At 52.8% G+C, this 57,671-nt stretch carries 47 protein-coding genes, 1 tRNA gene and 1 pseudogene (1 of these 49 running past the window's edge); 18 read left to right on the top strand and 31 right to left on the bottom strand.

Annotated features, from left to right (window positions below; translation table 11 throughout):
- From ACQ9LF_RS03525 to ACQ9LF_RS03490, 8 genes are all read left to right on the top strand, one after another.
- On the top strand, positions 1–91 hold the 3' portion of the coding sequence (locus ACQ9LF_RS03525; RefSeq protein ID WP_462487980.1) for a DEAD/DEAH box helicase. It extends 1,769 nt beyond the left edge of the window; 91 of the gene's 1,860 nt are visible here — the last part of the coding sequence; its start codon lies beyond the left edge, outside the window; it ends in the stop codon at positions 89–91.
- 3 nt (positions 92–94) lie between these two features.
- The gene (locus tag ACQ9LF_RS03520; RefSeq protein WP_462487979.1) at positions 95–316 is read left to right on the top strand and encodes a hypothetical protein; all 222 of its coding nucleotides are present in this window, start codon (positions 95–97) and stop codon (positions 314–316) included.
- A 6-nt stretch (positions 317–322) separates the two neighbouring features.
- Complete coding sequence (locus ACQ9LF_RS03515) at positions 323–1,684, top strand: sigma-54-dependent transcriptional regulator (protein ID WP_462487978.1); 1,362 nt, start codon at positions 323–325, stop codon at positions 1,682–1,684.
- Between the two features lie 173 nt (positions 1,685–1,857).
- On the top strand, positions 1,858–3,720 hold the full coding sequence (locus ACQ9LF_RS03510) for a sensor histidine kinase (protein WP_462487977.1): 1,863 nt from the start codon (positions 1,858–1,860) through the stop codon (positions 3,718–3,720).
- Between the two features lie 189 nt (positions 3,721–3,909).
- Complete coding sequence (gene kdpA, locus ACQ9LF_RS03505) at positions 3,910–5,583, top strand: potassium-transporting ATPase subunit KdpA (protein ID WP_462487976.1); 1,674 nt, start codon at positions 3,910–3,912, stop codon at positions 5,581–5,583.
- Between the two features lie 29 nt (positions 5,584–5,612).
- Positions 5,613–7,691 (top strand): potassium-transporting ATPase subunit KdpB, encoded by a 2,079-nt coding sequence (gene kdpB / locus ACQ9LF_RS03500; protein ID WP_462487975.1) that lies wholly within the window; start codon positions 5,613–5,615, stop codon positions 7,689–7,691.
- 8 nt (positions 7,692–7,699) lie between these two features.
- Positions 7,700–8,287: a potassium-transporting ATPase subunit KdpC gene (gene kdpC / locus ACQ9LF_RS03495; protein WP_462487974.1), complete on the top strand. Its 588-nt coding sequence runs from the start codon at positions 7,700–7,702 to the stop codon at positions 8,285–8,287.
- A 1-nt stretch (position 8,288) separates the two neighbouring features.
- Positions 8,289–9,980, top strand: a complete 1,692-nt coding sequence (locus ACQ9LF_RS03490; RefSeq protein WP_462487973.1) for a PTS sugar transporter subunit IIA — start codon at positions 8,289–8,291, stop codon at positions 9,978–9,980.
- Between the two features lie 462 nt (positions 9,981–10,442).
- On the opposite strand, the gene ACQ9LF_RS03485 is transcribed toward ACQ9LF_RS03490, so the two are convergent.
- The 8 genes from ACQ9LF_RS03485 to groL (ACQ9LF_RS03450) all read right to left on the bottom strand — a co-directional run bounded on the left by ACQ9LF_RS03485 (position 10,443) and on the right by groL (ACQ9LF_RS03450) (position 17,404).
- Positions 10,443–11,153 carry a DNA alkylation repair protein gene (locus ACQ9LF_RS03485; protein WP_462487972.1) on the bottom strand — a complete coding sequence of 237 codons (711 nt, stop codon included), beginning with the start codon at positions 11,151–11,153 and terminating at the stop codon, positions 10,443–10,445.
- Between the two features lie 4 nt (positions 11,154–11,157).
- Positions 11,158–11,481: a DMT family transporter gene (locus tag ACQ9LF_RS03480; RefSeq protein WP_462487971.1), complete on the bottom strand. Its 324-nt coding sequence runs from the start codon at positions 11,479–11,481 to the stop codon at positions 11,158–11,160.
- 5 nt (positions 11,482–11,486) lie between these two features.
- The gene (locus tag ACQ9LF_RS03475; RefSeq protein WP_462487970.1) at positions 11,487–11,807 is read right to left on the bottom strand and encodes an FmdB family zinc ribbon protein; all 321 of its coding nucleotides are present in this window, start codon (positions 11,805–11,807) and stop codon (positions 11,487–11,489) included.
- Positions 11,808–11,818: 11 nt separating this feature from the next.
- Positions 11,819–12,436, bottom strand: coding sequence for a nucleotide exchange factor GrpE (locus ACQ9LF_RS03470; protein WP_462487969.1), 618 nt, complete (start codon positions 12,434–12,436; stop codon positions 11,819–11,821).
- A gap of 99 nt (positions 12,437–12,535) precedes the next feature.
- Positions 12,536–13,681 (bottom strand): molecular chaperone DnaJ, encoded by a 1,146-nt coding sequence (gene dnaJ, locus ACQ9LF_RS03465; protein ID WP_462487968.1) that lies wholly within the window; start codon positions 13,679–13,681, stop codon positions 12,536–12,538.
- Positions 13,682–13,773: 92 nt separating this feature from the next.
- On the bottom strand, positions 13,774–15,390 hold the full coding sequence (groL, locus tag ACQ9LF_RS03460; protein ID WP_462487967.1) for a chaperonin GroEL: 1,617 nt from the start codon (positions 15,388–15,390) through the stop codon (positions 13,774–13,776).
- Between the two features lie 33 nt (positions 15,391–15,423).
- The gene (gene groES, locus ACQ9LF_RS03455; protein ID WP_462487966.1) at positions 15,424–15,714 is read right to left on the bottom strand and encodes a co-chaperone GroES; all 291 of its coding nucleotides are present in this window, start codon (positions 15,712–15,714) and stop codon (positions 15,424–15,426) included.
- Between the two features lie 43 nt (positions 15,715–15,757).
- A complete protein-coding gene (gene groL, locus ACQ9LF_RS03450) occupies positions 15,758–17,404 on the bottom strand; it encodes a chaperonin GroEL (protein ID WP_462487965.1) in 1,647 nt (548 codons plus the stop codon).
- Positions 17,405–17,777: 373 nt separating this feature from the next.
- Here groL (ACQ9LF_RS03450) and ACQ9LF_RS03445 point away from each other — a divergent pair, with 373 nt between their 5' ends.
- The 6 genes from ACQ9LF_RS03445 to ACQ9LF_RS03420 all read left to right on the top strand — a co-directional run bounded on the left by ACQ9LF_RS03445 (position 17,778) and on the right by ACQ9LF_RS03420 (position 26,068).
- The gene (locus tag ACQ9LF_RS03445) at positions 17,778–19,085 is read left to right on the top strand and encodes a putative porin (RefSeq protein ID WP_462487964.1); all 1,308 of its coding nucleotides are present in this window, start codon (positions 17,778–17,780) and stop codon (positions 19,083–19,085) included.
- A gap of 202 nt (positions 19,086–19,287) precedes the next feature.
- Positions 19,288–20,889, top strand: a complete 1,602-nt coding sequence (locus ACQ9LF_RS03440) for a carboxylesterase/lipase family protein (protein ID WP_462487963.1) — start codon at positions 19,288–19,290, stop codon at positions 20,887–20,889.
- A gap of 124 nt (positions 20,890–21,013) precedes the next feature.
- A complete protein-coding gene (locus tag ACQ9LF_RS03435) occupies positions 21,014–22,387 on the top strand; it encodes an efflux RND transporter periplasmic adaptor subunit (RefSeq protein WP_462487962.1) in 1,374 nt (457 codons plus the stop codon).
- 12 nt (positions 22,388–22,399) lie between these two features.
- Positions 22,400–23,143, top strand: coding sequence for an ABC transporter ATP-binding protein (locus ACQ9LF_RS03430; RefSeq protein ID WP_462487997.1), 744 nt, complete (start codon positions 22,400–22,402; stop codon positions 23,141–23,143).
- Positions 23,140–24,414: an ABC transporter permease gene (locus ACQ9LF_RS03425; RefSeq protein WP_462487961.1), complete on the top strand. Its 1,275-nt coding sequence runs from the start codon at positions 23,140–23,142 to the stop codon at positions 24,412–24,414. The genes ACQ9LF_RS03430 and ACQ9LF_RS03425 overlap by 4 nt, the downstream gene beginning before the upstream one ends.
- A complete protein-coding gene (locus ACQ9LF_RS03420) occupies positions 24,407–26,068 on the top strand; it encodes a TolC family protein (protein ID WP_462487960.1) in 1,662 nt (553 codons plus the stop codon). Before ACQ9LF_RS03425 ends, ACQ9LF_RS03420 begins: the two co-directional genes overlap by 8 nt.
- 207 nt (positions 26,069–26,275) lie before the next feature.
- On the opposite strand, the gene ACQ9LF_RS03415 is transcribed toward ACQ9LF_RS03420, so the two are convergent.
- The gene (locus tag ACQ9LF_RS03415) at positions 26,276–27,484 is read right to left on the bottom strand and encodes an aminotransferase class I/II-fold pyridoxal phosphate-dependent enzyme (protein WP_462487959.1); all 1,209 of its coding nucleotides are present in this window, start codon (positions 27,482–27,484) and stop codon (positions 26,276–26,278) included.
- Between the two features lie 63 nt (positions 27,485–27,547).
- Here ACQ9LF_RS03415 and ACQ9LF_RS03410 point away from each other — a divergent pair, with 63 nt between their 5' ends.
- Complete coding sequence (locus tag ACQ9LF_RS03410) at positions 27,548–28,387, top strand: rhomboid family intramembrane serine protease (protein ID WP_462487958.1); 840 nt, start codon at positions 27,548–27,550, stop codon at positions 28,385–28,387.
- A gap of 19 nt (positions 28,388–28,406) precedes the next feature.
- Here ACQ9LF_RS03410 and ACQ9LF_RS03405 read toward each other — a convergent pair whose 3' ends face one another.
- Both ACQ9LF_RS03405 and lon read right to left on the bottom strand, forming a co-directional pair.
- Positions 28,407–28,793, bottom strand: coding sequence for an STAS domain-containing protein (locus ACQ9LF_RS03405; RefSeq protein ID WP_462487957.1), 387 nt, complete (start codon positions 28,791–28,793; stop codon positions 28,407–28,409).
- A gap of 20 nt (positions 28,794–28,813) precedes the next feature.
- Positions 28,814–31,165: an endopeptidase La gene (lon, locus tag ACQ9LF_RS03400; RefSeq protein WP_462487956.1), complete on the bottom strand. Its 2,352-nt coding sequence runs from the start codon at positions 31,163–31,165 to the stop codon at positions 28,814–28,816.
- Between the two features lie 543 nt (positions 31,166–31,708).
- On the opposite strand from lon, the pseudogene ACQ9LF_RS03395 reads away from it, so the two are divergent.
- A pseudogene (locus tag ACQ9LF_RS03395) lies at positions 31,709–32,533 on the top strand (hypothetical protein); the annotation flags it as partial.
- Positions 32,534–33,664: 1,131 nt separating this feature from the next.
- On the top strand, positions 33,665–35,104 hold the full coding sequence (locus tag ACQ9LF_RS03390; RefSeq protein ID WP_462487996.1) for a LamG-like jellyroll fold domain-containing protein: 1,440 nt from the start codon (positions 33,665–33,667) through the stop codon (positions 35,102–35,104).
- Between the two features lie 19 nt (positions 35,105–35,123).
- Here ACQ9LF_RS03390 and ACQ9LF_RS03385 read toward each other — a convergent pair whose 3' ends face one another.
- Genes ACQ9LF_RS03385 through ACQ9LF_RS03370 form a run of 4 tightly spaced genes read right to left on the bottom strand, consistent with a single transcriptional unit; the run spans position 35,124 to position 38,641 of the window.
- Positions 35,124–35,750 carry an ABC-type transport auxiliary lipoprotein family protein gene (locus tag ACQ9LF_RS03385; RefSeq protein ID WP_462487955.1) on the bottom strand — a complete coding sequence of 209 codons (627 nt, stop codon included), beginning with the start codon at positions 35,748–35,750 and terminating at the stop codon, positions 35,124–35,126.
- On the bottom strand, positions 35,747–36,700 hold the full coding sequence (locus ACQ9LF_RS03380; protein WP_462487954.1) for an MlaD/PqiB family protein: 954 nt from the start codon (positions 36,698–36,700) through the stop codon (positions 35,747–35,749). The genes ACQ9LF_RS03385 and ACQ9LF_RS03380 overlap by 4 nt, the downstream gene beginning before the upstream one ends.
- 21 nt (positions 36,701–36,721) lie before the next feature.
- Complete coding sequence (locus ACQ9LF_RS03375; protein WP_462487953.1) at positions 36,722–37,495, bottom strand: ABC transporter ATP-binding protein; 774 nt, start codon at positions 37,493–37,495, stop codon at positions 36,722–36,724.
- Positions 37,496–37,498: 3 nt separating this feature from the next.
- On the bottom strand, positions 37,499–38,641 hold the full coding sequence (locus tag ACQ9LF_RS03370) for an ABC transporter permease (RefSeq protein WP_462487952.1): 1,143 nt from the start codon (positions 38,639–38,641) through the stop codon (positions 37,499–37,501).
- 192 nt (positions 38,642–38,833) lie between these two features.
- Between ACQ9LF_RS03370 and ACQ9LF_RS03365 the strand changes: the two genes are divergently transcribed.
- Positions 38,834–38,906 (top strand) — tRNA-Lys (locus ACQ9LF_RS03365).
- 141 nt (positions 38,907–39,047) lie between these two features.
- Here the strand turns inward: ACQ9LF_RS03365 and ACQ9LF_RS03360 are convergent.
- From ACQ9LF_RS03360 to ACQ9LF_RS03285, 16 genes are all read right to left on the bottom strand, one after another.
- On the bottom strand, positions 39,048–41,798 hold the full coding sequence (locus ACQ9LF_RS03360) for a LamG-like jellyroll fold domain-containing protein (RefSeq protein ID WP_462487951.1): 2,751 nt from the start codon (positions 41,796–41,798) through the stop codon (positions 39,048–39,050).
- Positions 41,799–42,129: 331 nt separating this feature from the next.
- On the bottom strand, positions 42,130–42,819 hold the full coding sequence (locus ACQ9LF_RS03355; RefSeq protein ID WP_462487950.1) for a type 1 glutamine amidotransferase: 690 nt from the start codon (positions 42,817–42,819) through the stop codon (positions 42,130–42,132).
- 20 nt (positions 42,820–42,839) lie between these two features.
- Positions 42,840–43,625 (bottom strand): molybdenum ABC transporter ATP-binding protein, encoded by a 786-nt coding sequence (locus ACQ9LF_RS03350; RefSeq protein WP_462487949.1) that lies wholly within the window; start codon positions 43,623–43,625, stop codon positions 42,840–42,842.
- A complete protein-coding gene (modB, locus tag ACQ9LF_RS03345) occupies positions 43,622–44,296 on the bottom strand; it encodes a molybdate ABC transporter permease subunit (protein WP_462487948.1) in 675 nt (224 codons plus the stop codon). The genes ACQ9LF_RS03350 and modB overlap by 4 nt, the downstream gene beginning before the upstream one ends.
- A gap of 1 nt (position 44,297) precedes the next feature.
- Complete coding sequence (gene modA / locus ACQ9LF_RS03340) at positions 44,298–45,131, bottom strand: molybdate ABC transporter substrate-binding protein (protein WP_462487947.1); 834 nt, start codon at positions 45,129–45,131, stop codon at positions 44,298–44,300.
- 1 nt (position 45,132) lies between these two features.
- Positions 45,133–46,278, bottom strand: a complete 1,146-nt coding sequence (locus tag ACQ9LF_RS03335) for a homocitrate synthase/isopropylmalate synthase family protein (RefSeq protein WP_462487946.1) — start codon at positions 46,276–46,278, stop codon at positions 45,133–45,135.
- A gap of 8 nt (positions 46,279–46,286) precedes the next feature.
- Positions 46,287–46,589: a (2Fe-2S) ferredoxin domain-containing protein gene (locus ACQ9LF_RS03330; RefSeq protein WP_462487945.1), complete on the bottom strand. Its 303-nt coding sequence runs from the start codon at positions 46,587–46,589 to the stop codon at positions 46,287–46,289.
- 23 nt (positions 46,590–46,612) lie between these two features.
- Positions 46,613–47,887: a radical SAM protein gene (locus tag ACQ9LF_RS03325; RefSeq protein WP_462487944.1), complete on the bottom strand. Its 1,275-nt coding sequence runs from the start codon at positions 47,885–47,887 to the stop codon at positions 46,613–46,615.
- Between the two features lie 35 nt (positions 47,888–47,922).
- A complete protein-coding gene (locus tag ACQ9LF_RS03320; protein WP_462487943.1) occupies positions 47,923–49,275 on the bottom strand; it encodes a nitrogenase component 1 in 1,353 nt (450 codons plus the stop codon).
- Position 49,276: 1 nt separating this feature from the next.
- Positions 49,277–50,632 (bottom strand): nitrogenase iron-molybdenum cofactor biosynthesis protein NifE, encoded by a 1,356-nt coding sequence (gene nifE, locus ACQ9LF_RS03315; protein WP_462487942.1) that lies wholly within the window; start codon positions 50,630–50,632, stop codon positions 49,277–49,279.
- Between the two features lie 30 nt (positions 50,633–50,662).
- Positions 50,663–52,042, bottom strand: a complete 1,380-nt coding sequence (gene nifK / locus ACQ9LF_RS03310; protein ID WP_462487941.1) for a nitrogenase molybdenum-iron protein subunit beta — start codon at positions 52,040–52,042, stop codon at positions 50,663–50,665.
- 19 nt (positions 52,043–52,061) lie between these two features.
- Positions 52,062–53,690 (bottom strand): nitrogenase molybdenum-iron protein alpha chain, encoded by a 1,629-nt coding sequence (nifD, locus tag ACQ9LF_RS03305; protein ID WP_462487940.1) that lies wholly within the window; start codon positions 53,688–53,690, stop codon positions 52,062–52,064.
- A 17-nt stretch (positions 53,691–53,707) separates the two neighbouring features.
- On the bottom strand, positions 53,708–54,106 hold the full coding sequence (locus tag ACQ9LF_RS03300; protein ID WP_462487939.1) for a P-II family nitrogen regulator: 399 nt from the start codon (positions 54,104–54,106) through the stop codon (positions 53,708–53,710).
- Positions 54,107–54,123: 17 nt separating this feature from the next.
- Complete coding sequence (locus ACQ9LF_RS03295; RefSeq protein WP_462487938.1) at positions 54,124–54,450, bottom strand: P-II family nitrogen regulator; 327 nt, start codon at positions 54,448–54,450, stop codon at positions 54,124–54,126.
- Between the two features lie 36 nt (positions 54,451–54,486).
- Entirely contained in the window at positions 54,487–55,305 is an 819-nt protein-coding gene (gene nifH / locus ACQ9LF_RS03290; protein ID WP_462487937.1) for a nitrogenase iron protein, read from the bottom strand.
- Between the two features lie 523 nt (positions 55,306–55,828).
- A complete protein-coding gene (locus ACQ9LF_RS03285) occupies positions 55,829–57,385 on the bottom strand; it encodes a sigma-54 interaction domain-containing protein (RefSeq protein ID WP_462487936.1) in 1,557 nt (518 codons plus the stop codon).
- Positions 57,386–57,671 lie beyond the last annotated feature (286 nt).

Genomic DNA, 57,671 nt, shown 5'->3' with positions numbered 1-57,671 from the left:
ACTGGAGCGGCTGGAGGAGGTTCTGGAACAGATCGACCAGATCGGGGACGACGTCCAGGCCCAAATTCAGGAGCGCCTTTCAAGGAGATAACCGATGCCCAAGCTGAAACGCCTTCTCGTATCCGTCTGCTTCGAAACCGCCCAGCGGCGGAGACACTGCTCGCGGAACCAGGAGCACGTTATCTGCCAGGGGGACAAATGCCTGGTCATCAAGGAGAACATGTCGAAGAACAACTACTGCATGGAATGTGCGGCGTTGATTCTTCAAAAGGCACGCCAGGACTTGGACTGTTTATGTGATGAGATCGAGGCGTGATAGCCCATGACGACGAAAAGTCAAAGCAACATTCAAGGACTTAATGTCCTGATCGTGGATGACGAGGCCAATATCCGCAAGACACTCACGGTCTGTTTGGAGTCGCGCGGCCATCGCGTGACCGCTGTCAGCAATGGAAAGGACGCCCGGGTGGAGTCCGACAGACAGGTGTTCGACCTGGCGTTTGTGGATTTGCGGTTGGGCACGGAAAACGGCCTTGACTTGATTCCCCCCATCCTCGGCGCATGCCCCTGGATCAAGATCGTCGTCATCACGGCTTATGCGTCCATCGACACCGCCGTCGAAGCCATGCGGCGGGGGGCAACTGATTACATTCCCAAGCCATTCACTCCCGAGCAGGTCCAACTGGTCACCGAACGGGTGGCAACCGTTCGCGGCATGGAGCAACGAATAGCGACCTTAAAGGAGGACCTGGAGCGTTTGCATCCGGAGGTTTCGTTCTCCTCACAACATCCCGGCATGCAACGCGCTGTGGAACTCGCGCGGCAAGTGGCCGCCTCGGAGGCGGTTGTCCTGCTGCGAGGTCCCAGTGGAACGGGAAAGACAGTACTGGCTCGCGCCATCCACGGTTGGAGCCACAGGGCGGATAAGCCGTTCGGAACCATTTCATGCCCAACACTCAGCCCCGAACTCATCGAGAGCGAGCTTTTCGGACATGTGAAAGGCGCCTTTACCGGTGCGCTCCGCGATAATCCAGGTCGGGTCGCCGCCAGCGAGGGCGGGACCTTGTTCTTGGATGAGATTGGCGATTTGCCTTTGGCGCTTCAACCCAAACTCCTGCGCTTCATACAGGATCGTGAGTATGAGCGTGTGGGCGATCAACGGACGAGACGCGCGGACGTCCGCATCATCGCGGCAACCAACACGGATCTGGATAAGGCGGTTCAGGCGGGACGCTTCCGCGAAGACCTGTACTATCGCCTGAATGTGATTCAGATCGATTTGCCACCCCTGATGGATCGCCCAGACGATGTTGAACTACTGGCGAGAAACATGTTGGAGTTCTTCGGCGCGCAAAACCACAAGGTGCTGAAAGGCTTCAGCGACACGGCCATTGAGGCCCTGCGCCAATACGCGTGGCCGGGCAATATCCGCGAACTGCGCAACGCGGTCGAGCGAGCCGCGATCCTGTGCGCCAGTGATGTTGTTCAAGTTGAGCACCTTCCCGCGTCCATCGCGCCGCATACTCCACCGCTCCAATTGGGTGACCACGTTTCCCTGAAGATGATCGAGGAACATCACATCCGCCGAGTTGTCGCCTCCACCAAGACCCTCCAAGAGGCCGCCAATATTCTCGGCATTGACCAGGCCACCCTTTGGCATAAGCGAAAGCAATACGGCATCTAACAGGCCGGACCTTTCTCTTTCCCGCCCTTGACCTTGTAAAACACAAGGTCGATTCGGGGCCGCCCTTGTCCATCACAAGGGATTTCTTCCCAAACAATGCGTAACATGTTGAATTTACGCCAACTACGCGATTGGCACGGCTTGTGCTTTGTTAGCAGGTGGAGGTCTTGGTCATGATTGGAATAAGACAAAAACTGATGCTGGGCTTTGGCGGGTTGCTCACCGTCATTGCGATTGTCGGCGCGATGACGATGGTTCAGATCAATGAACTCGGCGAGGCCATCGGAATGATCCTCAAGGAAAACTACCGTAGTGTGGTGGCGTGCCAGGACATGAAGGAATCCTTGGAACGAATGGACAGTGGCATGCTGTTCACACTTGCCGGGAACGAACTTGAGGGGAAACGTCTCATTGAGGAAAACACCACGAAATTCCGGGACGCCTTGCATGTGGAACTTGGCAATATAACGCTTCCCGGTGAACGCGAAAAGGCTGAGAAAATCAGGGCCTTGTTTGAAAGATACGTCGAAGTCATACCGCTTGTGACAGAGGTCGGACGATCTATCGAGGAGAGGAAGGCCGAGTATTTCTCGAACGTGCAGCCGCTATTCCAGGAGATCAAGGACATCGCACAAGACATTTTATTGATGAACCAAACGAACATGAGCGAGGCCAGCAACACCGCGAGAAGGCTCGCGGATACCGCCCATCGCCGCATGTTGGCAGCGATCATGATTTCCACGTTCTTGGCGCTTCTATTCAGCTATCTCGCTCACCGATGGATTCTACACCCGATTAAGCGACTGATTGAATCCACGAACGAAATACGAGGCGGAAATCTTGACCTCGTTCTTGAAGGCGGATCGAGAGACGAAATCGGTCGGCTTTCGGAATCCTTTAATGATATGGCGGCCGCCCTGAGGCAGGTGCGCAAGGAAGACAGGATCAACCTGATGCGGACAAAACGTGCGACAGAGGAGGTCTTCAAGGCTCTCCCAACCGCCATCGCCGTGCTCGATCTCGATGGGAAGGTGGAGGTCTCAACTGAAACGGCCGACCGTCACTTCGGCCTCAAACCCGGCGTTCTCGCAGGCGAGCTTGGATACGATTGGCTGCTTCCCCTGACCCGGAAAGCCCTCGACGAGGATAATATCGTCGAGCGCGACCCCAAGAACGGTTACGTCCAGCAGTTCGTTGACAATCGCGAATACTTTTTCCAGCCGATGGTGGTTCCGATTCCCGTCGGCCCGGAGCGTCGAGAGCCCACGGGCGTGGCGTTGATTCTCAAGGACGTGACTCAAGTCCATGAGCAGCAAGAAATGAAGCGCGGCGTTGTATCCACCGTCTCGCATCAACTCAAGACACCTTTGACCTCCCTTCGCATGTCCATTCACCTTCTGCTGGAGGAGCGGATCGGATCTCTGAATGAAAAACAGATAGAGCTCCTTATGGCCGCGAGGGATGATAGCGAAAGGCTGGTGGGTATTCTTAACGATTTGCTCGATATCAACCGAATCGAGTCCGGAAAGTCGAGGCTTACACTCGAGCACGCCACACCGAGAACCCTTGTCCGCGACGCCATGGAGCCATTCCTCGTGGATGCCAAGGATAAGGGCGTGACCCTGGTGAACGAAGTGTCGGACGACTTGCCTGAAGTCATGGCGGACTCCGAAAAGATCCGTCATGTGTTCGCGAACCTCCTCTCAAACGCGCTTCGATTCACTGGCCCCGGAGGCTCGGTGACCATCAGGGCTAAGTTGGAACAAGATCGTGTGGCGTTCCTTGTTGAAGACACCGGCAAGGGCATGCCGGAGGAAGAACTAAAACATCTGTTTGAGCAATTCTATCGAGCGCCCGGTCAGGATGAGAAATCCGGTGTGGGACTGGGCCTGGCCATCGTGAAGGAAATCGTCCTCGCCCATGGCGGGGATGTGGGCGCTGAAAGCGCGCTCGACAAGGGGTCGACGTTCCGCTTCACGCTCCCATTACGAACCGACACGACGGCGGAAACACACGCCAAAGCCACGGAGGAATAGGCATGCTACTCACACTGTACATAATACTTGGATTGGCCCTTTTCGCCGCGCTGGCGGCTCTCGCATTCGCATGTGACAAGATATGAGGAGGCTATCATGCTTTATCTTTCAGCAATCGTCCTGGTGTTGTGCATGGCGTACCTCGTGTACGCCATCATCGACCCGGAGCGATTCTAACGGAGAAATGTCATGTCCATCGTTTTCATAACCTTCATTCTTGGAATAGCGGTATTGCTGTCATGGCCCCTGGGAAGAGCCATGACCTGGGCGATGAACCCCGGCGACAAGGTCGGTGGTTTTCGTGGCGGCGCTGAGAGACTCTTTGAGAAAGCGGCGGGCAAGGTCATCGCCAGGGCGCAGACATGGAAGGAATATGTGCTGTCCATGCTCCTCTTTAACGGGTTCATGTTCATTATCGTGTTCGTGATTTTAGCGATGCAACAGGTGCTTCCCCTGAATCCGGATGGCAAGGGCGCGCTTTCACCTGATCTGATTTTTCATACGGTGGCTTCCTTCACATCGAACACGAATCTTCAACACTATTCGGGGGAGGTCTCGTTAAGCTATTTTTCACAGATTTTCGGTTTGATGTGGCTGCAATTCGTTTCCGCCGCCACGGGAATCGCCGCCTTGACCGCCCTGGCCAGGGGGCTCGCCGGCAAAACATTGCTCGGAAACTTCTATCGTGATCTCATGCGGGCGACCTTTCTCGTGTTGCTGCCACTGGCGGTGGCGGTGGCGGTGTTTCTTCTGCTGGGCGGTGTTCCCATGACCTTGCAGGGCTCAGCCACCGTCAAAACACTTGAAGGTGTGCTGCAAACCATCGCCAGGGGACCGGTCGCGGCGTTTGCGGCGATCAAACAACTGGGCACCAACGGCGGCGGTTTCTTTGGTCCCAACTCGGCGCATCCCTTCGAGAATCCGTCTTTCTTCACCAACATCGTCGAATGCCTGAGCATCATTCTGATTCCAATGGCATCGGTGTGGATGTTCGGCCGCATCACGGGCCGGATGCGACACGCGGTTATTGTCTTCGCGGTGATGAGCGTGTTGCTGGTTGGAACGGTGGGACTCGCCGTCCATTTTGAAAGCGCTCCAACAGCCGCCTTTAACGGATTGCCGATTCAAGCAACCGGAAACCTTGAGGGCAAGGAACTTCGCTTCGGTTCCGCCGCTGGCCCGCTGTGGGGAACGCTCACAACCGCCACGAGCAACGGATCGGTCGACAGCATGCACGACAGCTTCAATCCGCTTACCGGTCTCATTCCATTGGCGGGAATGTGGCTGAACGTGACCTTTGGCGGAGTTGGCGTGGGTTTGATCAACATGTTCCTGTACATCATCGTGGGCGTGTTCATCTGCGGCATGATGGTCGGACGAACCCCGGAATATTTCAATCGCAAGGTCGAAACCCGCGAGATGAAGCTCGCCCTCTTGGCGCTTCTGATTCACCCGTTGTTCATCCTGGGTGGAACGGCCTTATTCGCCTTGACCCCATGGGGTGCCTCGACGGTGCACAATCCCGGCGCGCACGGGTTCACGGAAATCCTCTATGAGTTCAGTTCCGCGGCGGCTAACAATGGGTCGGGCTTCGAGGGCTTGGGCGACAACACGGTCCCCTGGAACGTAGCCACCGGCGTCATCATGCTGCTGGCCCGATTCGTTCCGATCATTTTGCCCTTGGCCATCGCCGGGGCCTTAGCCGCGAAGAAACCGGCACCGGAAACCACCGGAACCCTGCGAACGGACACCTTCCTGTTTGGCATGGTCATTTTGGGCAGCGTGGTCTTCATTGGGGCGCTGTTGTTCCTACCGGTGGCCGTCCTGGGTCCGATAGCGGAGCATTTGGCGGCCGGACTATGAGCCGGGGAATGGGAAAAGAGGTATGAAGCATGAATGACCATATAAATGAAAACGTACAATTAAAGCTTGATCGTCGTAAGGCTCGACGGGCCTCGCTCTTTGAGAGGAACCTGGTGCGAACCGCCGGGAAACAATCCGTGGTCATGTTGAAACCATGGGTCATGGCGCGGAATCCCGTGATGTTCATTACCGAGATCGGGGCGGCGCTGACCACTCTTGTGCTGATTGTGGATCTGTTTAACGAACAGTCGGCGTTTTTCTATACATTCGCAGTAACCGCCATCCTCTGGCTGACCGTGCTCTTCGCCAATTTCGCGGAGGCCTTGGCCGAGGCCCGGGGCAAGGCCCAGGCGGATACGCTGAAACGGACCCGGCGCAAAACCCTTGCCCGAAGAGTGATGAATGGCGTTGAGGAACAGGTGAGTTCCGACGAGCTTCGTGAAGGCGATGTTGTGTTGGTTAGCGCCGGTGAAACCATCCCCAGCGATGGCGAGGTGATCGAGGGAGCCGCGTCCGTGGATGAGTCGGCGATTACTGGTGAGTCCGCGCCCGTGGTCCGGGAAGCCGGAGGTGATCGGTCCGGCGTCACAGGGGGCACGCGCGTCCTTTCCGACCAGATCAAGATTCGCATCACCGCGGGGGCGGGCGAGTCCTTTCTCGACCGCATGATTGCCCTCGTGGAGGGGGCGGTCAGACAGAAAACCCCCAACGAGCTTGCCCTCAACGTTACATTGGCGGGACTCACACTCGCCTTTTTGATGGTGACCGGAGCCCTTTGGCCGATCGGTCGATATTTCGGCGTGGACCTTCCGATCCCGACGTTGATCGCCTTGCTGGTCTGCCTCATCCCCACCACCATCGGTGCTTTACTCGCGGCTATCGGGCTTGCGGGCATGGATCGCGCTCTCTCGGCCAACGTGCTGGCCAAAAGCGGTAAGGCGGTGGAATTGGCCGGCGACATCGACACGCTGCTTCTGGACAAAACCGGCACCATCACCATGGGGGATCGCCAGGCAACTGAGTACCATCCGTTGCCCGGAGTGACGAGAGAAGCGTTGGCCGAGGCCGCCATGTGTGCCTCCTTTGGAGATCAGACACCCGAGGGCAAATCCATTGTGCGGCTTGGAGAGGAGACTCTTGGACCCGGAGCGCCGGGCGAATCGCCGCAGGCCAAGGTCATTCCCTTTACGGCGCAGACACGCTTGAGCGGCCTTGATTTGCCCGATGGCCGCAACTACCGCAAAGGTGCGTCCGACGCCGTTTGCGCCTATATCCGTGAACAAGGTGCTCCGATTCCCGAGGCAACCCAGCGACTGGTGGATAATGTCGCGCGCCATGGAAGCACGCCCATTGTCGTTGCCGAGGGAAAAAACATCCTCGGAGTGGTCGCGCTTTCGGATGTCCTGAAACCCGGCATCCGAGATCGATTTGAGCGGCTGCGGGCCATGGGGCTGCGCGTCGTCATGGTGACGGGCGACAATCCCCTAACCGCGGCGGCTATCGCCAAGCAGGCGGGTGTGGATGATTACATCGCGGAAGCCAAGCCGGAGGACAAACTTGAGTACATCCGGAAGGAACAGCGCGTGGGAAGACTGATCGCGATGATGGGAGACGGCACGAACGACGCTCCGGCGCTTGCCCAGGCGGATATCGGCGTCGCCATGAACTCCGGCACCCAAGCGGCCAAGGAAGCCGGAAACATGGTGGATTTGGATAGCGACCCCACCAAGCTGATCGAGGTCATCGAGATCGGAAAACAACTGCTCATGACCCGGGGCGCGCTGACGACATTTTCCATAGCCAATGATGTGGCGAAATACTTCGCCATCATCCCGGCCATGTTCATGCTGGCGATCCCACAACTGGCGGCCCTCAATATTATGAGATTGGAGACGCCGGGAAGCGCGATTCTTTCGGCCCTGATTTTCAACGCCATCATCATCCCGCTTCTGATTCCCATCGCCATCAAGGGAGTCAAGTACCGTCCCATGGGAGCGGATAGCATCCTGAGACGGAACCTCCTGGTCTATGGATTGGGAGGTGTAATCGCGCCCTTTGCCGGCATCAAGCTTATCGACTTGGCGTTGAGCATGACCGGACTGTTTTAGGAGGGAACATGGACAATACGATTGAAAGAACCGGCTTTATCACCCAGGCGGGCACATCGATCAGGATCGTACTTGTAACGATGGTGATTTGCTGTCTTCTATATCCCTTGGTGATATTGGGCCTTGGGCAGACCCTGACGCCCAATTCCGCCAACGGGTCGATAGTAAGCAATGGCCGGGGAGAAATCGTCGGCAGTAAGCTCATTGCCCAGAAATTTGACCGGCCCGAGTACTTCTGGCCGCGACCATCGGCGGTTGACTACAACGCGGCAGCCGCCGGGGGCAGCAACTTGTCACCCACCAATCCGGAGCTTCGCGAGAGGGCAAAGACCCTGGTCGCTAGGTTCAAAGCGACCGCCGAAGATCCGATTCCCGCTGATTTGGTAACCACTTCGGGAAGCGGTCTCGATCCGAACATCACGCTTACCGCCGCCAGATACCAGGCGGGAAGGGTCGCCGCGGCCCGAGGTTTATCCAACGAAACCATAATGGAATTGCTGGACAGATATGCGCGCCGTCCGGGCGGAGTGCTTACCCCGCAGCCGCTGGTTAACGTATTGCTTGTGAACATGGCCTTGGACAGGTTGGGCAAATGAGATGAACGGAAACCGCGCGGACAACTTCCTGCGTCTGATCCGCCGCTCACAGCGGGGCAGGTTGAAGATATACCTCGGCTACGCGGCCGGGGTGGGTAAGACGTACCAGATGCTCCAGGAAGGTCACCGCATCAAGGAGGACGGCATCGACCTGACCGTCGGTCTTGTCGAAACCCACGGGAGGGCGGAAACCGAGGCCTTGCTCATGGGATTGGAGGTGATGCCGCGCCGTAAGGTCACCTATCGCGGGATCGAGATCGAGGAGATGGACCTCGACGCGATCCTGTCCAGGCGTCCGAGCGTTGTCCTAGTGGATGAACTGGCCCACACCAACGTGCCGGGTAGTAGGAACGCCAAACGCTACCAAGATGTTGAAGAGCTTCTTGCCGCGGGCATTCACGTCATCTCAACGCTTAATATCCAGCATTTGGAAAGCCTGTATGAAACCGTCGAACGGGCCACGGGGGTCAAGGTGCGCGAGCGAATCCCCGACCGCGTGGTCGCCGAAGCCGACCAGCTTGTCAACGTCGACATCACCATCGAGGACCTGCGACGCCGCTTAAAGGAAGGAAAAGTCTACACCAAGGAGCGGATTGAAACCGCGTTGGACCATTTCTTCAGGCCGACCAACCTAGAACAGCTTCGCGAGCTGACCCTTCGTGAGTTGGCGGCCCAAATCGATTCGCGCCGACGCGATCCCCAGGCCGAGGATATTCCCGCAAGCCCGGATCAGGTCATGGTGTGTCTAAGCTCCAGGGGACCGAACAGCGAGGCCTTGCTGCGTTATGCGTCGCGCCTGGCCGGGCGGCTGAACCGTAACTGGTATGCCGTATATGTGCAGACATCCAAGGAACAACCCACTGTCATTGACGCGGCAACCCAGCGGATGCTCTCCAACACCCTGACCCTTGCTCAGCAATTGGGGGCAACGGTCTTCACATACAAGGGCGACGATGTCGTCAAGACCATCCTCCAATTTGCCAAGGAGTATCGTGTCGGGCACATTGTAATTGGAACCCCTGGGAAAAAGGTGCCTTTTTGGAAGCGATTGCGTGGGGAAGGCAGTATCCTGGATCGGTTGGTTACCGAGGGAGCTGGGATTACCGTCATTGTTCTGGACACGAAGGCCATACGGGAAGAGCGACCATTCCCTGAAATAATCCCTCCGGCTATTGAATCGGATGAAGGGCTCAAGGCGCGTAAGGACTTCATCGGTGAGGGCGGTGCGGCGCTATCGAGGTCGACCAATCTGGTTTGGGAAAAGGTCATTGAAAAAGAGGATGCAATCAAGCGTCTGCTCGATTCCTGTCGCGAGGTTGGTAAGGGGCGGATGGGATCGGCATTGGAATCCGTTCTCGACCGAGAAAAACAAGGCGGGACTTTCGTGGGCGAGGACGTGGCGATCCCCCATGCGCGGATAGCAGGTTTATCTCGCCCTATAATGGCTATTGGCGTCGGCAGAGAGGGAATCCAAGACCAAGAGACGGGTCGGAAGGTTAGGCTAATGATTTTGCTGTTATCCCCCATTGATCCGCCGGAAAGCCACTTGGAGATGCTTGGACTGATCAGCAGGATGACTCGGGATGACCAGTGGCGTAAGAATGTGCTTGCCGCCACGAGACCCGCCGAGATCAAGAGGTCCATTCAGATGTGGGAAGCTGGTCAACAGGATTCCGCCGAGACATCGTCATGATCATCGGAGCGAATGTTTTGTCCTACTGTTCCGGGGCACGACTTGTTGAGCACTCAGAACTCCGGGGATGGTATCCCGAGATGCTTTAAATCCGTAGTAGATTCACGGAAATATGACTTGACACCGCTTCCGGTCCGTCTGGAACGGCCTGCTCTTTGATAATTCTTGATATAATAAGGGATTAGGAGCCGGAAGCTCGATGGAGAACGGTTATGAAGAGGGTTGCACCCGGGGAGCTGTAGTCCATCGCAAAGTCTTTCAAGTCAACTATTTACAACACTTTGGGTTGAGGTATGTCTCAATTCAATGGGAGTTTGTGTCGATTCTGTGGTGAGGAAGGAGCATCAGTCATTTATCCTGCACGGACTTCCAGACGCCAGGGTTTATGCTGAGGCGTGGCAATCATGCTGTTGCAGCATGCTGGCGGCTTGAGGCTTTATACCGCCGGCAAGTCAGGACATATCAAAACCGACCACTATACTTTTTCTTTTGTGCCGGGCTGAAACGCTCGATGGCATATCGCAGCATCGTCCGGGGCATCTGGCGGTAATGGGTCTGGAGAAAACGCTCTTCGGTATCCTGGCTAATACGTTTGCCGACTTCCCGCAGCATCCAGCCTGTGGCCTTGTGAATCAAATCGTGCTCATCGTTCAGCAGCAGTTCCGCAATGGCAAAGGTGTCATCGGCCTGTCCGTGTTTGATAAACGCAAAGGTTGCCACGATTGCGATGCGTTTATCCCAGAGGCTGTTTGATTGAGCCAGCGTGTACAATATCGCCCGGTCTTTATCAAGCAGATAATCGCCAACGATATTCGGTGCTGACAAATCCACCAAATCCCAGTTATTGATCCATTTACGATAATTCAGATATAGCTCAAATATCGTTTTGCGGGACACGGCATTCGCCTGGGCATATTGTTGAATTAAAATCAGCAGGGCGGTCATCCGGTGTTCATGTATCTTGCTTTGCAAAAGACTGACGACATCCTCCAGCGGCAAATGACAGTACTGTTTGGCCAGTCTTCGCTGGAGGGGAACTTTAAGCCCTAAAAAAATATCTCCTTGGCCATATTGTCCCGGCCCGGTTTTGAAAAACCGCTGTAAGATCACGGCCTGTTCAGGATCGGCCATGACTTCCAAATCACGTTTCAATTGAGAAACGGAAAGCCCCATCAGCTCATTGTCCGGTGCAAGTGAGTTTTAATCCCAAGATGCCCGTCAGGATCATCATCAGACACAGGATACGAATCGGATTTACGCTTTCAGAAAACAGAATAATCCCTCCCAATGCCGTCCCGGCTACACCGATACCTGTCCAGATTGCATACCCTGTTCCCAGCGGGAGGGTCTTGACTGCCAGCGATAGAAAGACGTAACTGGCAACCATTCCCAGCACAGTGAGAACAGACGGTACCAGCCGGGTGAAACCCATGCTGTATTTCAGACCAATCGCCCACCCGACTTCAATAATCCCCGCAACAAACAGGTAAACCCACGCCATCTGAGTTACGCCGTTTTCTTCTTGGATGAAGAGGTGGATTCGGTTTTGGTTTGTGCTGCCGGCTTGCTGTCTTTGGTTTCTGTCTTGGATTCGGTGGAACTCGAAGCGGGCTTGTCATTACTGGCGGCTTTCTTATAAGTCTCAGACCGATAATCGGTCTGATAAAAACCGGACCCTTTGAAAATCAGCCCCGCCCCGGTCCCCAGTAATCGTTTTAATTTCGATTTGCCGCATTCGGGACACTTTTTCAGCGGATTGGCAGTAATTGACTGAAAGGCTTCAAACTGATGTCCGCAGGCATCGCATTGATAATCGTATGTAGGCATAAGCAGACTCCTTATGATGCTTGAGCTTCGGTATCATTATTTTCGACGTCGGTCGTTTCCTCGGCAGGAGGTTCCGGCGGACTGGGTAGTTTGTTGACGACCACCTTGGCCGGCCGCAGAACCTGACCGTTAAGGATAAAGCCGCTCTGTAATTCTTCCAACACAATATTGTCCGGCTTGTCCGGGTCACATTTTTGCATCAGGGCCTCATGTTTTCCCGGCTCAAATGGCTGCCCCGCACTGACGATTTTTTCAACCCCATGGGCCTTGAGGGCATCGAAGAAGTGGTCATACAGAAATTGAATTCCCTGAATGACGCTTTGCAGGGCCTCTGTGCCCTGGGCCGTTTTGGCCCCCGCTAAAGCATGGCCGAAATTATCCAGTGTCGGCAACAGCGATTTGATAATGCCGCGTTTTTCATAATCCACGGAGTCGGCAATCTGACGCGGGACCCGTTTCTGATAATTCGCATAGTCGGCCGCCAGACGCTGATACTTCTCGGTCAGTTCTTTATTTTCGGCCACAAGCTTTTCAACCTGCTTTTGCAGGTCTTCCGGAGCGGCCGCCGCAACCGGCTGTTCAGACGTCTGCGGGGCTGGCTGCTGATTGTTTTTTTCTTGTTCGCTCATATTCTTTTTTTTACGACCAAATAACATTCTGTGTTTCCGTATTGGCTCAGTACGTTGTATCGCTCAATCCGACTACCGGACACGACCTGGCAGGGGGATTTATTTGTCCGCCCCGAGATGCCGTTTGAGTCGGTCAAAAAAACTGGAGCTTTCCGAAGACGTATCTTTGCTTTCGGTTTGTGCAAATTTCTGTAAAAGCTCATGCTGTTCGCTGGTCAGCTTTTTGGGGATTTCTACCATCACCCGAACCATCAGGTCTCCGTTTCGTCCGGATCGCAACTCTGGCAATCCATGCCCGCGTATCCGGAAAATATCCCCGTGCTGGGTGCCAGCGGGGATTTTCAGCTGTTTGGTGCCTTCCAGTGTCGGCACATCGATGGTGTCTCCCAACGCCAGCTGCGTAAATCGCAGCGGAACGGTTACCACCAGATTCGAACCTTCCCGCATCAGGAACGGATGTGCCTTGACGCGGACATAGCAATACAAATCACCACGCGGGCCACCGTGTTTGCCCGGCTCGCCTTCCCCGCCGACTCGTATTCCCTGACCTTCGTGAACACCGGCTGGAATCTTTACCGCCAGGGTCCGTTTTTTGGGGACCAAACCCGTTCCGCGGCATTTGCGGCAGGGGTCGGTGATCACCTGGCCGGCACCCTGACAGGTCGGGCACGTCGAGACCATTTGGAAAAATCCGCCCAGACCGGCCCGCTGGACCTGTCCGGCGCCGCCGCAGGTTGGACAGCGAGACGGAGCCTTGCCTTTGGAGGTTCCGGTTCCTCCGCAATCCGTACAGGTGTCCTGACGGGTAAATTCAATGGTCTTTTCAGTGCCTTTGGCGACTTCTTCGAGCGTCAATTCGACCGAAGTTTCCAGGTCGTACCCGCGGGTTTGCCCCTGCGAGCGGCCGGATCGTCGCCGGCCGCCGCCGAACATATCCCCGAACAGGTCGCCGAACATATCTCCGAACATATCGGAGATGTCCTGGACGTTCATATGGGAATAATCATGAACGCCGGCACCGCGCAACCCGTCGTGACCAAACTGGTCATACCGTTTGCGTTTTTCGGGATCACTGAGGACCTCATACGCCTCAGCGCATTCCTTAAACTTGGTTTCGGCTTCCTTGTCGCCCGGATTTTTGTCCGGATGGTATTTTAATGCCAGCTGCCGATACGCCCGTTTGATGTCGTCGGCGGAGGCATTTTTTTCCACGCCCAGCACTTCATAGTAGTCGCGTTTTGCCATCGCGTTGTTGCCTTTCGGCTTAAAGCAAAAACCGAGTTACCTGAACAGCAGGATGCAGCCTGGACGGTAACTCGGTTTCTGGATTGTTGGAGTTAGATTACTGCGCCATGAACTGCATTTTTCTTGTCATTGTCTTTCAGGTCGGTAATCACGACATTGGTGGTCAGCATCAGACCGGCCACGGACGCGGCATTCTGCAGGGCAGTGCGTGCGACCTTCGCCGGGTCAATAATACCAGCCTTGAACATATCGACATATTCGCCGGTATTGGCATTGAAGCCGATATTGCCGCCTTTTTCCAGCAGCTCTTCAACGACCACATTGCCTTCCATGCCGCCATTGTCCACGATCTGGCGGGTCGGAGCTTTCAATGCCCCGCACAGGATATCAAAGCCGATCTTTTCATCGCCTTTGGCTTTGCTTTTGGCCTTTTCGACCTCCGGGATGCACCGCAGGAAAACCACGCCTCCGCCGATAACAACCCCTTCCTGGGCTGCGGCCTTGGTGGCATGCAGGGCATCATCCAGCAGATCCTTGCGCTCTTTCATTTCAGTTTCGGTGGCTGCACCTGCCTTGATGACGGCAACGCCGCCGGTCAGTTTAGCCAGCCGTTCCTGAAGTTTTTCACGGTCGTAATCGCTGGTGGTTTTCTCAATCTGCGAGCGAATCTGATCGCAGCGGGCAGAGATGTCTTTCTTCTTGCCGGCGCCTTCAATGATGGTCGTATTCTCTTTGCCCACAACGACCTTTTTGGCTCGCCCAAGCTGTGACAGCTCGATGCTTTCCAGCTTGATGCCGAGGTCTTCGGTAATGACCTGGCCTGCAGTCAGAACCGCGATATCCTGCATCATGGCTTTTCTGCGATCGCCAAAGCCCGGGGCCTTGACGGCACAGACTTTCAATACGCCCTGCAGGCGGTTGATGACCAGTGCTGCCAGGGCTTCGCCTTCCACGTCCTCGGCGATAATCAGCAGCTGGGAGCCGGTCTGAGCAATCTTTTCCAGCAGCGGAACCAGTTCCCGCAGGTTGGCGATTTTCTTTTCGTGCAGCAGAATATAGGCATCTTCCAGCACGCATTCCAGCGTGTCCGGATTGGTCATGAAGTAAGGCGAGATATAGCCCTTATCAAACTGCATGCCTTCGACAACGGTCAGTTCGGTTTCCATGCCCTTGCCTTCTTCGACTTCAATAACGCCTTCCTTGCCGACTTTGTCCATGGCCTGGGCGAGGATTTCACCGATTTCCGGGTTGTTGTTGGCGCTGATTGCAGCTACTTTGGCGATATCATCATGGCCTTTGACGGGCTTGCTGATGCTTTTGATATACTCGGTGGCGACTTCAGCAGCCTTGAGGATACCACGCTGAATGGCGACCGGGTTGACGCCGGCGGTAACATATTTCAGACCTTCATTGTAAATCGCCTCAGCCAGGACGGTGGCGGTGGTCGTTCCGTCGCCGACACGGTCACTGGTCTTGCTGGCGACCTGGTTAATCATCTTGGCGCCGATATTTTTGAACGGATCGGGCAGCTCAATTTCCTTGCTGACGGATACGCCGTCTTTGGTGACTTTGGGCGAACCCCAGCTTTTGTGCAGCAGCACATTGCGGCCGGTAGGCCCCATCGTAACTTTGACGGCTGCGGCCAACTGGGCCAGACCTTCTTTGAGCTGAGCCCGTGCCGCATCCTGATACATCATTTGTTTTGCCATATTTCAAAACCTCCAGTGTTCCGGATAGGATTGTTATTTTTCGATAACGCCGAGGATTTCGCTTTCACGCAAAACCTTGTAATCCTCGCCGTCCACTTCCACTTCACTGCCGCTGTATTTGCCGAACAGCACGGTGTCGTTTTTCTTGACCGACATCGGGGCTCGCTGGCCGTTATCCATCAGTTTGCCAGGCCCCACGGCAATGACTTTGCCGATGAGAGGTTTTTCCTTGGCGGTGTCGGGCAGGACAATCCCGCCTGCGGTCTTGGCTTCGGCTTCCTGGGGTTTGACGACAACACGATCTTCAAGGGGTATCAGTTTCATAACAGTTCTCCTGTCTGTGTATAGTTGTTTGATGTTTGTTCCATTACATATCCATGCCGTCCATATCGTCCATATCCGCTGAGCCAGCCGGAGCAGTCTTCTTGCTGTCCTTGGGCTTTTCTGTGACGATGCAGTCGGTTGTCAGCAGCAGACCCGCAATCGATGCGGCATTTTGCAGGGCAATTCGTGTAACCTTGACCGGATCCACAACCCCGGCTTCCAGCAGGTCTTCGTATTTATCCTTATCGGCATTGTAGCCAAAGCCGCCTTTGCCCTGAGCGACTTTGTTGACCACCAGGTTGCCTACCGCGCCGGCATTCTCGGCAATATAGTAGCAGGGCATCCGCAGGGCGCTGGCGATAATGTCGGCGCCTGTTTTTTCATCGCCGCTGAGTTTAAGAGCCTTGACCGACTCGATGCAGCGAACCAGGGCGACGCCGCCGCCGGCCACGATCCCTTCTTCAATCGCCGCACGCGTGGCGTGCAGGGCATCTTCAATGCGGGCCTTCTTTTCTTTCATTTCCGCTTCGCTGGCGGCCCCGACGCGAATCTGGGCAACGCCGCCGGTCAGTTTGGCCAGCCGTTCCTGAAGTTTTTCCCGGTCATAATCACTGGTGGTTTTTTCAATTTCGTCTTTGATTTGTTTGATGCGTCCCTGAATGGCAGCGCTGGCACCAGCACCTTCGACGATGATGGTATTGTCGTTGTCGATGGTCACCTTCTTGGCCTGGCCCAACTGCGACAATTTGACTTTTTCCAGGTCGATGCCAAGATCCTTGAAAATAGGCTCTGCACCCGTCAGGACGGCAATATCCTCGAGCATGGCTTTTCTGCGGTCGCCATAACCGGGAGCCTTGACTGCAGCAACCTGAAGGATACCGCGAAGTTTGTTCACCACCAGCGTGGCCAGGGCTTCGCCTTCCACGTCTTCTGCAATAATCAGCAGAGGACGCTTGCTTTTGGCGACAGCTTCCAGCAGGGGAACAATTTTAGCGACATTGCTGATTTTGTCCTCGAAAACCAGGATATAGGGTTTGTCGAGCTGACAGGTCATGTTATCGGGATTGGTCACAAAATGAGGCGACAAATAGCCGCGGTCAAACTGCATCCCTTCGACGTATTCGACGGTGGTATCAAGACTCTTGCCTTCTTCGATGGTGATGACGCCGTCTTTGCCGACCCGCATAAAGGCCTCGGCCATTTTTTCGCCGATTTCAGTGTCATTATTAGCACTGATAGAGGCGATATTGACAATGTCCGTCTTTTTTGCGGCATTGATGGGCTGGGCCTGTCCTTTCAGGGCTTCAACTGCAGCGGCGACCGCCTTCTGAATGCCGCGATTGAGGGCCATTGCATCAGCGCCGGCGGCCAGGTTCTTAAAGGCTTCTTTGAAAATGGCCTCTGTTAACACGGTCGCGGTGGTGGTGCCGTCCCCGGCAATTTTGGATGTCTTGCTGGCGGCTTCTTTGACCAGCTTGGCGCCCATATTTTCGGTTTTATCAACCAGTTCGATTTCCTCGGCGACGGTGACACCGTCCTTGGTCACGGTCGGACCACCCCAGCCTTTGTCAATGATCGCACAACGGCCGCGAGGACCCAGGGTGGATTTGACCGCGGCTGCCAGCTTTTCCACGCCAGCCAGCAGAGCGGTTCTTGCATCGTTTTCAAACGATAAGTTTTTTGCTGCCATAACTTCTGCCTCTCCTATTATTGAATGAGTAAAGCGACAGTTTTCTTTTTGATGGGGATATTGCAAAAAAAATACCAGGTTTTTTAAAAGTTTCGGGAGTGTCCTATAAAAAAATTATAAGTTATTGATTTAGCTATAGATGTGTGTTTTGAAAAATATTTTTGAATTCTTCGTAAATCTCAGTTTAAGGGGCCGTCTGCCACTTTGTAATATTGAAAATGGGGTTTGGGTGCCAACTTGGCAGTATCCCATCGACGGTACGGGCACAGAAAAATATAAAGCTTATAAAGCGGATAGACGATTTGGCAATCAGTATTTAGCTGATAGGCTATCCGTATTAACCCGTATCCGAGTTATTTTTAGGAGAAACAAGATGCGAAGGATTGTGATTTACATGACCGTTGGATTTATTGCAGGGCTGAATGGTCTGGTTTATGGCGATGAAATTGAAGAACTTCGCCAACAGATGCAGAATCAGTACAAGGCGATGCAGGAAATCCAGAATAAGCTGGTTGAGCTGGAAAAGAAACAAACCCTCCAGGATGAGCAAATCAAAGCGGCAGCGGCCAGCAAAGAGACCTTTAAGGTGCCCGATACTCTGAAATGGGCCGAAAAGATCAAATTCTATGGTGACTTCCGTTTCCGATTTGATCAGACTGAGCAGGAAAAAAATAGTGTTCAGCAAAAAGGACAAGCCAAGGGGATGGTTCGTTTTCGTCTTGGAATGACGATGAACGTCAATGAGGATATCGATGTTCATGGCAGATTGGCCTCCGGTTCCGGGGCTGAGCCGACCTCGACCAATTTTACCCTCGGCGAAAACTGGGCGAAAAGCAATATATGGCTGGAGCGGGCTTATATGGATTGGCATCCAAAATCCATCGAGGGGTTGCATGTGCTGGTCGGGAAGATGGGCATGCCGTTCTATTCGGTCAATGATTTGATTTGGGACAGCGACGTCAATCCGGAAGGTGGAGCGATTCAATATACCTGGAAGCCGTCTGATACTATGGAAGCGTTTGTCAATGGCGGTGGCTTTTGGGTAGAAGAAAGTGCCAGCGATGCGGAAATTGCCATGTGGGCCGTTCAGGGCGGGATGAAATATCATTTAAATAAGGAAAAACAGGAATATCTGACTGCCGGTGCGACCTATTATGATTATGCCAACATTCAGGGTGACGAAATTGAGTCCTATGATGGCAAATCTGCCCGCGGCGGTAATACGGCCACCAAAGTCGGGTCAAATTATTTCTATGATTATGATTATAATCTGGTGGAGTTGTTTGCCGAATACGGCCATACGCTGTTCGGTTTGCCTTCGGGGCTGCATGCCCAGTATGTCAACAATGTGGCCTCCGGGGTTTCCGCCGACACGGCCTGGCTGATCGGGTATCGTCTGAACAAAGCCAAAAAGGCCGGCTCATGGCAGTTTACCTATGATTATCGAGAAGCCCAGCGGGATTCGATGGTGGGGGCATTTGCCGAGACCGACTTTATCAACGGCGGCGTTGGCGGGCGAGGGCATCGCATCGGTTGGAAATATCAGTTTACCGACAATATACAAGGCGGATTGTATTATTTCCTTGCCGACCGGGCCCGGTCTGTGTCAACCTACGGGGCATCCGACAAGGCTGATGATGAATACCAGCGTATTCGGGCGGAAATGGTCATTACATTCTAAACCCCGTATTTTACCTGAATTCACAAAGCCCGGCCATCTGGTCGGGCTTTTTTGTTGGCTAAAGGAAAAGTACATAACGGCAGAAATAATCCCATGGTGTTTTGCTATTTTGTAACCTTTTGGGCTTCTGGCGGTATTATCCTATAAGGATTCTTGTCTCCCTATTGGATTGCTCAGTGAGTGTTATTGCAGGGTTTACACAATGCGAAATACCAAAATGTACTATGTTATCGTGTTTGCCGTGATTGTATGGGGGTGTAGCCGGTCTTTTGAAACGACTGCGGCTATCCCCATCGTTGACAGCCAGGTTACCGTGACCGGAGGGGTTATTGAGGGAACCGTGGAAAAAAACGGGATTCGTGTTTTCAAGGGAATTCCGTTTGCGGCACCGCCAGTGGGGCCGCTGCGGTGGAAAGCTCCTCAGCCGGTAATCCCGTGGGAAGGCATCCGACAAACCAAAAAGTTTGCTCCTTCGCCCATGCAGAATTCATTTATTCCTGTCTGGTTTATGGGGGTTCCCAACCACTTCAGCGAGGATTGCCTGTATCTGAATATCTGGACTCCGGCCAGGGACAAGGGGGAACGGCTGCCGGTGATGGTCTGGATTTATGGCGGAGCGTTCAGCCTCGGTTCGACGGCTACGCCAATGTATGATGGGGCCCGATTGGCTAAAAAGGGGGTAGTGGTTGTCTCCGTTGCCTATCGGGTGGGGCCGTTTGGTTTTCTGGCACATCCTGAACTGACCAGTGAAGGCGGTACCGGCAATTTTGGACTGCTTGACCAGATTGCAGGGCTGGAATGGGTGCGAGATAATATCGCTGCTTTTGGAGGAGATCCGGAGTGTGTGACTATTTTCGGGGAATCCGCCGGTGGGGTTTCAGTTAGCATGCTGGCGATTTCACCCAAAGCCAAGGGATTGTTTCATCGGGCCATTTCACAAAGCGGAGGTTCCTTTACACCGCCGAAACGTGCGAATGAAGGGGCCCAGCTGATTCCTACGCTGGAGGTTGCCGAGAAGGAAGGCGTGGACTTTCTGGCCAGAATCAAGGCTAAAAATATCACTGCGGCCAGAGCTCTTTCGGCCAAAGCTATTCTCAGGGGAGGCAGCGGGGGAAGACCCAATTATGATGGTCATGTGCTGCCCGGTGATCCGTATGAACTGTACCAGAAAGGTCAGTTTAATGATACTCCGATTTTGATTGGCATCAATTCCGACGAAGGGCGGCTGTTTGTGCGAACCAATGTATCCCCCGGCGTGTTTACAACCCGGGTTCGTGAAATCTTCGGCGTCCATGCGGACGAAATTCTTGCTGCTTATCCCTGTGCCACGAAGATCCAGGCAACGAAATCCTCGCGGGATATTGTGGGAGATGTGTTATTTGGCTGGCCGACATGGACCTGGGCCAGGCTTCAGGCCCAACAAGGCAGCCATCCGGCGTTTGTATATTACTTTGATCACCGTACGCCTGCCAGTCCGGAGGGGGCGGGACATGGGGCTGAAATTGAATATGTATTCGGCAATCTCAAGAAACCCCGGCCTGAAGATACCCAGATGTATGAGCGGATGAGTACGTATTGGGTTCATTTTGCCAAGACGGGGAATCCAAATGGTTCGGATCTGCCGACATGGGAGCCCTTTACCATGGAAAGTCAGCAGGTGATGTATTTGGGGGCTTCTTGCCGAATGCAGCCGGTGCAGCATCGCGAACGGCTTGAGGTATTGGATGCGTATTATGCCTGGCAGCGTGAACAGGCCAGTGGGACCCATGAGCAAAACCAGCCTGTTAAGGTCAAATCAATCTGATTCGTTGCAATTTACCTGCAACCGACATAAAGATTTTCTTGCTATTTTTTGATTATGTATGTACCTTGTCGCAAATAGGTAACATAACTTGGACCCTAAGATGATGTTTTGAAAGGGAGCGCACGTGCATAAAGGTGCTAAGACACTGTGTATTATTTCAATAGTGCTTGTGGTGATTTTTGTTTTAGGTGTCATCCTGGTCAAAAAGACACAACAGCCTCCGCTGCCAACAACCGTCCGTCTGGAAGAGCTCAGTCCCGGCGATTTGCAGGAATTTATCAGTGCTCCCGGCGCCATCGAGCCCAAAACCAAGGTCGAACTTAGTGCCAAAATTTCGGCCCGTGTGGTTGAATTACCATTCAAGGAAGGTCAACGGGTCAAGGCCGGGGATGTGGTCATTCGCCTGGATGCCAAAGAAATGGAAAGCCGTCTTAAGAGTGCCCAGGCCAATTTTTTGGCTCAGCAGGCACAGATTGAAGTGACCAAGACACAGATTGCCTCCCACAAGGCCCAAATCAAGGGCACGCAGGCCAGTCTGGAACAGGCCAAAAAAGACTATGAACGTCAAAAACAACTGCTGGCCACCGGCGATATCAGCCAGAGTGTCTATGACCTGGCCCGACAAAAATTTGAAGAACTGGAATCGCAACTGCAATCGGCGTTGTTTCAGGTTGAGGCCGAAGAAAAAGGATTGATTGTTGCTCAGCATAATCTTGATGCCCAGAAGGCCCTGATTGAGGAGGCCCAGGATGCCCTGGAATATACCACGATTCGCTCTCCGATCGACGGGGTGATTACCCGGATTAATGCCGAAGTCGGCGAAATGGTGATGACCGGAACGATGAATAATCCGGGCACGGTGATTATGATTATTGCCGATTTGTCCAAGATGCTGCTGGTGGCCCAGGTGGATGAGGCGGATGTCGGCAAGCTGGCCCTGGGGCAGGAAGCCAGTATCCGCGTCAAGGCGTTCTGGGACCAGGTGTACACCGGGAAAGTGGATCATATTGCTCTGACTCATGATAATTTGCAGACGACCGGAACCAAATATTATCGCACGGAGATTCTGATTGAGGGGGATGTCACTAAACTGTATTCAGGACTGACGGCAGATGTGGATATTTTTACCCGGAAACATACACACGTATTGAAAGTGCCCAGTCAGGCGGTTTTGACTCGCAAAGCGGATGATTTGCCTGAAGACATCCGAAGCAATCCGCTGGTGGATAGCAACAAGACGGATGTGACGGTGGTTTTTCGGTATCAGGATAAAAAGGCTATTGCCACACCGGTGAAAATCGGACCGGGGGATACGACCCATATCATTATCCAGGACGGATTGAAGGTGGGGGATCGGATTATCGTTGGGCCATATAAGGTGCTGGATGCCCTTCAGCATGAACAAGCGGTGCGGGACGAAAAAGAAGTCGAGGCGGAAATGATGGCCAAAGACAAAAACAAAACGTCCGTGACAGCGACTGAGTCGAGAGCATCATAGACACGAAGGAGCCTGGCCGTGAGCGAAAAATCAGTTGTTATCCGGCTGCATGACATCCGGCGGATCTACAAGGTCGGTTCGGAGCAGATTCGTGCACTGGATGGGGTGAGCCTGGAGATTTATCAGAATGAATATGTGGCAGTCATGGGCCACAGCGGTTCCGGCAAAAGTACGCTGATGAATCTGCTGGGGTGTCTGGATCGCGCCACCAGCGGGGTGTATGAACTGGATCAGCAGGATACGACCCGGATGAGCAATTCGGAGCTGGCCCGCGTACGCAATGAGAAAATTGGTTTTGTATTTCAGTCGTTTGAGTTGCTGCCGCGGTTTTCGGCGTTAAAGAATGTGGAACTGCCGCTGATTTATTCACGGCAGGCGGTCTGGAATCGCAAAGAACTGGCGCACAAGGCATTGCAGCGGGTCGGCCTTGGAGAACGGACCAGCCACCGGCCCAACCAGCTTTCCGGCGGCGAAAAGCAGCGTGTGGCTGTGGCGCGGGCGTTGATCAATAATCCGTCTATTTTGCTGGCGGATGAACCGACGGGGAATCTGGACAGCAAAACCAGCGAAGAAATCCTTGCCCTGTTTCGACGGCTGCATGAGGAGGGACAGACGATTATTATGGTAACGCATGAAGCGGATGTGGCCTGCCATGCCAGACGGATTATTCGGATGCGAGATGGAAAAGTGATCAGCGATTTGCCGACGGAGCAGGATGCCGTCTGGGCACACCGTCCTGCGGGAGTTGTTCGATGATGATTCTGGATCTTCCTATTCGTCTGATACGCTTAATGGTGCAAAGCATCACGCTGGCGCTGGTGCAAATCTGGGTCAACAAAACCCGTTCGGTGCTGACGACGCTGGGCATTATTATCGGTGTTGCCTCGGTGACGGCTGTGATTGCGGCCCTGAGCGGCTTAAAAGCCAAGATTATGAGCGATATTGAAACCTTCGGTACCAATCGTATTTTTGTCTGGGCTAGCCGACCGGATACGGGCAAATATAAAAATGTGCCCTGGGATACCATCCGGTTCAAGCCCGAGCAGTTTGAAGGCATGCTGGCATATTGCCCCTCCGTGGCATTCTTTACACGGATTAATGACGACCGGGACAGTATTCGGTATAAAGAAAAAACACTGGAGCGGATCCGCCTGAGCGGGATTGAGTCGGATTGGCATCAGATTGAATCGCGTCCGGTGATTATCGGGCGGGCATTTTCCGCCATTGATCAGGCCCAGGCCCGTTTGGTTTGCCTGCTGTCGCAGAATCTGCGGGATAAGCTGGGTATGGACCGTGACTGTACCAATGAATTGGTGACGATCGGATACCGTACCTACCGTGTGATTGGCGTGGTGGAGGATCGACCGTCGATGTCAATGATCGGCGGGGCTGGCGGCAATGAGGATTATGAGGTCTTTGTCCCGTTTCAGACGCTTTATCGCAACTCCGGAAACCGGATGTGGTTTATGGTGATGGCCGCCAGTAGATCGGCGGATGTGTCGGAGGAGGCCAAGGCGGAAATTACCTTTTTCCTGCGTCAGCGGCGGCATATCGAACCCGGCGAACCGCCGACATTCAGGGTGCAGACTGTAGAAAGTGAAGTCCGGACGTTTCAGAAGATTGCGACGCGATTTACACTGGTCGCCGGGGCAATTGTGGGGATTTCGCTGCTGGTCGGCGGCATTGGGATTATGAATATCATGCTGGTCTCGGTGTCGGAGCGAACCCGTGAAATCGGGCTGCGCAAGGCGGTGGGGGCCGGCTTTGCGGCCATTTTGACGCAATTTCTGGTGGAAGCGGTGGTATTGTGCTGTCTTGGTGGTCTGATGGGGCTGGGACTGGGGCAATTGCTGACGACGATTATCGCGCATATTCCGCAGGTGGATATTCTGGACAAGGCATACATCCCCGCCTGGGCGGCGCTGATGTCGCTTGGTTTTTCGGCGTTTGTGGGTATTTTCTTTGGATTGTTCCCGGCTGTGAAAGCGGCTCGACTGGATCCTATTGAGGCATTACGTCATGAATAAACGGATACGATGCAGAATCATGGTTGGAATTGCGGTTTTATGTCTGAGCGGGTGTGCAAGCCTGGACCCGGAGGACCAGTATTATGAATACCAGGCTCCACGGGAAAAATTGCAGACGGTGGAGTCGCTGGATTTGAAACCGGCGGATATGCCAGCATCGCCCCAACAGAAGGCCGAGCCGAATACCCCCGCGGCCCCGGCGGAATGGCGGGTATCCATTGAAGAGTGCCGGGCAGAGACACTCAAGAACAATCTGGAACTGCAGGTCCAGTTGTATGCTCCGACGGCGGCCCAGGCGGCGGTGGATGCCGAAGAAGCGAAATTCGAAGCAGCGTTTGTGGCCAATACGGCGGTGTCTCGAACGGATTATCCGGGGCGATTGGTGGAAGTCGGGGATGGTTCCTATGTCGGGTCAGGAGGATCGCAATATCGCAACATCGATACCGGCGTGGGCGTGCAAATGCCTTTGCAGACGGGTGGGACGATTCAATTTAATCTGGCCGATTCCCGCGACAAGAATCTGCAATCGGCAAGCATGTTTTCTCCGTGGTATGAAACGGGCTTTACCTTTTCAATTAGTCAGCCTCTGCTGAAAAATGCCGGGACAAGGGCTAATATGCACAGTATTCGACTGGCGCGCTATGATAAACAGATTACCGATAATGCAACCAAACTGGAAGTGATTCGTGTTCTGGCAGCGGCAGACCGTGCCTATTGGCGTCTCTATGCAGCCCGCCGGCAGCTGGAAGTCCGCCAAAAGCAGTATGAACTGGCCCAGGCTCAGCTGGATCGGGCCAAACGTCTGGTTGCTGCCGGGCAGCAGGCGGATGTGGAGATTCTCCGTGCGGAAGCAGGGCTGGCCAGTCAACTGGCTTCGATTATTGCTGCGGAAAATGAATTGCGGTTACGTCAGCGAGAATTCAAACGTACTCTGGGAAAACCGGGAGTCGATATTGAAACCCCGACAGTCGTTATCCCTCAGACCGAAGCGGATCCGGTGTATTATGAACTGGATAAACAGAAGCTGATCGTATTGGCAGAACAAAACCGTGCCGAGTTGCTGGATCTGGAATTGCAGATTGCATCCCGAATCAGTACGATTGATTACCTGAACAATCAGATGTTGCCGCTGGTGACGCTGGATTATCGGTACAATGTTCCGGGCATTGGCGTTACGCGTGATGATGCATACGATATGCTGAATGAAAAAAATTATGAAAATCATCGTATCGGTGTCAGCCTCTGGGTGCCGCTGGGCAACGAAGCTGCCAAGAACCGACTGCGGCAGGCGATGATTCTGAAACGGCAGACCCTGGCCAGCAAAGAAAGCCGTAAATTGCTTATTAAGCAGGAGGTTCTCGGGGCGGTGGATCAGGTCGAAACCAACTGGCAGCAGATTATGGCCAGCCGTCAGAATGCAATTCTGGAAGGGCGGGTTTATGAGGCCGAGATTCGTCAATTTGAGCAGGGGCTTCGTACCTCGACAGATGTGCTGGATGCCCTGACACGCCTTGCGGTGGCGCAGAGTTCTGAAATTCAAGCATTGACGGATTATCAGATTTCATTAGTGGATTTGGCGTATGCCACCGGGACACTGCTTGGTGCCGGCAAAATTCAGTGGGAACCGATTACGCCTGTTCTTCCGGTGAATTAAATTTCCTGTTGCGGAGCTTGCGACAGACTGCGGTTGCCGACTGGAAAAAAAGAAAAGGCCGGTCACGCAGAAGGAGGAGGAAGTAAGAGGGTACTTCCCAGGGCTATTTTTTATGACCGGCCCAAAGGAGGCGTTGTTGAGTATGGTCAGGTATTGGTCGCCTTCCACCATATAGACTCCCAGTTCCAAAAAATAGTTACCTGTTTTTTATTTTTTTTCTGATATTTTTATTTTTTTGTTTTCGGGTCCGAGAATTTCTGTCAGGGCCCTGCACAAACCCTGTATTTGAGATGAGGTGTGGTCGGATTGCACACTAATACGAAGGCGTTCTGTGCCGGCAGGAACCGTCGGAGGACGGATGGCGGTCAGGTAATAGCCTTGTTGTCTTAACTGTTGTGAGGTTTGTACGGCCTGTGCAGCTGAGCCGACGATGATGGGGATAATATGGGTTGTACTTTGTCCGATATTCAGGCCTGAATGAACGAGTAGTGCCCGCAGACTGTCTGCGTTTTGTTTTAACATAGTTCGCCTGCGGGATTCATTCTGGATTAAAGTTAATGCTGCCACAGACACATCCGCTAACACTGGCGAAGGGGCGGTGGTAAAAATAAAAGGGCGGGCCTTATTAACCAGATAATCAATAGCGACTTTTGGTGCGGCCACGATGGCCCCCCCACAGGCCGGACCTTTGCCCAGCGGGGCAATCACCATATCAATCTGGTCTAAAATATCCAATTCTTCGGCAAGACCTGCACCCCGGCGTCCCATGCAGCCGACAGCATGGGCCTCATCGACAATCAAGATCGCATGGTATTTATTTTTCAGCTCAACCAGGGTTTTCAGGTCTGCTGTGTCGCCATCCATGGAAAAGACGCTTTCAGTAACGATGTATTTACAACGATACAGGGGATTAGCCAAAAAGGACTCCAGCCTGCCCAGATTATCACGACGGTAGGTATGAAAACTCGCCTGACTGTTTTTGACGGCATCAATGATAGAGGCGTGATCCATACGATCCATTAGGACAATGTCGCCTTTTCCGGGCAGAGTGGTTAAAACCGATTGATTGGCTCCCCAACCTGAGCCGAACAGCAGGGCGGATTCCTTGCCAAAAAATTGTGCCCAGGCCTTCTCGGCTTCGACATGCGGGCGCATCGTTCCGCTGATGAGGCGGGAGGCGGCGGAGCCCCAGCCATATGTTTCTATGGATTGAATTGCTGCCCGACGGATTTCGGGGTGATTGGCCAGATTCAGATAATTATTACTGCAGAACAGGACACATTCCCGACCATTGATGACGACAGTTGGTCCCTGGGCTGAGTCGATGCAGGTGCAGCTGCGAGTCATCTGTCGAGCCTCGAGGTCCTGTAATTCCCGTGTTAAATGTGTAAATTTGTCCATATTCGATTTTGTCATTGAATTGATTCCGGTTTTTGGCGATAGTATATGAAATAACACTGTTTAATGGAATATGTATTTATGGGTATCTACGACCGGGATTATCAGAAAGAGACTACAGGCAAAGGGGAATATTTTGGTACGGGCGGGTTGTTTTCCAATGTGCCGCCGGTGACCCGCTATTTACTGATTATTAACATCCTGGTTTTTGTGGTCATGTTTCTGTTTGGGCAGAGTGCCTTTTTTGTCCAGTATTTGAGCATCTCCCCGATCAGCTACACCTCTATTCTGCAGGTCTGGCGGCTGGTGACCTATCAATTTCTCCATGCAGATATTCTGCATATTTTGTTCAATATGATGATGTTGTATTTTCTGGGACCGATACTGGAATCCATCTGGGGATCCAGAGTCTATCTGCGGTTTTACCTGATTAGCGGAGCTGTTGGCGGGGTGGTTTATACTCTGCTGGTTCTGGGGCACCTGCTTGAAGCAGGTTTCATGGTCGGGGCTTCCGGGGCAATTTACGGCCTGATGGCAGCTGCGGCAATTCTGTATCCCCGGATGCAGGTCTATGTATTCGGGACGATTCCAATGTCGATGAAAACCATGCTGATTATCGTTGTGATCTGGAGTGTCATGAATATTCTGGGCGGCAAGAATGCCGGCGGGGAAGCGGCGCATTTATCCGGGGTCGCCGCTGGGGTGGTTTTTGTGTATGTTCTTCCCCGCTTTACCCATTGGCGTCTGGAACGTTCCAAGGGGGCCTGGCAGCGTAAGCTGGAAAAAGAACGGGCGTTTCAGAATGAAGTGGATCGCATTCTTGAGAAAGTGCATCAGCAGGGACTGGGCAGTCTGACTCGCGCGGAAAAAAATACGCTAAAGGAAGCCACACGCCGCGAACAGGAAGCCGCCAGACGGTAAAAAGCCGGACAAAGCCCCACTACTGATACAATTCTTCTCCTTCAATCACTCGTTTCTGGATGCGAGCCAGATACTCATCGAGTTCCTGAATATTGGCAAAGACATTCATTGCCGGCAGCAGCTTCATAATGTCGAAGACCTTGCGAATTTGCGGCTGCGGATTGACCAGGGCCAGTTCGCCGTAATATCGCATCATCGACATTTTGGCTTTGATGATAGCGCCTACGCCGGCACTGCTGATAAAATCCACATCTGCCAGGTCCAAAATAACAGTGGATATTTTTTTCTGGATCAATTCCTGGATTTGGTGGTCCAGGGCTTCGTACGTATCGGAATTGATCTGGCCGACCAGGATAATCTTTACGGTGTTTTTGTCGATCTGCTGAAGTTTGATATTCAATGGCATGATTGTGTTGTCCTTGTGTATTACTGAATCGCGATCGAAAGCACTTCTTCGGCTTTACTGACAAAGTGAAACTTGAGGCCGCTTCGGGCTTCTTTGGGGACCTCGACCATGTCCTTTTGGTTGCGTTTGGGCAGAATGACGGTTTTGATTCCGGCCTGTTTTGCGGCCAGGATTTTTTCCTTCAATCCGCCGATAGGCAGCACATGCCCCTTAAGCGTAATTTCTCCGGTCATCGCAACATCGGGTCGGGCGGGCTTGTTCCACATCAGGGATACAATCGAGGTATAAATGGCAATTCCGGCACTGGGGCCGTCTTTGGGAATCGCTCCGGCGGGCACGTGAATATGGTAATCATATTTGGCAATATCTTTTGGAGATATATTCAACGTATCCAAATTCGATTTAACTGCGGAAAAGGCCGCCTGAGCACTCTCTTTCATGACATCGCCAATCTGGCCGGTCAGCAACAGCATGCCTTTTCCGGGCATTTTGGCGGTTTCGACAAAGAGGATTTCCCCACCTGTGGGGGTGTAGGCCAGTCCGGTGACGACGCCTGGGGTTACAGCCCGTTGGGCGATTTCGAAATCGTATTTGGTCGGGCCGAGGATTTCCGCCAGCCGGTTGGGCAGAATCGACAGTTTTCGCGATTTTCCTTCGGCAATGCGTGCTGCAGCGAAGCGGCAAACGGCTGCGATGGTTCGCTCAAAACTGCGTACTCCGGCTTCACGGGTATAGCTGTCAATGATGATCTCGAGTGTTTTATCCGGGATGACAAGCTGGTTTTTCCGGAGGCCGTGCTCTTTCAGTTGGCGAGGAACAAGATATTTTTTAGCGATATTGAGTTTTTCCCGCTTGGTATAGCCGCTTAGTTCGATAATTTCCATGCGGTCGTACAAGGCAGGCGGGACCGGCTCCATGTAATTGGCCGTGCCGATGAACATCACGCCGGACAGGTCGAACGGCTGGTCCAGGTAATGATCGGTAAAGCTGTTGTTTTGTTCGGGGTCGAGTACTTCCAGCAGGGCCGATGCCGGATCGCCGCGGAAGTCCTGGCCGATTTTGTCGAGTTCGTCGAGCATAAATACGGGATTTTTGGAGCCGCATTTGCGGAGTTCCTGCAGAATCCGTCCCGGCAGAGCACCGATATAGGTTCGGCGGTGGCCCCGGATATCGGCTTCATCGCGAATGCCGCCCAAAGAGACACGAACAAATTTACGCCCCATAGCCTTGGCAATGGATTTGCCCAGGCTGGTCTTGCCGACGCCTGGGGGGCCGACAAAACACAGAATGGGGCTTTTGCCGGTGGGATTGAGTTTACGTACGGCCAGGAATTCAAGAATTCGGCGTTTAATTTTTTCAAGTCCGAAATGGTCGTGATTTAATACCTTGCGAGCACGACGGATATCCAGAATATCTTCGGTTTTCGTGGACCAGGGCAGTTCACAAATCCAGTCCAGATAGGTCCGGATTACGCCATAGTCCGGGGAACCCTGATGGATTTTGGCAAGACGGTCCAATTCCCGCAGAGCTTCCTGCTCGACGGTATGGGGCATTTTGGCTTTATGGATTTTATCTTTGAGTTCTTTGATTTCTTCGCTTTTACGATCTTCTTGTCCGAGTTCAGCCTGAATGGCTTTAAGCTCTTCCTGCAGGTAATATTCCCGCTGGCTTTTTTCGATGGAATCCCGGACCTGTCCCTGAATTTTATGGCTTAATTCCAGCACTTCGAGCTGATTGGCCAGGTCAACGGAGATTTCTTCGAGGCGTTTTGCAGCATCCGGTTCCTCAAGAAGAGCCTGTTTGTCCGGAATGGGGATATTGAGTGTTGCCGCCAGAAAGTCGGCCAGTGCCGAGGGATCCTGGATATTTTCCAGCAGCATAGACGCTTCTTCCGGCACATTGGGGCTCAGTGAAATCACCCGATTGGCGGTGTTGCGTACGCTGACCACCAAAGCCTGGAGTTTTTTGGTCATTCGCGTCCGCGTTGGAATCACCTGGACGCGGGCCTTGAGATACGGGTCTTTCTGGATAAATTCGAGGATTCGAAATCGAACGATACCGTGAACAATAATATTGATAGACCCCTGAGGCATCCTGATGACTTTTAATACCGAGGCTGCGGTGCCCACGGAATAGAGGTCGTCCATGCCAGGGTCTTCAGAATCGGGATTTTTTTGTGCGACCAGGCCAAAAATTGTTTTCTGCGGTTCAATATCTGCAATGAGGCGTTTGCTGCGTTCCCGGCCGATGGCCAGCGGCATGACGGTACCAGGGTAGGCGACAGCACTGCGGATCGGCAAAATCCCAATGATTTCCGGAAGACGGAACTCTTGTTCACTAGGCGTATTCGTCTGATTTATTTGAGAATCCATTACATTGTCCAATTCCACCATTTCCATTTATACGTTTCCCCAGGTGTTATATCCGAGAATTGTTCTCACAGGTTCAACTCTGCACATTATCGAGAATGATTCTCAGTTATGTGTAATTTTGAACGCTATCATACTTGTTTTGTTCTGACACTTATAAACTGGATCGATTTCTGATTAATACTTAAGCCCGGATTGTTCTTCTTGCTCAAAAGGCCCTGGAACCGGTTTAACAAACCGCATCCCTGGCTGGGGCGAACAATGAGACTAAGATCAATCGTGTTATCAATCTGAGCGGGGAGTTTACCCGATTTTCTGTGACCTGAAAAGCAAAAACTGTTTTGCCTGTGGGATAGAGGGCCTCCATCGCATGCCTGCGGAGAGATGATGTTGAATGTCTATTATTTATTTCAAGCCGAATCTTTTTTGGTTGCAATAGTACAGCTAAATTAGGTAAAATAGAAGTTGATTAGAATCAGGAGTAGGAAAGTCGGTTTCTTTGTCTAAAAAACAGGAGTTCCAGCAGAGCGATTAGGAGGATACACAATGCGGTGCCGGACAATTCGGGGTCTTGTCGTATCGACAATTCTGACATTATCATCTTTTGCATTTGGAGTCGTCAATAAACCGACGGTCATCTACGTCAATGCCTCGGCCGCCGGTGCCAATACAGGAACAAGCTGGGCGGATGCCTTCACCACACTCCAGCCCGCCCTCGATGCTGCCCAGGCCGGCTCGGAAATCTGGGTCGCGGCTGGAACATACAAACCGACAAAAAAAGTGGGGGGAAGTGAGGATTGCTTTAAAACATATCAAATGAAAAATGGCGTTGGTATTTATGGCGGCTTTGCCGGGATTGAAACCGAGCGCGACCAACGGAGCAGCGATCCGAATCTGACGATTCTTTCCGGGGATATCAATGGAGATGACAGCAATACGATTGAATGGACACTTCCTGAACGAGTTGATAATAGTTGTCACGTGTTTTACCATCCGGAAGGAATAAATCTCGATGGCACAGCCATACTTGATGGTTTTACCGTCCAGGGAGGGAATTCAGTTAACCCTGAGAAAACAGATTCTCATCGCGGAGCTGGGATGTATAATGGCAATGGAAATAGCCCCGCGATTAATAACTGTATTTTCAAACACAATGCGGCCGTTTATGGGGCCGGGATGTACAATGCCAAATTAAGCAGTCCCACAATAACGCGATGTATTTTCATGGAAAATGCAGCAGGAGCGAAGAGTGCTCAGGATGAAGGTGGATATGGCGGCGGAATATATACGCTAAGTATGAATGCGATAATATCAGATTGCACATTTTTAAATAATGCAGCGATCAGCCAGGGAGGCGGAATATTCTGTCAGGGCCAGATGATTCTGAGCCGCTGTAGATTTCAGGGCAATTCATCGGATAGGGGCGGTGGACTCTATCTGATTAGTTCTGGGGCAACAACGATAACTGATAGTGTCTTTCTTGAGAATACCGCTGGGCGTTATGGCGGCGGGATATACAGTGAGGGCGGAAGTCCTTCTCTGAGTCATTGTTCTTTTCAGGGGAACTCTGCTTATCGTTGCGGGGGCGGGATGTATAATAAAGGCGGTACCCCGACCATTTCGCATTGCAGTTTCAGGTGGAATAAAACTACTGAGGTGTCAATAGATATATTGACTGGAATGCTCTCAGATAGTGGGGCTGGAATATTTAATGATGAATGCTGTGCAACTATTACAGATTGTATTTTTGAAGGAAATAATGCGACTTATCCCGAAAATGATGGGGCATGGAATGCCAATGGAGGTGGCATCAATAATTACAAAAACAGTAATGGTTTGATAATACGCTGTTCTTTTATCCGTAATTCCTCAGGCTGTGGCGGAGGAATATGCAATTGCGGCAGCAGTCCCGTAGTCAGAGATTGCATCTTCACGGAAAATAGTGCTGGAGGGCGTGGAGGTTGTGGGGGAGGAATGGCAAGTATTCCCTACGAGCTCATTCAGTACGTTGGTGGAGAGTATATAATTTCTTATCCTATTATCATGAATTGTATATTTGAAAGAAACTATACTTGGGGGACATCCAGTGTACCTCCTTATTACATATATCCCAGCGGGGGGGGAATGTATGGTGGTTACAAAGCTATAAATTGTGTGTTCAAACAAAATATTTCTGCTGGTTACGGCGGTGGATTATCTTACTGTGATACTGTCATCGACTGCGTATTTGAACAAAACGAAGCTTCGCGAGCAGGTGGTGGGATTCGAGGGGCTCAGAATGTAAGTAATTGTATTTTTTCTAACAACAAGGCGGCTCAAGGCGGGGCTTTGACTTTGTTGAGCAGTAGTTATGAGCAGGTCAATAGTGTTGTGGAAGATAGCCTTTTTTTAAAAAATACTGTCGCAGGGGAAGACCAAAACACAGGTGGTGGGGCAATATGGGGGTATTTTTCGAAAGCCACAGTCAGGAACTGCCGTTTTTTCGGCAATAGTGTTCTCGGAATGCAGTCTGCCTTAGGCGGTGGTATTTATGGTTATGGTTCGAAATTGTCGATTATAAACAGCCTTTTTGTTGGCAATCATGTACAGGGCGTAATCGCCTATGGCGGGGCTGTTTGCGATTATGAAAACGTGGGTGCTTCAACGTTTAGAAACTGCACTTTTCTGGCAAATTCCGCGATGGGCACTACCAACAGTTTTGGTGGAGGGATTTGCAATTATGCTTCTGACGATGTATTGGTCAACAGTATTCTGTGGGGGAATTCAGCATTACAAGGGTCACAGTTGTATACCAGGGCGTCGGGAACCTCTGTGGTGACCTATAGCGATATTGAAGGTGGCTTCGCGGGAGATGGCAACATCAGCCTGCCTCCGCAGGTGGTTCGGTATCCTTGGGCTGGTGATGATGGCCAGTGGGGCAGCGCTGATGATGACTATGGCGACCTGCATTTATTGCCCGGTTCGCCGTGTGTGGACACTGGCAGCAATGCGGCTGTACCGGCCGGAGAAACCGGGCTGCTGGGAACGCCGCGAGTCGCGGATGGCGACTGGGACGGCACGGCGGTGGTGGATATGGGGGCGTATGAATACTATCTGTTCGGCGACTTGAACTTGACCGCCGATGTGACAATGGAGGATATGCACCTGCTGGCGGCTCACTGGATGCAGACTGAGTGTACCGGGCCGGACTATTGCGGCCAGGCGGATATCAACCACAGTGGAACGGTGGACTTCGATGACTTTCTTGTCCTGGCCGACCAGTGGCTGCTGTCCGAGAACATCACGCCGCCGCCAGCAGCGTTGCCGTCGCCGATCGCTTGGTGGAAGATGGATGCGACAGACGGGCAGACTGTGGCCGACAGTATTGGCGGGCAGGACGGGCAGACAGTCAACATCACCGACAATCCGTGGCAGGCGGGGTATCTTGATTATGCTTTGAAGCTGGACGGGATCAATGATTATGTCCAGGTTACAGGCTTTGAGGGGATTACCGGTTCTGCGTCCCGGACGTGTTCGGGATGGATTAAAGCGACTGCCAACAGCAAGGAGCAGATGATTTTATCGTGGGGCACTGGCGCCAATGGGCAGAAGTGGATGTTCCGTCTGCAGGCGGATGGCAAACTGGCGGCGGGGGTGTGGGGCGGTTACATCTCCGGCAGTGTCTCGGTTGCCGACGGCCAGTGGCATCATGTCGCAGCGGTGCTGGCCGACGACGGATCGCCGAGCGTCAATGAAATCAAACTGTATGTGGATGGTGTACCACAGAGTACGACATATAGTTCAACCCAGGCCATCGACACGCTTGCCGGGCAGGATGTCCAACTCGGAGCATATTATAATGGCTCGACGCAGGCCAGCTTCTTCAACGGCCTGCTGGACGATGTGCGGATCTATGCTGTTTCCCTGACCGAAGAAGAAGTCTTCCGCCTGTCAAACGAATAAGGGGCTTTTGTAGTGGGGACTATTTTGCCTTTCTGGCGATGTCCGACATCAGGGTGGATAGCAGATCGCTGAGGTTGTCGTTGAAACTCAGGATGATATCCTGTCCGGTCTGGCCGTGCATGGACTTGATGGATTCATAGGTATTCTCAAAGACAATCGTGCTGCAGTGGCAGCTTGGGTCGTTTTTAAGGAGTACAAAGTGCATCTTGAGCACGGTCTTTGGATTATTGGCGTCAGAAAAATCACAATAGATCGCCAGAAGATGCGGTTCGAGCGTATAATCCGGCGGCATAGCACTTGCTGCGGGCAGGACATTGGTAAACAGGCCGCTGGCCGACAATCCCTGTCGCAAATGCTCAACAATCTGTTCGTTGGGCGGCGTCAGGAACAGCTTGTAGTAATCCTGCTGAAACTGGCCGGTCCTGGTGCGATACAGGAAATACTGGCCGTCAAACGGTGCCACGGCGCGGCAATGGCGAATCTTGAGCACGCCCGGCAGAGTCTGAACCGCCGCGGGGATCCGTGCTGTGGCCTCCAGCAGATAGGATTCCTGCTGCTGGCTGAAGTTCTCCCGGCTTGCACAGCCGCCAAGAAAGACCAGTTCGATTCCGACAAAGATAACGGATAAGATCAGTTTGGGACTCATTTTAGATTCTCCATCTTTTTAGGGGGGGAAGATAACAGCAGTTGAGCAGGGTCGGCTTTGATTTGCTCGGAAAGCTGTTTTAAGTTTCGTGTCAGGGTTTTTATATCAATCAGGATCGTATCGATGTCATCCTGATGGGTGGACACAAGCTGTTCAATCTGTTTGAGATTGCGATCCAGTTGGGCCATGGTGCTGGTGATATCGGATACCGGCGAGTTGGGATCACTGGAATCCATCAGTGCCTGAGCCTGTTTTAATGTCGATTCAAACTGATTGAGCATTTCGACTGCCGACATACGCAGTTCGCCGAGTTTGGCCTCCTCAACAGCATTTTGGACGGATTTGAGGGTGTCTTCAAACTGTTTGAACAAAGCCGGAAAATCCACTTTCTCCAGACGCTGAAAGACCGTATCCACGGCCTGGGTAAAGCTGGTAATCAGACTGGGCGCCGAAGGGATATAAATGTGACGGGGCTTCCATGGGACTTCCAGCCGCGGATAACGGGTCGGGTCGAGATAGTCGGCTTCAATCATGGCGATACCGGTAATGCCCTGATACGATAATTTCAGACGAAGGCCGTTATTAATCTGGCTGCGAATTGTTGCATCGATATCCTGGATTGTCGTTCCCGGACGCTGAAAATGTCTGGCCTCAACCGACATGACAATCATCACATACCGACTGAATTTGTCGAAATCGGGGGTGTTGAATTCCAGCGGATATTCCTGGGTGGCAAAGGTAATCTTTTCTATTCTGCCGATGGCGACACCACGGTGCAGCAGAGCGGTTCCCTCGCTGAGTCCCTGAACAGATTCATTGAGGTAGGTCTCGATATAAAATCGTTCTCCGCCGAACATATCTTCACTGATTAAAATCAATCCGCCAATCAGCAGAATCAGTATCAGAATGAAGAATAAACCTATCCGAAAATAATGTGCATTTGATTTCATGGTTTGAAATCCCTTTTCATTTTATGTTTTTTCGGGTGTCTGGACGGAGCGATTAAAGAATTGCCAGACCACCGGAATATCCGTTCGATGTTTGAGTTCTTCGGGTTTGCCCATGGCAACAATACCCTGGGCGGTCTTGTCCAGCATGACAGCATTGTCGGCCAGTGCATAGATGCTTTGCAGTTCGTGGGTTACGATGACAAAGGTCAGATGCAGTGTGCGGGCCAGCTGCAGAATCAAATTGTCCAGTTGGGCGGCGGTAATAGGGTCCAGACCCGCACTGGGTTCGTCGAGAAACAGAATCTGAGGATCCAGGGCCATGGCTCGGGCCAGGGCGGCGCGTTTCTGCATCCCGCCGGAGAGCTGACTGGGACTGTGGTGTTCAAACCCGGACAGGCCCACCATCTGCAGTTTCATAGCCGCGACCATTTCGCAGGCTTGGCGGGGCAGGCGGGTCAGTTCCTCCAGCGGCAGCATCACATTCTCCAGCACGGACATGGAACCAAACAGGGCGCCATTCTGGAAGGCAACTCCGATTTGTGACAAGAGCTGCTCCTGCTGCCGGCGTGTGGCCTGGAAGTAATCCTGTCCGTATAACAGAACCTGTCCGCTGATGGGTTCGGCCAGCCCGATGAGGCTTCGCAGAAGTGTGCTTTTGCCGCAGCCGGAACCACCGAGAATGACTAAAATCGTGCCAGCCGGGACTGTCAGGTTGATATTGCGCAGGATGGCATTGCCCTGGTAGCCGACGGCCAGGCCACGGGTTTCGATGATGTACTGTGGGTGGGTATCCATTGCTTATATATCCAGAATATATAACAAAACAGCGAAGACTCCTTCCGCCAGCACAATCAGGACGATGCCGCTGACCACGGCGCGTGTGGTTGAGATTCCCACGGCCCCGGCTCCGGATTCGGTCTGCAGGCCGCGAAGACAGCCCACCCCACCGACTAATCCGCCGAAGACGAGGGCTTTAAACAGACCGACACAGACATCCGTGATGGTCAGAATAGACTGGACATGGTCATAATAGGTTCCAACGGCATATCCCAGCGAGGTAATTACCAGGCCGGAGCCAATTAATCCGGCCGTATTGGTTAACACCGTCAGCAGAGGGGCCAATAGAATGGTGCTGATTACTCTGGGCACCACCAGAAATCGCATGGGTTCCAGCCCCATGACGTTAAGGGCATCCAGCTCGTTGTTGATTTTCATGGTTCCCAGTTCTGCGGCAAAGGCCGAACCGGTACGGCCTGCAATGATAATGGCGGTGATAAAGGGACCCAGCACGCGTACCAGAGCGATGGCAACCAGGTCCGAAACATACACTTCAACGCCGAACTGCCGCAGGGGCATAGCGGCGCTGAAGGCCATAATCAAGCCAAACAGAAAGCCCAGCAGAACGGTAATTCCAACGGCGTTGACGCCAACCAGCTCGATCAATTTAAAAAAATCCGTCCAGCGAATACGGTGCAGGTGAAAGGCGGTCCACTGAAACGAGCTGAGCAGGTGGCCCAGGAAAACAAACAGGTCCCGAAAGTCCTGGCATAAATGGCAGATGGTCTTTCCGATTTCGGTAATGGCGTTGGTTTGGGGGATCGGTGTGCTCAGGACGCTTTTGAGCCTGGCTTTATCGACCCGTTGGAAGAGTTCCTGCAGTTCCGGGTTGGAATGAGCAATTTGAATATCCTGGGTATATTTGCGGGCTTCCAGCTCCAGTTCAAACAGAAACGCGGCTCCTGCTCCGTCACAGAAAGAAACCTGTTTTATATCGATAATCAGGGGTTTTGGCGACAACGCACCACATAGCGATGGGACTTTGGCCCATAGCTGGGGTACTGTTACTGTATCCAGTTTACCGGTTACAGTAATCTGATGCTGAGTCGGGCCGGTCTGCAAATCGATTCCGGCCAGGTTCTTTGTATCCAAGGTGTCTGCCAAAAAAGGCCTCCAATATCCGATACTTGAATTTTTCAATTTTTCGACAATTGTAGTCCTTTACAGGGGACTGTCAAGAGAATCCAAGACTAGGAATGACTGGCTTTTGTGAGAGGACTTGTTTTTCTGTGAAAATAGTGTAAAATTGTGTTGAAATACCACAATTTCTGGGTAATATTTTCGTTTTTCATCGCCGGGCGATTAGCTCAGTTGGTAGAGCAGCTGACTCTTAATCAGCGGGTCTCAGGTTCGAGTCCTGAATCGCCCATTGGATAACTATAATAAAGGCAAGAGCTTATATCTCTTGCCTTTTTATTTATGGGTACGGGGGGGTATCCGTTGCAAATCCAGTTCGCTTTCTGGCGTTTGCAACCTGTGTGAGAACCTCTGTTTTTAACAGAGCACGTTTTTAGTTTGAACAGTCCGGCATCCCGCATTCAAGCCAATGCTGAGCAAAAATCGCAAGATCCTGCAGGTCCACCCTTGAATTTCGTGTAAAATCGCCGATGGGAAAATAGCCAATCGTCATATCATACAGCGTAGGTGTCGTGCCATTGGCGGGCATCTGCATGGTCAGTGTGACTTCCAGGTATTGTCCGTTGGGTGTATTTTCAAGAGGGACTCCGTTCTGGACGCGTTCCGTGGGTGACCAGGTGATTCGGTTCTGGGAGCTTCGGACCTCGACTGTTAAGCTGCTGCCCTGGGGGACATCCGCAGTCCAGAGTATCCGGCCCCAGTCGGTCTGCGGCGAATGGGAATTATGAATCAGCCGCCACGTCCCAACTCGGGTGGTTACCGTTTGCGAGATGATACCGGTCATATCGCTGTATCCGTAGTGTGTTGTACCGATGAGACGTTTGGATATCTCAATGGAATTGGACGCCGGATTAATCCGATGAATATACTCATCCCCATTATCGACTGCCCAGATTTTTCCCTGGTGGTCGATGGCCACACCTGTCGGCCCGGCTCCCACGGGAACGATTGCCTTTTGAGTTCCGTCTGGGGCTAATCGAACCACCAGATTCGACGGTTCACTGGCAAACCAGACATCGCCATCTGCAGAGACTGCGCCGCCTTTCATGGAATAGGCCACATCCCGGGTCCACAAGAGGGTTTTGGTCTGTGTATCAATCAGCGTGATCTTATTGGACTGCCAGCCTGAAATATACAGTTTTCCCTCCTGATTCAGGGCCAGACCGTAGCAATGATGTCCCAGGGGAATGACCCCGAAGCTGTCATCGGCTGAATTAAGCCACAGAACATGATTTTTGTCGTTGCCGGAAGACCATAGAATTCCCTGCGAATCCAGCACAGCTCCATATGAGGTATGGTTGACTCCGGATACATCAACGATCCTGGAGATGATTCCATTGGACAGGACATAATAGAATTTCTTCGTATTGTAAGTGCCTAGCCAGACATTGTTGTTTTCATCCACGGCAATGCCACGAAGGCCGGGCGTCCAGTAATCATTGGCATAGGCTCCGGCGTAGGTTCCCGGTACATAGGTTCCTTCCTTGCCTGCGATGAGAATTACCTCATAAAGCACGCATTCATCCTGTCCCCAGGGCAGCATCTCGGCTCCGGTAATATTACCGTCGTTATTCAGGTCGCGGCTGGTATCCGCGACGCCGTTGCCATTGCGGTCGATATAATACCCACGCTCCAGCAGGCCAATTTTGACGGCGCTGCTGGTCTGGCGATTAGCAACCCAGCAGTTGCCCTGCAGGTCCACGGTTGTTCGGGAGCAATTGCCGCTGCTGTCGGGGCCGGTATGATAGCGTCCTAATTCCCGGCCCGTGAGGGTGTCCACTTTGGAAACGGTTGCTTCATTGCTATTGGGAACCCAAATGTAGGGCAATACACTGCCTTGTTGGGCAATCACAAGCTGACCGGACTGAGGGCCATATGTCAGACCGATTAAGTCTCCCTGGTCAAAATCTGCATTCTCGGTATAATAGCCCGGTGTTGGAATCTGTATATTGGCTGCAACGTGTGTAACCATTTGCACGTTATCTGACATGTCGGGTTTGACAAATGACACTGCGGTCAGATCGACAGAACGACTGTACCCATCAGGAATGCCCGCAAGCGAGGTGACCAGAACGCGCAGGTCATAGTAGCCCCCGCTGGAAAGAACCGGCGTGGTATATCCCCCAGCAGTCACCTCCGAGGTGATATCCATGCCGCCGGGTGTCTGGTATTGAATCGTCCAATAGCCTGAACTTGCCGGACCTGTCAGGATGAACTTGTCGGGTAGTGTATTATCGTTTTCTATGCGGACATCGAAGATTTGAGTTGATTTTTTGGGGGCCTGAACTGAAACCGTCTGGCCAGTCAGCGTAGAGTAGATATTGTCCCCTTTGTAGGTAAACATCGTATCTGTTTTAACCTGAACATCCGGACGGGCGCCGGCAAATTTATCAACCAGAACCCATTGGGGATTATTGACCAGGGTCCCCACGTGCCCATGACCGCTGTTGTCGGTTGTGGCAGTCCCGCTGCCTTCGTCCAGATTCCAGGCTGCGGAAAGCCCAATTTCGCTGCCATTGAGTGGTGTGATGATGGTTTCCTGAATCTCTGCCTGTGTCAGGGCCCGATTCCAGATACGTACTTCGTCAATCAATCCCTTAAAGAAACGATTTAAATCATATTGCCTGCCGATGCACCAGGGATCCACATAATTAATGCCGCCGGCCCAGCTATTGCCGGTACCTGGGACAAGCAGTCCGTTGTAATAGAATTGAGGAGGCTCGCCAGCCTTGCGGGTTACGGCAATGTGGGTCCATTCGCTGACGGGGACATAAGCATTGGAGTTGGCCGAGTGCCAGCCGTTATAGCCAATCTGAAAATGAATATGCCTGCGAAGGGCCGTTTGGCTGTCCGGATTGAGGCGATTATCAAACTGGATTCCGGTTCCGGTTATGTCGCTGTCGCTTTGACAGGTAATAATACCGCCCAGTTCGTTAGAAAATTCAGGACATTGGATCCAGGCTTCCAGTGTAATTTCGTTTTGCGGCTGCAGGGCCGTCTGAAGCAGGCCGCAGTTGACATATTGATCTGTACCATTGAACAACAACGCATAATCTGCCCCGAATGTACACGTACAGAGTACCAGTAACGACAGGGCCAGCCCCAAGACTTTGTAGGTTGACATAACCATTCTCCTCGAAGAGATTTCTGTTTAGTTTAAATCCATTTAGATACAGGCTGTCTCCTTACAGCCTTCATATAAAATCGGATGTTAAAATCTCCTAGTTTACCATTTTCATATTATTATATACTTATTAAATCCGTTAATTCAACATAATTTGTATAGCCCATTCGTATGACAAGGAATGACAAGGGATTATGTTCGAGATTGTGATTTGTATCCATTCCCCTTTTGATTGACGTTTTATCATCTAAAAACCTATTGAATGGCACGAATATCGACCATCTCTGTCGGCTATAGTAGTGTTGTTGAGGGCCGGATAGTGATATCGTTATTATATCGTAAATTGATCCAGCAGCCGGTTCAGATAGCTCTGAATTTTCGGCACCTCAGACAGGTTTTGCTGGATTACCTCCGCGGATTGAACGTAAGGGGATGGGATTAATTCGTTTTGGCAATCGTTGAGCATGGCTCGAATGCTGTCTTCGGAATATTCCAGGTGGAATTGCAGGCCCAGGACGGTGGAGCCGTAGAGGAAGGCCTGATTTGTACAGGCCCGGCTGGAGGCCAGATGGATGGCCCTTGGGGGAATGGCGAAGGTGTCGCCGTGCCAGTGGAAGACGGTCAGTTCTTCGGGGAATTCCGCAAACAGGGGTAATCGTCTGGCTTCGGGGGTCAGACGGATCGGATGCCAGCCGATTTCCGGGTATGGGTTCTTGGTGACTTTGCCGCCGAGGACATCGGCAATCAACTGGCCGCCAAGACAGACGCCAAGGACTTTCTTGCCGGACTTGATAGCCTGGCTGATGAACTGTTTTTCCATTTTCAGCCAGGGGTAGGCATCGTGTTCGTAAATATTCATCGGCCCGCCCATGATGGCCAGGAAATCGAAGTCTTTCATTGCCGGCAGGGGGGCGTGATTGTAAAGATGAGTATAACGCAGAGTATGCCCGCGGCTGTCGGCCCAGGTCTGGATGTTGGCGGCGTCTTCAAACGGCACGTGTGTCAGGCAGTGAATCTTCATTGTTTCTTTCGCGATAGAATTTATACGGCTCGTATTGTACTGCGATAGGTTTCCAGTCGCAGCGAATGATTCTTTATTAACCAATATTTCATTTTTTGCAAGTCTTTTGGGTCTTGCGAATGACAAAAGCATGCACTGTGATTCGCACCCGTGGCCGTCAGGGTTCCACGGGCAGTCAATTGACCTTTTTCCATGAAAAAGACTTCGTCGGCCAGATCGGCGATTTCATCCGGACAATGGCTGACTAAAATCATGGGGATTGCGGTGGCCTGATGCAGCCGGCGCAGATACATCAGGATTTGGTCCTTGAGGGACTGGTCCAGGCCGCTGAAAGGTTCATCGAGCAAAAGCCACCGGGGATGGGCCAGAATAGCACGGGCCAGAGCAACCCGTTTTTTTTCGCCGCCGGATAAATGATTAATACTGCGGTCCAACAGGGGTTCTATTTCCAGCAGGGTGGCAATTTTGTCGAATTGTTCCCGGCGGGTCAGTTTATCGCCGGTCTGGCCGTATTCCATGTTGGCGCGTACCGACAAATGCGGAAACAGCAGACATTCCTGAAAGACAATACCGATTTTTCGCCGGTGGGCGGGAATGTCTATTTTCTGCTGAGTATCGTAGAGAATTTCCGTATCGAGTTGGATGAGTCCGCTGTCGGGTTTGGTCAGGCCGGCCAGGCAATGCAGCAGGGTGGATTTGCCGGCTCCGGAAGGACCAAACAGGGCCGTTATGCCGGGGTTGAATTGTGTTTCGACGGCCAATGAGAAGCCGCTGCGTTTCAGGTATATTTGGATATGGAGTATCATGAGCTGATCCCAGTTTGCTGCATTTTTCGACTCAGGTAGTCCGATGCGATTACGGCCAGCACTGCAAGAGCCACGGAAACCAGCGTCAGATGCATGGCAGCAGTGTCGGCTCCGGGGGTTTGAATCATGGAATAGACCGCCAGGGCGATGGTCTGGGTTTTGCCGGGGATGTTGCCGGCAAAAATGATGGTTGCTCCGAATTCACCCAGGCTGCGGGCAAATGCCAGAATCAATCCAGCAAAAATGCCGGGGCCGGCCAGGGGTAAAGTGATTGTGTAAAAAGTCCGTGCCGGCCCGGCACCGAGAACAGCCGAGGCGTCATTAAATCGACGGTCTATCATTTCCATCGATAGTTTCACGGCTCGCACCAGCAGCGGCAGGCTGACAATCGACGACACGAGAACCGCCCCGGTCCAGTCGAAAGCCAGCGAGATACCAAAATAGCGATCCAGCCATTTGCCGAGGATGCCCTGTTTGCCGAAGACCAGCAGGGTCAGGTATCCTGTAACGACCGGCGGCAGGACCATCGGCAGGTACAGCAGGGAATGAAGCAGAGTCTGCCCGGTGAATCGTCGTCGGGCCAGAAGCCAGCCCAGGCCGATGCCGGGAAGGAGGATGACCAGCATTGAGACGGAGGCGACTTTTAATGATATCCAGACAGCATCCAGCATCTTATTGTCCTTTGTCTTCTGAGGAGCCGATTGCTGTAAAGCCGTGCTGTTCAAAGGATTTGGCGGCTTGTGCGGATGCGGTCAGAAAATCAAGAAATTGTTTTCCCTGCCGGGAATTTGTATTCGCGATGGCGACAAAATAAATAGGATCGTGCAGGGCCTGGTCGAATACATGGATTAATTTGAGCCTGGGCGAATTCGTTACGGCAGACAGGAATACAATCCCTGCCTGGCATTGACCTGATTCGACATAGCGCTGAACGGCAGCGACATCCACGGCGGGGATTATATTGTCACTTAAATGCCGCCACCAGTCGAGTTTTTCGAGGGCTTGTTTGGCATAGAATCCCGCCGATACGCTGGCCGGGTCACCCATCGCCAGGTGGCCTTTAAAGTCGGTCGCAAAGGAAGAGTCCTCTGCAGAGAAAGCAAATGGTTTGCCATCCGCCGGTCTCACCAGAGCCAGGCGATCTTGGAGCAGATTGACAACCCCATCAGGATTCAGGGAAGATGGTTCGATGACCGCATCCATCCATTGACGATTGGCGGAAATGAATACATCCCAGTCCGCACCGGCAATGATTTGCTTTGCCAGTGTTGCTGACGAAGCCAGGTTCAGTTGTATTTTTGTATGATGCTGCCTGTCATAAATCTCAGCGAGTTCCTGCATGGGAGCGGCTGCTCCCATAGCGGCAAAGACAAGGATGGACTGCGAGGAAGGGTTTGACTCCAGGCTCGAATCGCAAGCACGAAATACACCCGATAACCGCACGCCTGCGACAGCCGAGATGACTGCAATCAGAATAAACAGGATTCCATAGCTTGAGTGTTTCATTTTATTTTCCATCCAACTGACGATATAGCTTCCATACATCCTCCTGTGTCAGGGCCCGTTTTTGCGTGGTAGCGGTCTGATGGACTAAATGGATGAGCTGAGTTTCCATGTGGGGCTGAGCGGGGACTCCCCATCGTTCCATCATCACCCGCAGGGCCGCTCTTCCGGAATGTTTGCCGATGACAAAGTCTTCGCGGGGTCGGCCTATGGATTCGGGCATAAAGGCCTCATAGCTGCGGCAGTCGTGCAGCATGGCATGGACGTGGATTCCCGATTCATGCAGGAATACGCCTTTGCCGGTGATGGGTTTCTGGAAGGGGACAGGCCTTGCGGAAAGCTGTCCGATCCAGTGCGATAAATCGGTCAGTGACTGCGTGTCAATACCGCAATCCGTTTGGAGTACGACCCGGCAGGCCATGACCACTTCCTCAAGAGCGGCATTGCCGGCCCGTTCCCCAAGGCCATTAACGGTTACATCCACACTGCCGGCGCCGGCACGAATGGCAGCGATCGTATTGGCTGTGGCCATGCCCAGATCGTTATGGGCATGAAATCCCAGCGGCAGGTCGGGAAATTGCCGGCGGATGCGATCGAATGTTTCAAAGGTTATTATCGGATCCCAGATGCCGACGGTATCGGCCAGGCGGATGCGGTTGATGCCGCTGTCCTGGAGCAGGCGGCAAATCTGGTATAGAAACGTCAGTTCGGTCCGCGAGGCGTCCTGTAATCCGACGGACACAAATTCGAAATGATTACGTGCAGCCGGAATCAGAGAGCGGATTTGCTCCATGACCCAAAATCCATCTTTGTATTGGGCCTGGAGCAGGATATTGGAGACTGGAAAAGAAATATGGATCGCTCTGGCACCGCAGGCGGCGGCCTGCTGTACATCATTCTCGACGGCTCTACACCAGACAGTCAATCGGGAGGGCAGCCCGAGTTTGATGATTTCCCGCATGGCGGCTTGTTCTTCGGGACCTGCGGCGGCAACACCGATTTCCAGTTCATGTACGCCGATTGCGGCCAGCTTTTGGGCAATCGCGAGTTTATCCTCGATACTGAATACCACGCCGGCGGCCTGTTCACCGTCACGCAGGGTGCTGTCCACGATTTCAACACAATGATTGGATGTACTAAACGGTTCCATAATTCATCTCAGCATAACAGGTACTCCTCGACGGCTTTGCCTTCCTGCAGGGCGTCGAGAATTTCATCCACGCGTTCTTCGGTGAGTTCTCCATACCACCACCCCTCGGGATAGACCACCATGGCCGGGCCGCGGTCGCAGACCTTCAGGCAGCCGGTGCTGGATACCATGGCGTCCAGCCTGCGATCTAAAATACCCTCTTCGACATACTGCATAAAGCCGGCAGCGCCCTTTTTGTTGCAGACGCCCTGGGGTTCCCCGCTAAGACGAAAACTGTTACAGATGAAAATATGGTGTTTTGGTTTTTTCATAATGTATCTCCTGTGGTCAAGGGTTAGACTGAACACCCACACCCGCCGGCGGATTTGGCTTTGGCGCATCCGGATTGGCAGGCACTGGGTTTGGATACGGATACAATGGGTTTTCCTTCGAAGAAATCTTTTAAGACCAGCTCAATCAAGCCTTCGGTCTGAATGACTTTAACCCCGTGAGTTTCCATGGCTCGGACCGGCGCGGGACCTGCCTGACAGGTGAAGATTGCCTGACAGTCATGGAGGATTTCAGCAAGCTGCTGCCATCGCAGGTCACCGTCACCGGCCGGAGGCGTAGTTCGTGTTTCAATCCATTGGACCTGGTTATTTTCGAATCCGTAAATATGAACAGTGGCTGCGCGTCCCAGGTGCTGATTAATTAATGCTCCTTCCATGGTGGCAACGGCCGCATAAGGCCGGCTGGGGACGGATTCTCTGCCGGAAGCGATCTGCCGCATCAGTGTCATGGCCTGATGGGAGACGCTATCCCCCAGGCAGCCGACGGCGTCCGCCCGGCAGCGGGTACAGTGGCGCATCTGGGGCAGATAACATTCCGCCTGACGCCGTACGGCTTCGACAGCTTCTTTGCCGGGGGGGATGATTTCTGCAAAGGGTGTATTGGGGACATGGCACATCCCGATGCAGTTGAATAGATCCGCACCCTGCTCAGCCACGACGCGGGCGACATCGGCGATATGATGGTCGTTGACGCCGGGAATCAGGATTGAATTGATTTTGGCGGTCAGGCCTTTCTGCCGGCACAGACGCAGCGATTCCATCTGCCGCGATAAGAGGACTTCGGCGGCGGCCCGTCCGCGATAGATTTTTTTGCCGTCCCGCACCCAGGAATAAATCACCTGGCCGATGTCCGGGTCCACGGCATTAATGGTCATGGTCAGGTGGGTGACGTTGAGTTTGACCATCTCCTCAACATAGGGGGCCACATTGAGGCCATTGGAGGCGACACACAGCAGCATGGTTGGGAAGTCAGCACGCACACGCCGCAGGGTGTCCATCGTTTCTTCGGGATTAGCGAAGGGATCTCCAGGGCCGGCAATTCCGACGACCGACAAATGGGGCATCCGTTCCACCATTTGATGGAGATAGGTTATCGCCTGCGCTGGTGTCAGGACGGTGCCAGTGACACCGGGGCGATTCTCATTGACGCAGTCGTATTTGCGATCGCAGAAATTGCACTGGATATTGCACTTCGGGGCCACAGGCAAATGTATCCGTCCGAACTGCGATTTTGCATTTTCATTGAAACAGGGGTGTTTGGTTCTGTCCAGTGTCATCATACAGCCTCGTTTTCTTTGTAATCCTTTCTATGGTGTTATAAATGGGTATAACCAATAGAACAGTGATCTTGTTGATGTTCCAGTATTGCATTGACGATTCGGTCAAACAGGTGCTGGGTCCCCTGATAGCCGATGGCGGTCATACGTGAGGCGCCGATACGGTCGTGTATCGGCAGGCCCAGCCGGACCAGCGGGATATTAAGATTTCGGGACATTTTATAACCATTGCTGTCGCCGATGAGAATGTCGGGTTTCAGTTCTGCGGCCCTCTGTTCGATCGTGGCGAAATCCGTGTCTTCAACGACGGTGATGGAATCCATTGTGCCGGGCAGATGCTCTCGCAGGTGTTCCTGCAGAGTGCCTTTGTGGTCGCCGGCGGCACACAGGATGGGGACCATGCCGATTTCGCAGAGGAATATTGCCAGAGCGGCAACCCAGTCGGCAGGGCCGTACAGCACGGCTTTTTTGCCAAAGACATATTTGTGTGCATCGACATAAGAGTCAATCAGGCGGCTGCGCTGGGCGGTAAAGCGGGCGGGAATGTCTCTGGCAGACAGGACGCTGAGCCGCTCGAAGAAGGTATCACACTGTCTGACGCCGACCGGCAACGGCAGCATGTACAGGGGAGTTCCGAACCGCCGGAGCAGAGTTTCGCCTGCCGAGGTGGCAAAATCACCGGTTGCGCTGAATTCGATTGTGGCCTGGGCCTGTCCGCAGCGGCGGATGGACTCGATGGGTGTTCCGGATTCAATGTTTTTTTCGTATCGGCTCCAGATGCCGCTGTCCAGGGCATCGCTGTAATCGGGCAACAGGGTTGCCTGCAATCCAAACTCGGCGAAGATATCCTTCAAATGGCGGATGTCTTCGGGGCAGATCATTCCGCTGAATACGTTGATATGTCTGCCTGTCGGGCCGGGCTGGGCCAGCTTTTCCACGACTGCTTTGACGGCCCGGTGGAATCCGTCGCTGTGCGAACCGTGATAACTGGGAGTCGAAACTGACACCAGAATCGGGCCATCCTCAGGCAGTTCCTGCTCAAGGCGGTGAATCATCTGCGGGATATCCTCCCCGATGGTTTCGGCCAGGCAGGTTGTGGCGATACCGATCAGGCGGGGGTGGTATTGTTCGATGACGGCGTGGATTCCTGTATGCAGATTCTGCCAGCCGCCGAAAATCACCGAGGACTCGCCGAAATTGGAGCAGGCGATATCCACCGGTTCACGGAAATGGCCAATCAGGTACCGGCGGATATAGGTGCTGCATCCCTGCGAACCGTGCAGGAAGGGGACTGCATCGGCGATTCCGCTGAAAACCATTGCGGCCCCCAGTGGCGTACACATCCTGCATGGATTGCGTGTGGAAACGGCAATTGTGGATTGAGTGTCCATATCAGTTTCTCCCAGGCCGGGGATTGCGGCTGTCAATCAGTTTCCAGACCGGACTCATGATGGTGGTGTGGACTTCCCGGGCAAAATTAAGCATGCCCTCAAATCCGGCCAGCGATATTTTGCGTTCGTGGTTATGGTCGCAGAATCCGATCCCCAGTTTGTAGGCAACGGGGCGTTCTTTGACGCCGCCGATAAACAGGTCGATACGGGTTTCCTGGGCAAATCGAACCAGTTCCATGATATTGGCATCATCGACAATTATCGTGCCCTCGTCACAAAAAGCTTCAAGACGCTGATAGTCCTCGGGGCTGCCGGTCTGCGAGCCGACGAAGGCGGTCTGGATGCCCAGCAGACGCAGTGAATCGACCAGTGAAAAGGCTTTGAAGGCGCCGCCGGTGTAGATGCCGGCTTTTTTGCCCTGCAAGTCCTGACGGAAGCGGGTGATTTCCGGCATCACCCGCTGTATTTCCTGACGAACGAGTGATTGAGTGCGTTCCAGTACTTTATTGTCGGCAAAGAATTCAGCCACATCGTACAAGGCTTTGCTCATGTCCTGAATGCCGAAATACGAGACGTGGATATACGGGATTCCGTATTTTTCCTGCATGTGTCGGGCCAGATGAATCATTGAACCACTGCATTGCACGACATTGAGTTTGGCCCCGTGGGCACGTCGGATATCATCTACCCGGCCGTCGCCGGTGATGGTGGAGACGACCTCAATGCCCATGCGGGTGTAATAATCCCGAATCATCCAGGTTTCGCCAGCGATGTTGAAATCACCGAGGATATTCAGGCTCATCGGGCCGATCTGTGAGGTATCGCCGGTGCCGACTAATTGTGACAGGGCGTTGCAGGCGGCGCGATAGCCGTCTTTTTTGGTGCCTTTGAATCCCTCGGAAGCGACCGAAATCACCGTCAGGCCGGTTTCGCGGGCGACTCGTTTGCAGACGGCTTCGACATCGTCGCCGATGACGCCGACGATACAAGTGGAATACACAAATGCCGCCCGCGGCTGGTAATGGGCAATCAATTCTGTCAGACAGCGATATAATTTATCTTCGCCGCCGTGGATGACATCCTGTTCCCGCAGATCAGTGGTAAAGCTTATCCGGTGCAGTTGCGGGCCGGAGGATAAGGCCCCGCGGATATCCCAGGTATAAGCGGCACAACCCACCGGGCCATGTATCAGGTGCAGGGCGTCGGCGATGGGGTACAAAACCACCCGGCTGCCGCAGAAGACACAGGCCCTCTGGCTGACTGCCCCGGCCAGGCTGTGTTTTTCACATGCCATCTCAAACGGCTGTCTGCCTTTGCGGTGTATCTGGTTTTGTCTTTTTTCAAGAATGCCTGACATGGGAAGGTTCCATTCATACCCGGGATTGGGTTACATGACCAATTCAAAGCTTTCTTCCGGCGCGTCACGATCCTGACGATCCATCAGCAGACCGAGGATCTTTTCAAGGATACGCATGGCGCCGACATAGCCGACCGTCGGGAAATACGAGTGGCCGATGCGGTCCAGAATCGGGAACCCGAAACGCAGCAGGGGTATATCCTCGTCGCGACTGATATATTTGCCGTAGGTATTGCCGATGAGCAAGTCCACTTTTTCCTGTTTGATCCACTGATGCATCAGGAACATATCGGCATTGGCACCTTCTCGGACCTTGGCCTCCGGGACTTTGCCCTGTAGGGCTTTTTCGATCCGGGACAGAAATTTTTTGCCGGGGGTGCCGGTGACGATATAGACCGGCCGCATATCCAGATCGACCAGGAATTCCGTCAGTGAAACCAGTTGATCCGGGTCGCCCCATAAGGCCACGCGTTTGCCGTAAAAGTATTGGTGCATATCGGTGATGATATCCATCAGCCGACCGCGTTCATCTTCCAGTGCGGCGGGGATATCAACACGGCAAATGCGGCGCATCGTATCAATAAACCGATCTGTGGCACGGAGTCCGATGGGCAGTTCGAGAACCTCGCAGGGGACTTTGCACTTGGTGTCCAGTTCCCGGGCGCCGGCCAGGGATGCGGTACGGCCCAGTGCCAGGGTCATCTGGCTCTGGCCGGCACGCTGGATATCCGCGATGGGAGTGCCGCCTTTGGGATAGAATTCCAGTGTGCCGGTCTGCGGGCAATCCAAAACATCGGATGTGTCCGGGAACAGGATAAATTTGACGCCCATCATGGTACAGAGGCGTTTGATTTCCCGCATATCTGACGGTTCGACCCAGCCGGGGATGATGTTGATGGTTTTGGTCTGCGGTCCCGGCTCGGAAAAATAGGCTGCCATGCCTTTGACCATGTTGGAAAACCCCGTCACATGTGAGCCGACGTAGCTTGGCGTATTGGCATGGATGACGTATTTGCCTTCGGGGATAAATTTCTTGTCTCTTGCGGCAGCGATGATCTGCGGAATATCATCACCGATCGTTTCTGACAGGCAGGTCGTGTGGATTGCAATGACATCCGGTTCATAAATTGAAAAGATGTTATGAATGGCCTGCAGCAGGTTGCTCTGGCCGCCGAAGACGGAAGAGCCTTCGGTAAATGAACTGGTGGCGGCCATGACCGGTTCCTTATAGTGCCGGGTCAGGGTGCTGCGGTGATAGGCACAGCAGCCCTGCGAGCCGTGGCTGTGCGGCAGGCAGCGATGGATGCCCAGCGCCGCATACAACGCGCCGATGGGTTGACAGGTTTTGGCCGGGTTGATGGTCAGCGCCGACCGTTCCTGGACGTGTGAAGTAGTATGACGTAGCAACATAAAGTCCTCGTTTCAGGAGTTAACTATTGACTAATTCCGCTTCCAGCAGGGGTTTTCCATGGACCCGCCACGGAGCTTTGATAAACGACCATATCCGGGTATTGACCATGCGGTCTACGGTTTTGTAGAAGTTGACAGCACCCTTGAATCCGGCAAACGGCCCGCCGTAGTCATAGCTGTGAAGCTGCAGGCAGGGGATGCCGGATTTCTGAACGCTGAATTTTTCCTTGATGCCGGCACAGAATATCGCCGGTTTATATATCTCCAGCAGCATTTCGGTTTCATGCTGGCTGATGTCGTCAATGACCAGCGTCTGATTATCCATCTGGGGCATCATGCCTTCGTAGTCCCGAACTTCCAGTCCTTTTTCATGGAGCAGCCTGAGCTGCTCTTCGGTGCGGCGGGGACGATATTGTTCCGGGTCCGGCTCGACGGTCAGTTCCTCAATATTGCGGCTGTCGGCGTCCACTTGGATTGTCGGCAGCACTTTGCGACCTTCGTAGTCGTCGCGATGAGCAAATTCATAGCCGGCGGCGATGGTTTTGATGCCGATTTCGTTGAATAAATCCTGGTAGTGGTGCGCCCGGCTGCCGCCGACAAACAGCATGGCCCGTTTTCCTTGGCAGCGGCTTTTGATCTCTTTACGGATTGCTTCAATCGCTTTCATTTCTTCGTCAATCACTTTTTCCACGCGAGCCGTCAGCTCGGGATTGTCAAAATAAGCCGCAATTTTACGCAGGGATTTGGCGGTGGATTCGGCGCCGATAAAGTTGACTTTAATCCACGGAACCCCGTATTTCTTTTCGATCATATCCGCGACATAATTAATCGAACGATGGCACATGACACAATTCAGGTCGGCGGTGTGAGCTTTTTCAAATTTGCCGATGGTGCTGTTGCCGCTGAATGTGGCGACCAGTTTGATGCCGCATCGCTCGAGGAGATCATCGATGACAAAGGCATCGCCGCCGATGTTGTATTCGCCCAGCAGGCAGATTTTGAACGGATGCGGATCGACGGTATCGTCGCGGCCAATCACATGTTTGAACAACTGGTTGTTGGCAATGTGATGTCCCGCTGACTGACTGACGCCTTTATAGCCTTCGCAACTGAATCCAAAGACATTAATCCCCAGTTTCTCCTTCATGTCCCGACAAACCGCGTGCACGTCGTCACCAATCAGTCCGACCGGGCAGGTCGAAAAAACCGCGATGGCTTTGGGTTTGAACAGGTCATAGGCTTCCTGAATCGCCTGGCGGAGTTTTTTCTCTCCGCCAAAGATAATCTGGTCGTCCTGCATATCGGTTGAAAAACAGTAGGTCATAAAATTATGATCCTCAGGCCCCTCCGGACGGGTCTGGTTGCGGCGGGTCAGCCAGGAATAGAATCCGCAGCCGATAGGTCCGTGTGTGATATTGACGATATCCCGGGTCGGGCCCAGCACGACGCCTTTGCACCCGGCATAGGTACAGCCTCGCTGGGTGATAATCCCCGGGGTTGTTCGTACGTTAGCTGTGATTTCGGGGACCGTCTGATTGTCGCCAACTGTGTTAATGACAATCTGCTGGGAGCGTTTTCGGGCGACCTTGGTCGGATATTTTTGAATCAGTTTCTCTTTGATTTTGGATGGATCGGGTTGATGCGCCATTGTGACACCTCATGGGGTTAGGTTTTGACAGGTTCGTTATTTTCGTCAAGGGCTTTGTCGCCTTTTTCTGCGGTACGGATGCGGATGGCGTCCAGCAGCGGCTGCACAAATATCTTGCCGTCGCCGGGACTGCCGGTCTTGTTGACCTCGATGACCGTCTTGACAACGGTCGGTACCTTTGCATCGGGTACAACGATGGTCAGCATCCGCTTGGGAAAGAGCCTGGGGCCGGAGCCGAGTTGATTAATCGCCTCTTCATACCCCTTTTCAGCACCCTTGAGCAGCAGGGTATTGATTTTGCCGCGTCCCCGGCCGGTGACTTTCCTGGCCGTCAGCGAGTAAATCCCGGCATCGGCCAGCGCCCGCTTGGTTTCATTCATCTTGTTGATGCGAATAATCGCAATCACTTCTTTCATGGATTACACTCCTTTGGTCAGACTTCTTTTTGGCCGGAACTGACGGTATAGACTTCCTCGACGGCGGTAACAAAGATCTTGCCATCTCCGAATGCCCCTTTGGAGCCTGTCCGTGCAGCCTTCATAATGGTTTCAATCACAAAATCTTTTTCGCTGTCGGGCACGACGGTCATAAGCAGTTCCTTGGGCAGTTCATCATAGGTGATTTCACCGATTTTGACGCCGCGCTGCTTGCCGCGGCCGTAAACGTCCATCTTGGTTACTGCCGGAAAGCCTGCGTACATCAGTGCGGACAGGACTTCATCCACCTTTTCGGGACGAACGATGGCACGAATCATAATCATAGTATGGGGTTCCTTTCTGTATGGGTCAACGTCAGGTTAATTCAGCATGCCGTAATCCAGCAGCAGCTTTTCCAGTTCATCAATTTGCAGCGGTTTGGGAATCACGAACATCTGGTTCTGGTCGATGTTGCGGGCCAGCGTGCGATATTCATTGGCCTGCGGGGCATCCTTGTTCCAGTCGATGACGGTCTTGCGGTTGATTTCGGCCCGCTGTACATCGTTGTCGCGCGGCAGGAAGTGAATCATCTGGGTTCCGAGTTTCTTGGCGAAAGCCTCGATCATCTCCCGTTCATTGTCCACTTTTCGGCTGTTGCAGATCAGTCCCCCGAGACGCACACCGCCGGCCTCGGCGAATTTGACGATCCCCTTGCAGATGTTGTTGGCTGCGTACATGGCCATCATTTCGCCGGAGCACACAATATAAATCTCTTCGGCCTTGCCTTCACGGATCGGCATGGCAAATCCGCCGCAGACCACGTCGCCCAGCACATCATAGAAGGCATAATCCAGATCCGTCTTATAAGCACCCAACTGCTCCAGCAGATTAATTGAGGTGATGATGCCGCGACCCGCACACCCGACACCTGGCTCCGGCCCGCCGGATTCGACACACAACGTTCCGCCATAACCCAGGCGTCGCACATCGTCCAGATCAACATCTTCGCCTTCCTCACGCAACGTATCCAGAACGGTCTTTTGTGCCAGTCCGCCCAGCAGCAGGCGTGTCGAATCGGCCTTGGGATCGCAGCCCACCACCATGATCTTCTTGCCCATCTCAGCCAGTGCCGCAACGGTGTTCTGGGTGGTGGTTGATTTTCCGATACCGCCTTTGCCGTAAATCGCAATCTTTCTCATTGAACAAACTCCTGATAAATCTGTTATACATGTTTTACCAACGAACTCTGATTGTCTATTCGCAAGCGGTGTGCCGGATTCAGAAAATCAAAAAAAACGTCTGGAAGATTTTTAAAAGTCTTGAAATTGAATAAAAAAAAGGGATTTTCCGCCAGAGAATGGAAGAGCAAAGGAGGTTTTCTGAATGCAGGCTTTGAGATGCACATGGAAATAGTTGTTACAAAATGCCTTTAAGCGGTATTGAAGAATGGTCGAATGCGTCGTAACTCGATGTCAAATACAGAATTAAAAACATTCGGAAAAATTTGTCACATCAGTCGGTCGATGGAAATAATTGTCAGACCCAACAGGAATGATTATGCCGCGATGGTTATGGGCTGGTTCTATTCCCGAGGGGGAGATTCCCTTGCATTGGTGCCATGATGATGCGATTGCTGGAATCTGGGGAGAGGGAAGTCAGGTTAGAATAAAAACGCCGGCCTATGATTTGCCGGCGTCAAAACAGGGACACAGAGAAGAGGTCTTATTTTTTATACTGAATATTCAGCTTTTGAATTTTGTATCGCAGCATGCGTTCGGTAATGCCCAGTTCGCGGGCGACACAACTGATGCGGCCGCTGTAGCGTTTGAGGGAATCAATGATCATATCCCGTTCAAGCAGTCCGACACGTGCTTTTAGTGTGCCTTGTGGGGTCATTTCCTGATGGGTCGGGATTTGCAGTGTGGGCGGCAGATGATACCCGTGAATCACTCCGTCGTCAGTCAGCAGGATGGCATGTTCGATGCAGTTTTCCAGTTCGCGAACATTGCCCGGCCAGTGATACGCCATCATCATGTTGATCGCAGTGGTGCTGATGCGGCGGATTTTTTTGCCCAGCTTTTGCGATAAGGTTTCAATAAAGTGGTCCGCCAGCAGCAGCAAATCGTCCCGACGTTCCCGCAGGGGGGGAAGATAAATCGGAAACACATTGATCCGATAATAAAAATCCGGTCGGAACAGGTTTTCCCTGACAAGCTGCTCAAGATTGCGATTGGTGGCCGCGATAATGCGAACATCGGTTTTCAGCGTTATATTGCTGCCGACTCGCTGAAACTCCTTTTCCTGGAGGACCCGAAGCAATTTGACCTGGATAGCAGGGGAAAAATCGCCGATTTCATCCAGAAACAGGGTGCCCCCATTGGCTTCTTCAAGTCTGCCGATGCGGTTTTGGATGGCCCCGGTGAACGCGCCTTTTTCGTGCCCAAACAGTTCACTTTCAAGGATATTTTCGTTAAGCGCCGAACAATTGACTTTGATGAACGGCTTGCCGGCACGCGGCCCTGCATAATGTACAGCGGAGGCGACCAGCTCTTTCCCCGTGCCGGTTTCACCGCGTATCAATACAGTGGTGGTACCGACTGCGACCTGCTGGATTTTCTGATAAACCATCCGCATGGAATTGGAATTGCCGATAATATTGTCGGGACGATATTTTTCACGCAATTCATTTTTAAGCCGGACGTTTTCTTCGGTCAGACTTTGCTTTTCGATCAATAAGTCCCGGCGGTGATGCAGATCGTTGGAGACCATCGCCGCGATAATGCTTAAAAATCGCTGGGTTTCATTGAGATACTCCATATTGCCGGCGGGGGCATCCACGGCAAAGGTGCCGATAATTTCATTGTTCAGGGTAATCGGTACGCAGATAAAGCTGTATTCCCGATCGTGTTTGTCCTGCCGCAGATGAATTCGACCTTGAAACTCCGGTTCATCTGCAATACGAGGAATGATTGCCGGCTGACCTGTAGCCAGAACCCGGCCGGTAATGCCTTCACCCCGTTGATAGCGAACAGCATGGGCTTGGGAGTGTGTTTCTTCCTGGCTGGCGGCTTCGACAACCAGCTCCCGCCCATCAGGCGTGGACAGCATAAATACACCCCTGCGCATCCCCATTTGTTCTCGCAGGACGTCCAGAAGTTCATTGAGCATTTGTTTCTGGCCTGAACTGCGACTGATGATCTGCAAAATTGTATGCAGCGTATTGAGCTGCCGGAGCGGCCGGCTGGATGGTTCTGGTTCGGCTGGTTTTTCTTTCAACATTATTGTATCAAAATATCATCTTAAATACAAAATTGTAAGCAATCGCTACCTGTTCTTTTTATCGGTCTGCTCTGGAGTGTTGATTTTTCAGCAGATAACGCGGTTCCAGAGCGTTTGATCCACGTATTGCAAATGTGGTGTTGCAAAGGCTGTACCAATTTTCAAAAACTAATGGAAAGCTCTTGAAGCGGAAATGTAAAATTGTTTCGGACAGCATTTAAAGTCCGGCCGACGAAATCAAGTCTCGTTTTTTGTCAAAATGTAACTAATTGTAAATAAATGAGAT

Source organism: Anaeroglomus insulsum, assembly GCF_050689095.1.
GTDB classification, from domain to species: domain Bacteria; phylum Planctomycetota; class Phycisphaerae; order Sedimentisphaerales; family Anaerohalosphaeraceae; genus Anaeroglomus; species Anaeroglomus insulsum.
Note: the sequence above shows the minus strand (reverse complement) of the source record. Positions and strands in the feature narration are given on the sequence as shown.

What these genes read in the sequence shown, in the direction of transcription:
- ACQ9LF_RS03520 (WP_462487979.1), top strand. Translation starts at nt 95, where the DNA reads ATGCCCAAGCTGAAACGCCTTCTCGTATCCGTCTGCTTCGAAACCGCC.
- ACQ9LF_RS03515 (WP_462487978.1), top strand. Translation starts at nt 323, where the DNA reads ATGACGACGAAAAGTCAAAGCAACATTCAAGGACTTAATGTCCTGATC.
- ACQ9LF_RS03510 (WP_462487977.1), top strand. Translation starts at nt 1,858, where the DNA reads ATGATTGGAATAAGACAAAAACTGATGCTGGGCTTTGGCGGGTTGCTC.
- kdpA (WP_462487976.1), top strand. Translation starts at nt 3,910, where the DNA reads ATGTCCATCGTTTTCATAACCTTCATTCTTGGAATAGCGGTATTGCTG.
- kdpB (WP_462487975.1), top strand. Translation starts at nt 5,613, where the DNA reads ATGAATGACCATATAAATGAAAACGTACAATTAAAGCTTGATCGTCGT.
- kdpC (WP_462487974.1), top strand. Translation starts at nt 7,700, where the DNA reads ATGGACAATACGATTGAAAGAACCGGCTTTATCACCCAGGCGGGCACA.
- ACQ9LF_RS03490 (WP_462487973.1), top strand. Translation starts at nt 8,289, where the DNA reads ATGAACGGAAACCGCGCGGACAACTTCCTGCGTCTGATCCGCCGCTCA.
- ACQ9LF_RS03485 (WP_462487972.1), bottom strand. Translation starts at nt 11,153, where the DNA reads ATGGGGCTTTCCGTTTCTCAATTGAAACGTGATTTGGAAGTCATGGCC.
- ACQ9LF_RS03480 (WP_462487971.1), bottom strand. Translation starts at nt 11,481, where the DNA reads ATGGCGTGGGTTTACCTGTTTGTTGCGGGGATTATTGAAGTCGGGTGG.
- ACQ9LF_RS03475 (WP_462487970.1), bottom strand. Translation starts at nt 11,807, where the DNA reads ATGCCTACATACGATTATCAATGCGATGCCTGCGGACATCAGTTTGAA.
- ACQ9LF_RS03470 (WP_462487969.1), bottom strand. Translation starts at nt 12,436, where the DNA reads ATGAGCGAACAAGAAAAAAACAATCAGCAGCCAGCCCCGCAGACGTCT.
- dnaJ (WP_462487968.1), bottom strand. Translation starts at nt 13,681, where the DNA reads ATGGCAAAACGCGACTACTATGAAGTGCTGGGCGTGGAAAAAAATGCC.
- groL (WP_462487967.1), bottom strand. Translation starts at nt 15,390, where the DNA reads ATGGCAAAACAAATGATGTATCAGGATGCGGCACGGGCTCAGCTCAAA.
- groES (WP_462487966.1), bottom strand. Translation starts at nt 15,714, where the DNA reads ATGAAACTGATACCCCTTGAAGATCGTGTTGTCGTCAAACCCCAGGAA.
- groL (WP_462487965.1), bottom strand. Translation starts at nt 17,404, where the DNA reads ATGGCAGCAAAAAACTTATCGTTTGAAAACGATGCAAGAACCGCTCTG.
- ACQ9LF_RS03445 (WP_462487964.1), top strand. Translation starts at nt 17,778, where the DNA reads ATGCGAAGGATTGTGATTTACATGACCGTTGGATTTATTGCAGGGCTG.
- ACQ9LF_RS03440 (WP_462487963.1), top strand. Translation starts at nt 19,288, where the DNA reads ATGCGAAATACCAAAATGTACTATGTTATCGTGTTTGCCGTGATTGTA.
- ACQ9LF_RS03425 (WP_462487961.1), top strand. Translation starts at nt 23,140, where the DNA reads ATGATGATTCTGGATCTTCCTATTCGTCTGATACGCTTAATGGTGCAA.
- ACQ9LF_RS03420 (WP_462487960.1), top strand. Translation starts at nt 24,407, where the DNA reads ATGAATAAACGGATACGATGCAGAATCATGGTTGGAATTGCGGTTTTA.
- ACQ9LF_RS03415 (WP_462487959.1), bottom strand. Translation starts at nt 27,484, where the DNA reads ATGACAAAATCGAATATGGACAAATTTACACATTTAACACGGGAATTA.
- ACQ9LF_RS03410 (WP_462487958.1), top strand. Translation starts at nt 27,548, where the DNA reads ATGGGTATCTACGACCGGGATTATCAGAAAGAGACTACAGGCAAAGGG.
- ACQ9LF_RS03405 (WP_462487957.1), bottom strand. Translation starts at nt 28,793, where the DNA reads ATGCCATTGAATATCAAACTTCAGCAGATCGACAAAAACACCGTAAAG.
- lon (WP_462487956.1), bottom strand. Translation starts at nt 31,165, where the DNA reads ATGGATTCTCAAATAAATCAGACGAATACGCCTAGTGAACAAGAGTTC.
- ACQ9LF_RS03390 (WP_462487996.1), top strand. Translation starts at nt 33,665, where the DNA reads ATGCAGTCTGCCTTAGGCGGTGGTATTTATGGTTATGGTTCGAAATTG.
- ACQ9LF_RS03385 (WP_462487955.1), bottom strand. Translation starts at nt 35,750, where the DNA reads ATGAGTCCCAAACTGATCTTATCCGTTATCTTTGTCGGAATCGAACTG.
- ACQ9LF_RS03380 (WP_462487954.1), bottom strand. Translation starts at nt 36,700, where the DNA reads ATGAAATCAAATGCACATTATTTTCGGATAGGTTTATTCTTCATTCTG.
- ACQ9LF_RS03375 (WP_462487953.1), bottom strand. Translation starts at nt 37,495, where the DNA reads ATGGATACCCACCCACAGTACATCATCGAAACCCGTGGCCTGGCCGTC.
- ACQ9LF_RS03360 (WP_462487951.1), bottom strand. Translation starts at nt 41,798, where the DNA reads ATGTCAACCTACAAAGTCTTGGGGCTGGCCCTGTCGTTACTGGTACTC.
- ACQ9LF_RS03355 (WP_462487950.1), bottom strand. Translation starts at nt 42,819, where the DNA reads ATGAAGATTCACTGCCTGACACACGTGCCGTTTGAAGACGCCGCCAAC.
- ACQ9LF_RS03350 (WP_462487949.1), bottom strand. Translation starts at nt 43,625, where the DNA reads ATGATACTCCATATCCAAATATACCTGAAACGCAGCGGCTTCTCATTG.
- modB (WP_462487948.1), bottom strand. Translation starts at nt 44,296, where the DNA reads ATGCTGGATGCTGTCTGGATATCATTAAAAGTCGCCTCCGTCTCAATG.
- modA (WP_462487947.1), bottom strand. Translation starts at nt 45,131, where the DNA reads ATGAAACACTCAAGCTATGGAATCCTGTTTATTCTGATTGCAGTCATC.
- ACQ9LF_RS03335 (WP_462487946.1), bottom strand. Translation starts at nt 46,278, where the DNA reads ATGGAACCGTTTAGTACATCCAATCATTGTGTTGAAATCGTGGACAGC.
- ACQ9LF_RS03330 (WP_462487945.1), bottom strand. Translation starts at nt 46,589, where the DNA reads ATGAAAAAACCAAAACACCATATTTTCATCTGTAACAGTTTTCGTCTT.
- ACQ9LF_RS03325 (WP_462487944.1), bottom strand. Translation starts at nt 47,887, where the DNA reads ATGATGACACTGGACAGAACCAAACACCCCTGTTTCAATGAAAATGCA.
- ACQ9LF_RS03320 (WP_462487943.1), bottom strand. Translation starts at nt 49,275, where the DNA reads ATGGACACTCAATCCACAATTGCCGTTTCCACACGCAATCCATGCAGG.
- nifE (WP_462487942.1), bottom strand. Translation starts at nt 50,632, where the DNA reads ATGTCAGGCATTCTTGAAAAAAGACAAAACCAGATACACCGCAAAGGC.
- nifK (WP_462487941.1), bottom strand. Translation starts at nt 52,042, where the DNA reads ATGTTGCTACGTCATACTACTTCACACGTCCAGGAACGGTCGGCGCTG.
- nifD (WP_462487940.1), bottom strand. Translation starts at nt 53,690, where the DNA reads ATGGCGCATCAACCCGATCCATCCAAAATCAAAGAGAAACTGATTCAA.
- ACQ9LF_RS03300 (WP_462487939.1), bottom strand. Translation starts at nt 54,106, where the DNA reads ATGAAAGAAGTGATTGCGATTATTCGCATCAACAAGATGAATGAAACC.
- ACQ9LF_RS03295 (WP_462487938.1), bottom strand. Translation starts at nt 54,450, where the DNA reads ATGATTATGATTCGTGCCATCGTTCGTCCCGAAAAGGTGGATGAAGTC.
- nifH (WP_462487937.1), bottom strand. Translation starts at nt 55,305, where the DNA reads ATGAGAAAGATTGCGATTTACGGCAAAGGCGGTATCGGAAAATCAACC.
- ACQ9LF_RS03285 (WP_462487936.1), bottom strand. Translation starts at nt 57,385, where the DNA reads ATGTTGAAAGAAAAACCAGCCGAACCAGAACCATCCAGCCGGCCGCTC.